This window comes from uncultured Shewanella sp., from assembly GCF_947501665.1.
Lineage (GTDB): Bacteria > Pseudomonadota > Gammaproteobacteria > Enterobacterales > Shewanellaceae > Shewanella.
Genome location: NZ_CANMWS010000019.1, coordinates 1 through 57,671 on the forward strand (window position 1 = coordinate 1; position 57,671 = coordinate 57,671).

The following is a 57,671-nucleotide window of genomic DNA, read 5'->3' on the forward strand; positions in this document are numbered from 1 at the left end:
TGCGCTTAAAAAGAGTGTAAAAAGCATCATGGATAATTACCCATCAAAATATACGATAACTTTTAGTTAAGCACTTATAACTATTTAAATCTGTGGATTTTATCGAATCATTATCGCTAGTGAGTTTTTTTAGTCTATTGTAAAGATGAATTACATTTTCGCAGTCAATTAAATACTCTCTTTTTTGTTTTCTTGAGTTGGGTTGGGTAATGGGATTCATCCAATAACACCCATAACTAGCATTTTGTAGTTGTGCATTTCTAAAATAACTAACTCTATTCCAATCTGTTGGCATTAATTCAAGAAGTAGAGTCAATTTATTAGAAAAAATAGTGTTAGCAATCCCCATCCCATGAGGGCCAACAATTTCTTCTGCTTCACTAAAAAACAATATTTGCTCAGATTTACTCATCTCACCTGGGTCGATAACAGTAAACCCCATTTTTTTAAATTTATCAATTATTTCATTTTCATTTAAAATTTTCCTTTGTGTTGCATTTTCTCTAGATACAAATATTTTTTTTGGTGGTTTTTTAGTTGATTCTATATTTTTATTTATTATTTCCTCTCTTAATAATTTTGAACTTTTTAGATACCAAGTTGAAGGTGTATGTAAGTGACCGAAAGTTATGAAGCTTGGAATGATTATTTTTTCAACTTTGAACCATGTATTGGGTAATTTAATAATGTTTTTTACATTGACCCCTATAGTTGTTAGTATTTCTTCTAATTCGGAATTGATTTTTGGTACAATAAATATCAACTTATCAAATTCATACGAGCTTTCTTTTAATAATAATATTGCTGGTAATGTTTCTCTGTATAAGTGATCTATGTTATCGAATATATAAAGCCAAACGAATGTTCCTTTTAACTCTAGATTATAAGGTACAGAGCTTGCAGGTTTTATTAAATCATCTTCAAGTTTTATTTCACCTTGACTTTTAAGTCTAAACTTAGCTTCTTCACTTAGGATATTCCATACATAAATATCTTTAGTGAACATAGGCCAGTATCTAGGTAAACCTTTAGGTTTTGGACCAACTAGTACGTCTGATAACTCAGAAAGAAATATAGGGTGAGTTTCGTAACTAGAATTGAATATATCACCTAGATTATTTTCATTCACATCATCAGCAGATGAAAATACACTTTCAATATTGAAATGTAATAATTTTTTATCTTCGAACTTAGTTAACTTAGCAGATACTTTATCGTATTCATCAGTTTTTCTTAAGTCAAATGGTTTAAACCAGCTTTCCATACATTATATTACCTTGTTAATTTTCTAAGAATACTATATTTTGAATCTTTGAAGAATGTTTTTGGTTGTTTTTTTAATTTTTTTAACTTTTTCATTGTACGACTTATTTCTTCTACTTTTTCAATAGTCATTTCTTCTAATTCGTTATGAATTTTTTTTGATATTATGGGTTTTTTATTTTCCACAAGAGGGATTAGCGGGTATTGTCTTAATTTTGATTCTAAAGATAATATCCCACTTTTATGTATAGATACTAATTCACCTTCTAGTGAAGTTACCATGAAATCTTCATATTTTATATATTCTGATAGATTTAAAGTCCCTTCGACATTTTTTTCTTTTACATCTTTTATAAAAGAATCTATATTATTGTAGTCATTTGTAAAGCCATAGCCTCCGAAAAAAGCATTACCAAACTGTAACGGTTTAAATCCATGGAAAACAGATTCTAATAGCCCTTGAGAGCAGAGCCCTGCGACATAATCAGCTTGCAAAAAAAGTGATGAAATATCAGAATCCTCAGTTATAACTAGTTTGTTTCTTTCTTCTTTTGTTAGCTCTTCTTGAGCCCATGCTAATATCATATTCTTTGTGAATGAGTTCTTTACATTATTTTTTTTATGTTCCCAAGGATGAGCCTTAAATACAACATTAAGTCCTGACTTGATTGATTTTTCTATAAAATCTTTATAGAAATATATAGGGTTTAAATATTCATTTGCTGTTTCTATGATAGAGAAATCATTAACAACTTGGCCAATAAGCGCGACTGTTTTACCTTCCGTAAAGTCTAAATGTAGAAAATTACCAGTTTTTTTTACATTTCTGTTTTTGCTTAATAAAACCTTATTGATGGCTTTTATTCTTTTTCTATCGTTGTCATTATTATTCTTATCGTTATTTATATATAAATGCTTTAAGTCGCTTGAGTTTGCAATTGGTGTGTATCGTTCTTCAAAATAATACTCATTTCCTGTAAAAAAATGTTCCATTACAACTGGGGTTGTTTGTGAATGTTTCAATGTCTCTAATAAAGTTCTATTATAAATTTGGCTGCCTGAAAAAATTAAAGCATAATTGTGTACTTGGATGCTTTCTAATTTTTTTTTCCAATAATCTATAAAGTACATTGTTGCAGAAAAGCAGTTTACTACGGTGTTAATACAAACTTTAGACATTAATTCAAGCTGCTGGATATCATCTTTTTTTGTGGTGAATATATTATATTCGATTTTAGGTAAGAAATAACTTAATAACTCTGCTCTTGCTATTCCCCAAATATTCTTACCTTTATATGTAAAGTTAAGTTTGTCTTTTGTTGATAGTGTTTTAATTTTACAACTATATGGTGATAATTCTTTTTCTTTTGATTTGTAATCACCATATAATGCTGACCATGAGTTAATGTCATTGTTCTTTGTTATTTTTAAATCATGGCGAGAAAAGAAATCAAATAGGCTCTTAAAGTTTCTTTCATGAAAATGAATAGTATCGGGAAGAAATATTTTCAAGTTAGAGTAACTCATTTACAAATTGTCCTGTATAATTCAAATTGTTTTTCAGTGACGTCTTTCCATGTTAAAGCTTTATCTGCATGCAGGTATGCTTCTTTTTTTATTTTTTCTTGAAACTCTCTGTCTTTGGCAAATCTATTAATATTCATCGCATCTAAATCTGGATTATCTGTTAATAATATTCCACGAGTATCATTTAAATAGTCTGCAACCATACCAACTCGTTTAGCTATTAAGGGAGTGCCAGTTGATATAGCTTCGGGTACATTAGCTGGCCCTCCTTCAAATATACTGGGTACTAAAAGCGCATCTAAAGAATCATATAAGCTTCCGAAAATTTTATAAGGTAAACGTTCAAAAACTTTGGCTTGAAAACCAAGATCTCTTGCTTTCCAACAATCTTGAGTTCTATCTTTCCCTACAAATGTAAATTTTATAACATTCCTATCTAAGCGCTTCATTAGATCGTATAGAAGGGCTTCACCTTTGACTTTTCGCCCATATCTTTTTGAAACAATTCCTAAGTTTACAACCTGCCTGAAAGGTTTACTTTTAGCATCAAAAATATTTTCATTATAACCATGGGGGATAACTATAGTATTACTTATTCCTTTTTCAGTTAAAAACTTCTTTTGAAGTGTATTCAAGCAGATAATTTTGTTTGCTTGTCTATATTGCGATTCAAAGTTTTCAAATAGATGCCATTTATCATTATCATTAAGATCGTGATGAACTGTAACAACAGAATTTTTTACTAGTTTTTTTTCCAAATGTGGACGATGATAATGATATACATCACAGCCTTCAGTTGGTTTATTAGAGACGATTATTTCATCTTCTTTATTACTATATTTACGACTATAATTTATCAAGTCTGTGAAAATACCGCTGGATAAGTCATTAGACATAACATGATTTAATTTCAATTTTGTTTTCTCTATATTGGCATTGAAGTAATGTTATTAGTGTTGGTTAGTTATTGAAAAAACTCTAAAACACCTGTGATGTGTTGTGAGTCATTTAACACCACAAGATGTTTAATATGAGATTCCCGCATTAAGTCTTCACCTTGCTGTAATTGAGCATTTTCACTTATTGTGACAGGGGTTGTGATTGGGGAGCTTGCAATCATATCTTGTGCCATGGATTGTTGCAGTTCCATACCGTTAACTAGGGCACGACGTAGATCGCCATCTGTGATCACGCCGATGAGTTTTCGATTATTATGAATAATCGCTAGACCTAAGTGGGATTGGGTCATTTGCATGATGACATTTGACATGCTGTCTGTTGGTGAAACCAGTGGCAGATCATGCGTGATCATGACATCGCTTACTTTGGTGAGTAAGCGCCGCCCTAAACTGCCACCAGGATGGTATTTAGCAAAATCTTGTGGTTTAAATTGCTTTTGCTCCATTAATGCCACAGCCAATGCATCACCTATTGCCATAGTGAGTGTGGTTGACGTGGTGGGCGCTAAATTATTGGGGCAGGCTTCTCGTGTCGAGTCAATTAATAATGTGGCTTGTGCATGTTTTGCCAGAGTGGAGCCTTGCTTACCTGTAATGGCAATGATTTTATTACCAAAGATTTTAAGGGATGGAATGAGCTTTAAAATTTCGTCACTTTCGCCACTGTTTGAAATTAACATGACAACATCATTGTGAGTGATCATGCCGAGATCGCCATGAAATGCTTCGCCGGGGTGCAGGAAAAATGCAGGTGTACCCGTAGAGGCTAAGGTTGCTGCTATTTTTCGGCCCACATGTCCCGATTTTCCCATGCCGCAGATGATAATATGGCCAAGGCAATCATTCATTAATGCTAATGCTTGTGTATATTCTTTGATTGAAATATTTTCAGCCAGCTGAGTTAGTGCTTGGCTTTGTTGATTAAGGGTATTTTTAATACTCTGCATTGTTTCATGATGAATATTGCTGTCTGGCGTAACTAAATTGACAATATTACTTTGCATCTTGGCAATTCCTTTGCTGAATAAATAGGGACAATAACGGCTATTTTTAGTTTTTTTCTCATCGACTTTTTAACTGTACTTATATCGCCAATACCACTGCGGCCGACATGGCGATTTGGAAAATAATTTGGGTGATGTCTTTGGCAAATTGAAAGCCTTTTTCATCGGGTTTGGATAACACAAAAATTTCATCGCCGGGGCCGATGAGCCTGCTGTCATCAAGATCATCATTGACGGTAATAAAGCTGCCATTGGGTTTCATGATGAGTACGTTCATGTCATCAATGTCTTGATTGCTACCGCCGGCTTTGTTAATGAAGGTTTCAATATCCAGTTTAGGATTGTAGGCAATGGCGGTGGGAAACATGACTTCACCATGAATGATCACTAAGTGACGTTTGGCTGGGATCACCACGCGATCCCCTTGTTGTAAAATAATTTGGCTAACGTCGTTATTATCGTTTAATAAGACTTGGCCTTTAGGGGTTACTTGGCGGGCTTTTTCTATCCATTGCAAAATGATTTTTGCTTCGGCAGCTCGTAGCTCTGCCGCTTCTTTGGTATCGGAACGTTTTGTGAGTACGCTTTGCTCAAGGGAAGACAATGAGGCTTGCAGCATGTCATATTGTCTTTTGGCCACAGAAGGTCGGTAAAGTTGCACTGCTGCTGTATTGGATAACGCGGTAAATTGTGTTTTGTCCAGTAAATCCTTAAGGCTCGCTCCCCAAGGAAGGACTGTTTCTTGGGCAGAATTATGCTCGCCAATCACATCGACGCTGATGGTTTGGGCTCTGAGTTGAGAGCTGATTTTAATCAAGGCACCCGGATTGACTTTCACATTGGCCGCCTGAGCTAAAGTATATTGCTTGGCATTCACCGCACGATTGCTACTGCTGGGTAAAGGTAATGGGGCCATCTCTGTTTTTACTGCTGAATTTGTAGCTGTACTCGCTACTGTATCCGCAGCTGTATTCGGTGATGTATCTTCTTCGAATGTTTCAACCGATGGGAGAAGGGGTGATGTATCTTGGTCGGCTTCGATGACCGTAATATGGGTCGCCCGCTCATCTATGATCACAGCATTTAAAATACTTTTTAGCGAGGATTGTGCATTGAGTTCGTATTGTCCATGAAAGCCAATTTCTCCTTCTAGGCTCACTTCCCCTTGTTTGGGACCAATAAAAATCACATCACCGTCTTGAAACTGCAGGGATGGCATGATGCCTTGTTGTAAAAACTGGTATAAATCAATTTCGGCTAAGGTGCGATTATGACGTTTAACTTGAATATTACGATAACTGCCGATGTCTTGACGGATCCCGCCTGCCTGATCGATAAAGCGAAGCACACTGTCAGCGCTCTGACCTGGATACAGCCCAGGCTTGACCACCATGCCAGCGAGAAACACTTTAACTTCTTGACTCGACATGAGTGACACATACACTTCTACATTGGCTTTGTACACGCGTTTTACACTGTTCAAAATGACTTGATTGAGTTGACTGTTGGTGATCCCAAGTACTTTAATGGGACCGACTTTAGGAATAAAAATATTACCTTGTGGATCCACGGTGACGGTTTCTTGGTAATCGATGGCCCCCCAAACTTGGATCAGTAACTGATCGCCTTGTGTAATCGCATAGTGCGGATTAATTGCCGAAAAGGCAGTTTGTTTAAATCCACCTTCAAATAGCCAGTTTCCATAGCGTTGCGTGACATGTGTATCGCTAATACTGGGAGTGAGCTCAGCGGTAGGATCCTCTTGTATGCTGGCAGCAATGGTATGAGCACAAATACAATATAGACTGATAATGCACATGACAGTGCGCAATAGGGTATTCATTCGCGATGTTCCTTGATGATGGCAATCATTAAACGGCCAACTAGATACAGTAATAGGAGTACAACAAACCAAGTAATGATGTTGTAGAGGCGTTTAGGGTAGAGACTGTCTTGGGCGATTCTTGGGTGCTCAATAATCAATAAATGCTTTAATTGGTTAAAGGCATCTCCCCGTATTTGTTCAAGGCTGATAAGTGACGATTGATATAAATCGGCGGCCAATTTTGCATTGAGTTCAATATCTTTAAAATGAAGGTTCACTTTATTGAGCGAGGGCTTATCTTGTTGTGTGAGCTTTTGTTTTTCTTGTGTTAATTGTAATTGTAGCGCGTCGATTTGAAATCGCTTGGCAATGATTTCGCTGGCATCATTTTGCATGTATGCGCTTAATGATTTGAGTTCGGCTTGCTGAGTGATTATTTTCGACTCTAATTTACTCATGGCTTCAAGTAAGGCTGTACTTTGTTGCTCAGGATTAAATAAGTTGAATTCATCTTGAAAGTCAATGAGTTGAACTTGTTGCTTTTTTAATTCGTTATAGGCTCTTTTGACCTCTTTTTCAGCATATTGCAGTTGTTGTTTAGCCATGCTTTCGCCTAGCTGGTTAATAAAATCGGCACTGATGGCCAGTATTGCTTGGGTGGTTTGCAGTGCAAAATCAGGCTCAAAGGCTTGTACTTCAATGGTTAAAATCTCTGACATTTCATCGTAGCTGATCTGTATATGCGCTTTAAAATAGTCTAAGTATTCTTCTTTACTGCTGTTTGATGAGAGCCGACTGATGATGTCCCAGGTTTTTGCTTGGTAATGTTGTTTAAGCGCTATGCGAGTATCGAGTGCAAGGGCCATTTCAGGTGAGCGAATGTATTCTTGTAAAATCAGGGCATCGCGCATACTGACAGAACTGCCTGTAATCGCCGCCAGTCCCATGAGTGGGATCGGGTTATGATCCGCTTGTTTCACCACAAATTGCGTTTGACTGACATAGCGTGGCGAGGCGATAAGGCTAAAGTAAATGACAATCAGTAAAGAGGCCACAATGACTAGTGCAAATGATCCTAGCTTTGCCCTTGTTTGGTAAATGGTTTTTCTGGTGTGTATGTAGGCTTTAGAATCTGCGAGAAATAGTTTGGGATCTCGGCGTAACTTGCGTATTTTACGTTCCACTTGACTGAGTCTTGGTGGCGTACTTTTGCTGTGTTGTGCTTTATTGTTAAGAGTACTTGGCATAATAATCAGTTTACATAGGTATGATGGTATTCATTGATGGCATCGCTCAGTGTGTCGAAGTACAGCAAAGATTGCTGTTTAATAACCAGACCCGCTTGGCAATGACGTTTGAGTTCGTTTAATGAGTGGCTCACCATAATGAGCCGAGTTTGGTTAAATTTTTCTTTGAGTATGGCTTCACTTTTTTGACGAAAACTCGCATCGCCAACGGCGCCAAGTTCATCGATAAGCAGCACATCAAAATCAAAATCAAAGGCCATAGTGAGGCCAAAAGTAATACGAGAGCGCATACCGCTGGAGTAATTTTTGACTGGCTCATCAAAAAAGTGCCCAATATCGGCAAAATCTTGCACTCTTCGCTCAATGGGTAAGGTGTGTTTATAGCCGTGTATTCTGGCCACAAAACGGACATTTTCGCGTGCACTCATTGACCCTTGAAGTCCGCCTTGTAGGCCTAAAGGCCAAGATATATTTAATGGCGAATGAATATGCCCTCGAGTGGGGGTATCCGCGCCGCCTATCATGCGAATGAGTGTGGACTTGCCTACACCATTAGGGCCGAGCACGGCGATATTTTTATCTATAGGTAAATTAAGGCTGAGATCTTTAAAGACAAAATGACGGCCTTGTTTGGTGGTGTAAGATTTGCTGAGGTTATCAAAATATATCATGAGCTGATAAACCGTTGTTGAAATAAATGAAACGTGGCCAAGCCAATACTGATACTGATGAGTGCGCAACAGCTTAAGTAGTGCCAACTGCCAATGGGGGATTCATAGGCATAAAAAAAACCGGTTCGACTCAGTTCAATAGCATGAAAAATGGGATTCCAATCAAATAAGTACCAATACTGCGGCGGGATCATCACTGCACAGAAAAAAATACCTGAAATAAAAAATAATGGCTGAGTGATAATTTGAGTTAACTTTTTACTGTCTGACCAATAAGTGGCAGCGGTGCAAAGCAGTAACCCCAACCCGATAGTGAATATGATTAATAATAAGCTTGCGCCTATTACTTCCAGTAAGTCATCTGGCCAAGCGTCAAACCCTAGCCAAGCCATAACACTAAAGATAAGGCAATAAACCACTAAGAAGGTGGCAAGTTCAATGATAATCCTTGTCATAACAGGATCGATGGCGGTGACTTGTCGGTAGCTTAATAAGCCTTTGTTCGCTTCAATAGCGGCACTGAGTTGTGTAAGTAATTTTCCAAAGAGTTTAAAAGGTAAAATACCGGTAAAGAGGAAAAGGGCCACAGGAATATTGGCAACACTTGAGCGACCGATTAAGGAAAATATAATACCCAGAATAGCGGCTTGGGCAACAGGTTCAGCAATGGCCCAAAAATAGCCGAGTCGATTGCTACCAAACCGAGTTTTTATTTCGCGCATTAACAGGGCAAAAATCACATCTTTGGTAATTTCCCAGCTGTTACGGTGAGGGCGGGTGACGTCCAATTTCAATCCCTTGTATAAATTTTTAGTGTTTTTGTTTTAGTATTCATTGGCTATTGTCGTTTTTAAGTTATGAGTGAATAGTGACACTCAATTTCTTTTTCTTTAGGCATAGCTACCGCACAAAGTTAATGGCTCTTTGAGTGCCGAAAATAGGGTGACGTAGAGGAAGCTTGAAGACATTAAAGCGCAGCGGACCACATCAGCATGTCAGGCTGAAGTCTGTCCAGTGTGAGGCTTTAATTGTGTATCGAGGTGGAAACGGGATGACCAACTCAATGTCCTTATTGTTACTTCTGTCCGTTTATTGTCCGTTGTCTATCCGTTTAATGCGGATTGGGTTATTGAATAGAGAATGCAAAATTGGGTAAATTCCATATTTTTTACCCCATCAAGCATGGTTACTAGAATAGAGTTAGACTTTAGTGGTGTCAACATTGTGCATACTTAAATATTACAATTTGGTCGTGTGTTTTTTATTTTTACCTCTTGTTTAACACTCTGTTTTTAAAATGTTTATTTTTTATTGTGACTTGTGTGTGAATTAGTGTGATTACATTTAACAATCTTCATGTGGCATTTCTCTTACATTAACTATATCCATTATCTGCTTACTTTTCTCATATTAGACTTACCTTCAATGACTGATAGCTAAATCAAAATGTTAATTTTATCTCTATCTTGAAGTTGTACTAGGATAGGTATAACGTTGATGGATCTTTATTGATGCGGGTAAGGAATAGCATGAAACTGGAAATGATTTGTACGGGGGAAGAGGTATTAGCGGGGCAGATTGTTGACACTAATGCCGCTTGGTTTGGCAATGTAATGATGGAACAAGGCATTGAATGTGAGCGCCGTATTACTGTTGGTGACAGGCTTGAAGATTTAGTGGCAGTTTTTCAGGAGCGTAGTTTAGAAGCTGACGTTATTTTAGTGAATGGTGGGCTTGGACCCACTAGCGACGATCTTTCAGCAGAAGCCATGGCATTGGCTAAAGATGTTGGGTTAATTGAAAATACGCAATGGCGACAACGGCTTGAAGACTGGTTTTCTCATCACAATCGACCCATGGCGCACAGTAACCTGAAACAAGCTTTGTTACCTGATACAGCCATAATGATTGATAACCCTGTGGGCACCGCCTGCGGTTTTGCGGTGAAATTAAATCGCGCATGGTTGTTCTTCACGCCTGGTGTGCCCTTTGAGTTTAAGCAAATGGTGACCGATCAATTTATTCCTTTTATTAACAATAAATTTGATTTAACGAGTCAAGTGGCATTGAAAAAGATGCTCACGCTTGGGCAAGGAGAGTCGAGTCTGGCTGATAAGTTATCCGATGTTAACTTACCCACAGGCGTGACTTTAGGTTATCGCTCTTTTATGCCCTACATAGAGATTAAATTGTTTGCTCGAGGGGAAGAGGCCATTGCACTATTACCCAAGGTTGAAGCACAAGTGATGGCTTTATTGGGGAATGCCATTGTGGCTCATGGAAAAGCCAGTCTCGCTGAAGAAATTCATTCGACACTGATTAATTCAAGCAAAACCTTAAGTATTGCAGAGTCTTGTACTGGAGGCATGATAGCCAGTCAACTGGTGGACTTTGAAGGGAGTTCGGCTTATTTACAGCAAGGGTTAGTAACATACAGTAACGAGTCAAAAGTGAAAGTGCTGAATGTGAAACCAGAAACCTTGGATGATTATGGTGCGGTATCAATACCCACAGTGGAAGAGATGGCGATAGGCGCGAGAGCTATTTTAGACAGCGATTATGCGTTAGCAACAAGTGGAATAGCGGGCCCAAGTGGTGGCACTGACGATAAACCTGTTGGTACGGTAGCGATTGCACTTGCGACGAATAAAGGCGTTTATAGTCAGATGATTAAGCTGCCTAGGCGTTCTCGTGGTTTAGTTCGAAGTTTAAGTACTGCAGTGGCTTACGATATGCTAAGGCGTGAGTTAGCTGGTGAGGCGGTTATTGTGGATTACAGCTCTATAGGGCGTTTTAGCAAATAGTTTGCTGTTTTTGTTTTCAATGAAGCAACACATAAGATAAACAGCAGTGTTAACGCTGCTGTTTATCCAAACAGTATTAGTCACTAAAAATGAGCGATATCTCTCCAGGTTTGACTTCAATGCGTTTCGTCATTTTTGCAATAAGTGCTTGTTTGGTGTCATTCGTGTCAAGCACATAAACAGGTTGTGTTGATAAAAATTGGGTCAAATAATGCATTAATTGAGGAGAGAGAGGCTGAATGAGCTTCTCTACTTTTTTATTATCCGTGGTCAGCTCAACCAATTTTAATTGGTGTAAATAAACACTGTGCTTCTCAACATCATACCAAGGTTTAGCTTCAAATTTAGCGTATAACTGCGCATCAAATGGCTTTAAAGGGTTATTAATGGTGATATGGGTGGTCGCTGATACGCCCATAGTATCGGGTTTTTCACCGAGTTTGACTTTTATATCACTGATGCGCATTTCCATGCCAAGCATCTGATTGCCTTGCTTCTTATCATAAGTAATTTCTTTTGATAAATAGGAGGTTAATTCACTTTCACTGACACTATATTGGCTTATGCAACCGTTTAAAAACAGCAGTAATGGTAGCAGTAATAACAGGGGAGATGAGATTGATTTCAATGTGTGGACCTATTGGTAAGGCATTTTTACGCAGTTTATCATATCCCTTCCCTAACTTAATACGTTAGAGAAGGGATAGCAGATTAGCCTGTGTTTCGCATTCCTGCGGCCACCCCAGCTATGGTTAGCATGAGTGCTAGCTCTGCATTACTGGATGGTGCGTCTTGATTGCGAGTACGAGATAGCAGCTCTGCTTGTAAAAAGTTGAGTGGATCGATGTAAGGATCTCTTAACTCAATGGACTTTCTATTCCAAGGAGTGAGCGTCATTAAATCATCTGACTGAGTCATCGATAATATTGACTCGACACCTAAGGTTAGCCTTTCTCGTAATGTTTTTCCTAAATGGTGCAAATGTGATGGCACTAAATAGGTATCGTAATATTCGGCTAATTTGGGCTCAGCTTTGGCATACACCATTTCAAGCATTGAAATACGGGTTTTAAAGAAAGGCCAGTTTTGCACCATATCTTGTAATTGTGTCAGCTCACCTCGCTCTGTTGCAGCATGAATAGCTTCTCCTGCCCCAAGCCATGCAGGTAACATTAACCTGTTTTGTGACCAAGCAAAAATCCAAGGGATCGCCCTTAAGCTCTCAATTCCGCCGTCAACTTTGCGTTTTGCGGGGCGGCTACCTAAGGGAAGTTTACCTAATTCAACCTCTGGCGTCGCGGCACGGAAATAATCAACAAAGTCGGCTTCTTCACGAACGATGGCTCGATAAGCTAGAACAGAGTCTTTGGCTAATCGTTGCATGCTTTCACGCCATTGAGGCTTGGGCTCTGGAGGTGGTAATAAAGTGGCTTCCATGACGGCTGATGTGTATAAGGCTAAACTCTGTACGGCTAATTTGGGTAAGCCAAATTTAAAGCGGATCATTTCTCCTTGTTCGGTGACCCGCATACGGCCATCGACAGAGCCTGGCGGTTGGGATAAAATCGCATCGTGGGCTGGCGCGCCGCCTCGACCCACAGTACCACCACGCCCATGAAATAAGGTTAACTTTATATTGGCCTGCTGACAAATAGCAACCAATTGCTCTTGAGCATTGTATTGTGCCCATGCGGCAGCCATGACACCAGCATCCTTGGCAGAGTCAGAATAGCCTATCATGATTTCTTGATGGCCTTTGGTGTAGCCTCGATACCAATCGTTAGCAAACAGGGCGGTAATACAAGCTGCGGCATTATTTAAATCATCTAAGGTTTCAAATAAAGGCACGACACGCATTGGGTGCGGACAATCCATTTCTTTGAGTAATAATAATACCGTTAGTACATCTGATGGTTGGCTTGCCATTGAGATCACATAAGAGCCAAGGGCTTGCTGCGATTGCTGTGCGATAAGTTTACAGGTATCTAAGACTTCGGTCACTTCAGCTGAGGGTTGCCATTGGTGGGGAAGTAATGGACGTTTATTGGTCAATTCTCGCAATAAGAAAGCTTGTTTTTCATCTTCAGTCCAATGATTAAAGTCGCCCATGCCTAAGTAACGGGTGAGTTCAGCAATGACATCCGCATGGCGTTGAGCATCTTGTCTGATATCCAGTCTGAGCATGTGTACGCCAAAGCAGGCGATGCGACGTAAAATATCAAGGAGTAGCCCGTTTGCGATGAGCTTCATGCCACAGTCAGATAAGCTGTGGTAGAGCAACATTAATGGTTGTTTTAGATCGTCGTTATGCCATATAAGCTGGGTATCATTGAAGGTCATTGGCTGACCATTGAGTCTAGATTCTAGAAAGTGTTGTGTATTTTCTAACTGACTTAATAAGGTTTTCAGTACATGTCGGTAGGGCTCTTTGGCATTATGTGTGTTGGCATTTAGCGCATCATTAGCCTTAGGCATCGACAATTCATCGTATAAATTATTGAGATCTTTTAAATAGAGTTTTACTGCGCAAAGTCTGTTTCTGTCCAATACTTCTTGAGTCACGGTGGCGGTGACAAATGGATTACCATCTCTATCTCCCCCCATCCAACTGGAGAATCGAATTGGGGCAATATCGATAGGCAGTTGTTCGCCTGTGCGCTCTTCAACTAATGTATTGAGCTGCCTTAAAAAGTCTGGAATGGCTTGCCATAATGAGGTCTCAGCCGTGCATAATCCCCAACTGGCTTCATCGACTGGGGTCGGTCTGGTTTCTCTTATTTCATTGGTGTGCCAAATTTGGGAAATTAATTGGCGTAGACGCAAATGATATTGCTTTTTTTCTCGTTCGCTTACCTGTTGATTTTCTAAATTGCTTAAGGTGTCGACGATACCGGCGTACTTTTGAATAAGCGTGCGTCTTGATATTTCCGTTGGATGGGCTGTTAGGACTAAATCAATATCAAGATTCTTGAGGCAATCGAGCATAGATTGGTGGTCAATATCACTGTCGAGCATATGATTTAAGACTTGTTCAACGGGATCGGGGACACACACAAGTTGATCGCAATTATGGCTAATTGTATGGAATTGTTCGGCAATATTGGCCAAGTTTAAAAATTGATTAAAGGCTTTAGCAAAAGGAACCAATTCTTCGTCGGGAAGGGCGTTGAGTAAGGTGAGCATTTCTTCGCGTGCACCTTCTTTTCCTTGACGAGCGCTTTTTGCTAAATGACGAATTTGTTCAATTTTATCAAGAAAGTCGTCACCGAGATCCGTGCGTATTGTGTCACCTAAAATTTGCCCTAAAGTGCCTACATTTGACCTTAAGGATGCGTACATATCTACCATAAAAAAGACTCCAAGCACGTTAATATAAAGTTATTTCAATATAAGGGTCCATTGTTATTATTGTTGTTATTTTGTTGGCGAATAAAATTCGCGAACTCATCACCATACCGAGAATTGAGGGGCTGGGTCAATATGAGGATATTGACTCATTTTAAATATTGCTATTTTAGCCGCTATCTTTGTTGGGCTTTCTACTCATCGCAGGCTAAATTAGGTATGCCCTTCCGCCTTGATATCGATAAAAATATCGGCATTTAGCAAAAAGTGAACTAAATAAAACAAGATTTGTAGTTAATGTATTGATTTTAATTGTAATTTAAATAATCTGTGATACTCATTATTTCGAGTTCAGGTTAAATATAGTCTTTTTTGATGAGTCTGGAATGTTTGAATGTCGTTGATCTTGTCTTTATTCATTATCGGTGATGATTGAGAAACCACACCGATAATGTCAGATATTGCTTGAGTAAAATAAGTTATTTTACTCAATATGTTATGCAAAGCTATTTCATACACGCATGATAAATAAGGTCTTTTATTAAATCTTTTGTTCGGTTGATATAATCGAGATCTAAGAACTCATCAGGCTGGTGGGCTTGATCAATACTGCCTGGGCCCAGTACCAACGTTTGGCAACCAAGTTGTTTGATGTAAGGCGCTTCAGTTGCATAATTAACAACTTCCGCTTGGTTGTTTGACAATTTTGAAACAATTTGTGTCCATGGATCGTCAAGCTGACCTTCAAAAGATTCTGAAGCAGGGTAAAGTGGGGCGACTTCTATACTCCCAGGATATTGATTGCATACTGGGGTTAAATATTTTAGGACGAGCTGTTCAAGCTCTTCTATGGAGACACCCGGAACAGGGCGAAGATCGATATGCAAATCACAACAACCACAAATACGGTTTGCAGCATCACCGCCATGAACGTGACCAAAATTCATAGTGGGGTAGGGTACGCTAAATGCGGCTTGGTGATAATGCTCGCTGAGGAATTGTTTTAGTTTTAATAGCTGAGAAATAACTAAGTGCATAATTTCGATTGCATTTAGACCCTTGCTCGGATCGGAAGAGTGACCACTCCTTCCGGTTACTCGAATACCTTGTGTTAAGTGCCCTTTATGCATATAAACAGGCTTGAGGCTAGTAGGTTCGCCTATAATGGCATAGTCGGGGGCAATGGACTTGGCTTCAGCAAAGGCTTTTGCTCCATTCATTGTGGTTTCTTCATCAGCACTGGCGAGAATATAAATGGGGCGTTTTAATTCATTGAGTGGGATTTCTTTTATTGCTGCCAGTACGAGAGCGAAGAAGCCTTTCATATCACAGGTCCCTAATCCGTACCAACGATCATTTTTTTCCGTGAGCGTAAAAGGATCTTGGCTCCAACGTCCTTCATCAAAGGGGACAGTATCAGTATGGCCTGCGAGCAGTAACCCTCCTTTTCCTTGTCCTATTTGAGCGAGAAAGTTGTGTTTGTCACGGGAATTAGCTACGGCTTGGTTTTGGCATTGAAATCCAGCATCAGAAAACCAATTACTCAATAAATCAATGACTTTTTGATTACTCATATCTAATTCGGCTTCGAGAGCACTAATAGAAGGTGCAGCGATTAGCTGGCTAAAGCAGGTTTTAATGTCTGGTAAAGTTAGCATAGTTCATCTCTTTTAAAATACATATTCAAATATATTGCATAAATAACTAATTATGCTAGTCTAGCACTTAGCTAATATCAGTACCATATTCGGTGGCCTTACAAATGAGAGTAACCCTATTTCACTTAATGTACAGTCTAGAGCAGCAGCTTTACGATTTAGACCTTCAGCTACGACGATAATCCTTTCAGCTAGACTGTGTATTAAGGCGCGTGCTGAGTTTACATTCGCCTCATTTTTATTACGTGTTATTTTGAGAAATCATTTATTATGAAAAGCATAGCTATTATCGGTGCCAGTGGTTATACCGGAGCACAAATAACCGCACTTATCCATGAACAAGCGACCTTGTCAATCCAAGGTTTGTATGTGTCAGAAAATAGTTTAGATAAAGATAAACCGTTAGGTGAACTTTACCCTAATTATAGTCATATTACTCAAGCGCTATTACCGCTATCTGCGGATGTTAAAGATAATATTGTGACGCAGTGTGATGCTGTTGTGCTGGCAACGGATCATAAAGTGAGTTTGCATTTGGCTGCATGGTTTTATCAACATGGATTGGCAGTATTTGATTTAAGTGGTGCTTATCGTTTTAGTGACATTGCGCAATACCCTAAATGGTATGGTTTTGAACATGAATACCCTGAGGTGTTAGCTCAAGCAGTGTACGGCTTAGCAGAGTGGAATCAAGAGAAAATAGCGCAAACCAGAATGATTGCGGTGCCGGGGTGTTACCCAACGGCATCACTGACTGCTTTAAAACCATTAGCGTCGTTGATGACATCAACACTGCCTGTTATCAATGCGGTTAGCGGTGTGACGGGGGCCGGAAGAAAAGCACAACTTCATACGAGTTTTTGTGAAGTCAGCTTAACACCTTATGGTGTTTTGGGTCATCGTCATCAGCCAGAAATAGCGACTCATCTAGGACAAGAGGTCATTTTTACGCCTCATTTAGGGAATTTTAAACGGGGTATTTTGGCCACGATTACGGTTGAATTGAAACCGGAAACTCAAATTGAAGATATAGAAAAGGCCTATGGTGTGTATCAAGACTCGCCCTTAGTTACGGTTAAACAGAATCAATTTCCTAAAGTGGATGATGTCGTGCATACGCCTCATTGTCATTTGGGATGGAAATATGATGAAAAAAACCATTACCTTGTCGTATCCAGTGCCATTGATAATTTAATGAAAGGCGCGGCTAGTCAAGCCCTGCAATGCATAAAGATTCATTATAAGCTTTAACTTAATGAGCGGAAGAGAATAAGTCTATGTCAGTAACGAATATTGAAACTCAACTTGCAAAAAAGCCGCCTATGGTCCTTAAAGTGGGCGGTGCATTATTACAATGTGAAATGGGTATGGCCCGTTTAATGGACACGGCAGCTAAAATGATAGCCAATGGACAGCCTTTGATTATGGTGCATGGTGGCGGCTATTTAGTTGAAGAGCAACTGACTGCCAATGGCATGACCACCGAAAAGTTAGAGGGGTTGAGAGTGACCCCAGAAGAACAAATGCCTGTGATTGTTGGTGCACTTGCGGGTACGTCAAATAAACTTTTACAAGCTGCTGCCATTAAAGCGGGCGTGACGTGTGTGGGGATGAGTCTGAGTGATGCTAATTTAGTCCATGCGAATATCAAAGATGAGCGCTTAGGTTTGGTGGGGGAAGTGACGCCCAATGATGCGACCTATTTGGATTTTATTTTATCACAAGGCTGGATGCCCATTGTGAGTTCAATTGCGGCAAGTTCAAATGGCGATTTACTCAATGTGAATGCCGATCAAGCTGCCACGGTATTGGCGAAGTTAGTCTCGGGTGAGTTGGTATTGTTGTCTGATGTGTCGGGGGTGCTTGATGGAAAGGGGCAATTAATTGCCAGCTTAAATGCAATGCAAATTAGTGATCTGACTAAGCAAGGCGTCATTGAAAAAGGGATGAAAGTGAAAGTAGAAGCCGCGCTTGAAGTGGCTCAAGCAATGGGCAAAGCCGTGCAAATTGCGTCTTGGAGAGATGCAGAACAATTAGCCGTATTGAGTCAAGGTGGTTCGGTTGGTACGCAAATTCAACCATAACGTCTCCATTAATACCGTCAAGGGTAAGAGCATGAAACATTTATTATCGATTAAAGAATTAAGTCAGCAACAACTCTTGGATTTGCTGACGTTAGCGAAAAACATTAAAGCGAATCCAGCTCAATATAATAAGGCGCTTGAAGGAAAAAGCGTGGTGATGTTATTTGAAAAGCCATCACTGAGAACGCGTGTAAGTTTTGATATCGGGATTAATAAATTAGGGGGGCACTGCCTCTATCTTGATCAGCAAAATGGTGCATTAGGTAAGCGGGAGCCTGTTTCTGATTTTGCCGGCAATATTTCATGCTGGGCTGATGCCATTGTGGCCAGAACATTTTTACATTCGACCATTGAATGTTTAGCCGAACATGGCAGTGTGCCTGTGATTAATGCATTATCGGATCTTTATCATCCTTGTCAGGGATTGGCTGATTTTCTCACTCTTTCAGAAAAATTTGATGATATCAGTCAAGTGAGGTTGGCTTATGTTGGTGATGGAAACAATGTTACTCACTCTTTGATGTATGGCGCGGCTATTTTAGGGGCTCATTTGACCGTGCTGTGTCCACCAGGGCAATTTCCTGATGGGCAAGTGGTGTGTGAAGCACAAGCACTTGCAAAGGAACATGGCGGAACATTAACCATCACATCTAACCTTGATGATATCAACAATCACGATGCCATTTATACTGATACTTGGATTTCGATGGGTGATAACGTTGACTTGAGTGATATTGAGGCTAAATTTAAGCCCTATCAAGTCAATCAAGCCATGATGGAAAAAGCGGGGGCACAATATTTTATGCATTGTTTGCCTGCTTATCGTGGCGTCGAAGCCAGCGCAGACGTTGTGGATGGTGAAGGTTCATTGATTTTGCAGCAAGCTGAAAATCGCATGCACGCTCAAAATGCCGTATTAGTGACTTTACTGGCTTAAAGAATAACTAGTTGAATAATTAATAGAATTTAGGAAAGAACATGTCTACTGAAAAGCAATCTCCTAGCGTTAAAAAAGTCGTATTAGCGTATTCTGGTGGTTTGGATACTTCTGCCATCGTGCCTTGGTTAAAAGAAACTTATGATAATTGTGAGATTGTCGCGTTTTGTGCCGATGTGGGGCAAGGCGAAGAAGAGCTTGAAGGCTTAACAGAAAAAGCCTTAGCTTCTGGTGCGTCAGAATGTCATATCGTTGACTTAAAAGAAGAGCTGGTTGCAGATTATATTTATCCTACTATCGCGACAGGGGCGATTTATGAAGGCACTTATTTATTAGGAACCTCCATGGCCAGACCTATTATTGCCAAGGCGCAAGTGGAAGTGGCACGTAAAGTGGGCGCTGATGCTGTGTGTCATGGTTGTACGGGTAAAGGTAATGATCAGGTGCGTTTTGAAGGCTGCTTTGCTGCACTGGCGCCAGATCTAAAAGTGATTGCACCTTGGCGTGAGTGGTCAATGGTGAGCCGTGAAGACTTATTGGACTACCTCGCTGAGCGTAATATTGCCACGACGGCATCGGCCACTAAAATTTATAGCCGTGATGCGAATGCTTGGCACATTTCTCATGAAGGTGGTGAGCTGGAAGATCCATGGAATGAGCCGACTAAAGGCGTTTGGACCATGACGGTGGCCCCTGAAGATGCGCCTAATGAGCCTGAGTATGTGTCATTAAAGATAGAAAAAGGCCGTATTACAACGGTGAATGATCAAGCCCTTAGCCCCTACGCTGCATTGGTTAAATTAAATGAAATTGCGGGTGCACATGGTGTGGGTCGTATCGATATTACTGAAAACAGATTAGTGGGCATGAAATCACGTGGCTGTTATGAAACGCCTGGTGGTACAGTGATGTTTGCAGGATTAAGAGCCATTGAAGAATTAGTATTGGATAAAACCAGTCGTGAATGGCGTGAGCAAGTGGGCGCACAAATGGCGCACCTTGTTTATGATGGTCGCTGGTTTACGCCTTTATGTGAGTCTTTATTAGCCGCTTCTGAGTCGCTTGCACAATTAGTTAACGGTGAAGTGGTGATTAAACTGTATAAAGGCCAAGCTCAAGCTGTTAAAAAGCGCTCTCCTAATAGTCTTTATTCTGAAGAGTTTGCCACCTTTGGTGAAGATGATGTGTACGATCAAAAAGATGCAGAAGGCTTTATTCGTTTGTATTCTTTATCAAGTCGGATCAGAGCATTACAAACTAAATAAAGCGTAAGTATGCTTGTGTCTATTATGGCTCAAGCTTACTGATTTATTAAATAAATCACTGTATCAATGGCAGTGAGCGTAACAGATTAATAGAGGGCGTTGTCATGGCATTATGGGGTGGAAGGTTTAGTCAAGAAAGTAGTGCATTATTCAAACTGTTTAATGACTCACTACCCGTCGATTATCGATTAATTGAACAAGATATTGTCGGCTCGATTGCCTGGGCGCGTGCCATTCATCAGGTGGGGGTGATCACCTCGCAAGAATGTGAGCAGTTACAAGGTGCGCTAAATGAACTGCTTGAAGAAGTCGCTGATAAGCCTGAGTTGATTTTACAATCCGACGCTGAAGATATTCATAGCTTTGTTGAGCAAGCGTTAATTGAGAAGGTGGGTGATTTAGGTAAAAAGCTACACACTGGTCGTTCGCGTAATGATCAGGTGGCCACGGATCTCAAACTTTGGTGTAAAAAAGAAGGTCAGCAATTGCTGGTCTTGTTGGCTCAACTGCGCAGTGAATTAATTTCGCTTGCTAAGCGTGAATTAGATGCTGTGATGCCTGGATATACCCATTTACAACGCGCACAACCTGTGACCTTTGGCCATTGGTGCTTAGCTTATGTGGAAATGTTTGAACGGGATATTAGCCGTTTAGAAGATGCACTTAAACGTGCCGATACTTGTCCTTTAGGATCCGGCGCATTAGCGGGGACGGCTTATCCTATGGATAGAGTTAAGCTGGCAAAATCGCTTGGATTCGCATCACCAACGCTCAATAGTTTAGATACGGTTTCTGACAGGGATCACGTGGTTGAGATCTGTAGTGATGCCAGTATTAGTATGATGCACTTAAGCCGTATGGCGGAAGATTTGATTTTCTTTAATAGTGGTGAAGCAAACTTCATTGAATTAGACGATCAAGTGACTTCTGGCTCTTCTTTAATGCCACAAAAGAAAAACCCAGATGCACTTGAGCTTATTCGTGGTAAAACAGGCCGTGTTTATGGCAGTTTAATGGGCATTTTGACCACAATGAAAGCTCTGCCATTAGCTTATAATAAAGACATGCAAGAAGACAAAGAAGGCCTGTTTGATGTGATGGACTCTTGGTCTATTTGCCTTGAAATGGCGGCATTAGTGCTTAATGGTTTAACGGTTAATCGTGACAGAGCCCTTCAAGCTGCGCAGCAAGGTTATGCAAACTCGACTGAGCTGGCGGATTATCTGGTGGCTAAGGGAATGCCTTTTAGAGAGGCGCATCATGTGGTCGGTGAGGTGGTGGTGGCCGCAATTGCGAAACAGCAACCACTTGAAAACTTTCCATTAGCCGAGTTACAAGATTTTGCTGACATTATTGCTGATGATGTTTATGGCTGTTTAACGATAGCGTCTTGTTTAGCCAAACGTGAAGCCTTAGGTGGCACATCAATTGAACAAGTGACTCAAGCAATTGCCAGTAAAAAATAAAACCTGATTTTATTTTTTATTAAAAGGCGCAGCTTTTAAAAAAGCGGCGCCTTTTTTGTTTTTGTTCGTCATTATGGTTTGTTGATTTGAATATCGATATTTGATTTTTGAACTATATTTGATATTGGCTTTTAATAAAGCATGGAAGGGACATTTTTATAATGTTTCTTAAGTTGTTAATTTCATATGTATTTGTTCTATTTATTAAATACGTTGATGTTGGAATTATAAGGATATAATGATGTACAGTATTAAAGCTTCCTCGATAGCGATAGTGCTTGTTTTATCTTTTTTACCTATGCAAGTACTGAGTCAAATCACATTGGCTGTTCCTGATAATAATTTAACGCCTAATCCCCAAGGGGATATTACAGATTCAACTCTTATTAACCGTAATCCCGATTGTGCTGCTTATGTGGGCAATTATTGGGCAAGGATCCATGATGTTCAGCAGAATGAAATTTATGACAGTTATTTAACCATTACTGCGGATAATAATACGTGTACATTTACCAGCAATAATATTCCACATCATGATGTGGGAGCCAATACAACAACGGGAACGGATTTTTCCTCTCAGGTTGCCCCTAATGTGCTTGATTATGTGCTAACGGTGCCTCGACATCCTAATAGAGGAAATAGAGCAACTTATGTTCGTAAGCAAGGTGGGCGGATCACATTAAATGGGATCATGCTTAATGGAGTCGATTTAGATATGGACTCGGCTTTTTGTTATAATATTGAGTTTACTACTCCGCTTCAAATAGGCTTAGGCACACGGGATCAATGTGGATTATTTGCTGACTGGTACGCTATTCCGGCTGCGAATCCTGATTATGTGGTATTGGATGAATATACAGGCCATTCATTTGCCGGACGATATCATTATCACTCTGATAATCATGGACTGTCGAATGTAGAAGTGGATGATATTTTAGATCCAAATGTACAAAGTATTGATGCGAGTGGTTCTCCCGTTATTGGTTTTGCACCAGATGGCTTTCCTATATATGGGCATTACTTTTATGACGTGGAAGCTGGAGTCACCAGAAAAGCAAAATCAAGCTGGATAACTTATACCACAGAGCGAGAAGCCCTTTTTGGATCGAATGATCCTTTTCCACCTATTTCAACACATGTGAGAGGCATTTTTGTTGAAGATTGGTATTTTCAAGCAGGCTATGGTGATTTAGATGAATGCAATGGGATGACCGACGCTTACGGGAATTATGGTTATTATTACACTGAAGATTATCCTTATGGCCCTTTATGCAGTTTCGGAGCGCCAGATGCTTCTTTTAATATGCCCAATACCGCTTATGATGATGGAGGCGTTAATTAATTTTTCTAACGCTCACTTTTAAATTGGATAAATAAATATGCCGTTAAAATAAGTGTAATTGATTTTGATTTAGCTTCAGATTGTTTATTTCAAATTGACCGACGAGATGATTGGAGTTGCTAATTTGTCTATTAACAACTAAATAACATAGGGGGTAATAAAAATAACGTTAGGGAAGAAATGAATAAGTTTATAGCATGGGTTGGAATGTGCAGCTTAAGCGTTACGGCTGTTGTGCAGGCGGCAGGATTGGCACTTTCACAAATAGGGACGGCAGACAGTGTTGGTAGTGCAGGGGTTGAAGGTGTGACCAATAACCAAGATTCGGCCGCTGTGATCACTAATTCCGCAGGGATCACAGGTGTTAAGGGGTTGGTTTATCAAGTAGGCCTTGAATATCTTGATATTAATCAAAAATACGAAGAACAAAATTCTGGACTCAGTTTAAGTGCATCGTCAGAGATGTTGATTCCTCATTTATCAATGGCAAGTCAAATTGACGAGCGTTGGTATTATGGATTTGCTTTATATGCACCCGGTGGATTGGCTTTATCTTATTCTGATGGGCTGATTGGTGCTGGAGTGATCGATAGCTCTGAAATTACAGTGGTTAATTTGGATGGGGCTATTGCGTATAAAGTCAGTGAAGATTTCTCATTTGGGATCACAGGTATAGCACAGTATGCCAAAATGAAATTTACATTGTCTGCAGGGGATGAATCTTCAGATCATGATACTAATGTGAGTTTTGCTTTAGGTGCGCAATATCAAGTATTAGATAATGTACTAATGGGGCTTACCTATAATGCAAGTGTTCACCATGACTTATCAAAATTACCGGATAGCGTTCTTGAACATGATTTAGTGTGGCCAGCGATGACAGCTTTGGGTGTGGATTACCAAGTAAATCGAGCATTAACGCTTAATGCAAGTTTGAATTGGGAGCAATGGAGCGAATTTGGCGATAGTTTCGATAGAAATTATGACGACACCTTAGGGGGAGGCGTGTCGGCGAGTTATCAATTTACGGGTTGGCGGCTTTTTGGCGGGGTGCATTATGATCAAAGCCCCATTGATGGTGCGGAAAATCGAACCATTGATATGCCCCTTGATGAAACCTTAAGAATTGGTCTCGGAGCTGAATGGAAATTAGAAAGTGATAAATTAATCGGTGTGGCTTATCAATATATGGATTTAGGTCATGGTGATACTGATTGGTTAACGCAGCAATATCGTTTTTCAACCAATAATATTCATTATTTGACTGTTTCTTTTAAAGGCTAGATTTATTTAAAATAATTTAATTGGGAGCGAATCGATGTTCCAGGCGAAAGTGTTTTTAATTATCTCAGTGATTGGTTTATTTCCTATTGCATTATCTTATGGTGTTGCACCACAAACCAGTATTCCTTGGTTATATGGTTTTCCTGTGGATACTATCAATAGTATTCATATTTTTCGTGCTGTTATGGGTTTGTATTTAGCCTTAATTATTTTCTGGATCTTAGGCGCTTCCAATAAAGGCTTAACGTCACCTGCATTATATAGTCTTATTGTGTTTATGTGGGGGTTAGCTGTAGGAAGAGCATTGAGCTTGATTCTAGATGGTATGGCACATTGGCTATTAATCACGTATATGGGCTTAGAAGTCTTATTTGCTTTAGTGGGTATGATGGTGTTGAAAAAGTTTAAACAAGAACAGGCCGAAAAGGCCAAAAAACCGATGGATGACAATGATGAGCGCAATGATGACCGTAATGATATAACGATCTAAAAGGAAGCGATTCAAATGAGAGTAATCACTTGTTTATTTATGGCTCTGTTACTACAGAGCTTATTTGTCTCTGTGGCTTTTTCTAGTACTGATAAACCTAATATTTTGGTTATTTTTACTGATGATGTCGGGGTTTCCAATATCAGTAGCTATAACAATGGGCTAATGGGAGTCAGTACGCCAAATATTGACAGTATTGCAAAAAAAGGCATGTTGTTTACGGATTATTATGCCGAGCCTAGTTGTACAGCAGGACGCTCAGCTTTTTTAACGGGGCAATATCCTGTGAGAACGGGATTACATTCTGTGGGGTTACCAGGGGATCCTGTTGGGCTGACGCCCAATACACCGACACTTGCAGAGTTATTAAAAACACAAGGTTATGTGACTGGGCAATTTGGTAAAAATCACTTAGGCGATCGTGATGAATTTTTACCAACGATGCATGGGTTTGATGAGTACTGGGGCTGGCTTTATCATTTGAATGCCATGGAGTATACCGAAGATCCTGATTGGCCAAAGGGTGAAGCCATTAAAAAGTTTGCACCGAGAAACTTAGTGCATTCTTGGTCTACGGGTAAGGGAAAGCAAAAGATCACCGATGACGGTCCGCTCACGACAGAAAGGATGAAAACCTTAGATGATGAAGTGAATAAACACACGCTGAATTTTATTGAAAAAGCGGTTAAAGAAAATAATCCCTTTTTTACTTGGTATTGTCCTTCAAGAGGCCATGTATGGACTCATTTATCGCCAAAATATGAAGCCATGTTAGGTAAAAATGGTTGGGGGTTGCAAGAAGTCGTGATGAAAGAGTTGGATGACCATATTGGAGAAGTACTGAAAAAGCTTGACGATTTAGGTGTCTCGGACAATACCATAGTGGTATTTACCGCCGATAATGGGCCAGAAATAATGACTTGGCCCGATGGTGGCATGACACCCTTTAAAGGAGAAAAAGGCACGACTTGGGAAGGCGGGGTGAGGGCACCTATGCTGATTCAGTGGCCTAAAGCTATTCCAGCGGGAAAGGTGAATAATAATATATTTAGTGGTATGGACTTTTTACCTACCTTGATGGCTGCAGCGGGTGGCCCTGAGGATTTAGCGAAAAAAATGCTAACGGGTTATAAGGGCTTTAAAGCGCATTTAGACGGCTATAATCAAATGGGAACGTTAACAGATAAGGGGGAAGCTAAGCGTTCTGAAATAATTTATTATGAACGAGATCAGTTACAAGCGGTTCGTTATAACGATTGGAAAGCACATTTTGTTATTCAACCTCACGGTTGGGGGGGAGCGAAAGAAGTATTAAATGCCCCTTTATTATTTAACTTACGGCGGGATCCTTTTGAGCGAGCAGCGGATGAGTCTGGTATGTATATTAATTGGATGGGCAAGAAAATGTGGGCATTTGGTCCTGCTCAAGCTGTCGTCAGAGAGCACTTATCCACGTTTAAAGATTGGCCTGCCGTTTCTTCTGCAGCGAGTTCAGCAGACGATCCCAGTGGTGCGGATGGGATCGGTCGATAATAATTAGCAAAATAAATGGCTTACGTTTTTTGTAAGCCACTGACTTATTCATATTATCACTCGCAATAGTGTCGATGCTATGGCGGGGATATTGCAGATACCTATCTATTGCTTTCTGACTAATTCAAAGCGCATAGCCACTTCTTTTGGGCCTATCACATTGTAACCAATCCCACTCATTTTATTAGGGGTATCCAATTGAAAGTCAAAAATAAGTTGGGCATGGGTTTCCGAAGTTTCAGACAGAATAATATGCTTGTTGTTAATCCCCCCTAATAAAATATCTGTACCGTCCATTAACTTTTGTTTTTTTGCATCATAAGAAGTCCATCTACTTTTACCGGTAATAATGCCATCTGAACGTTGGATTAACTCCCATTCTACTGTCATGTATCGCTCATGAAAGGGTAATTTTTCGCGGATATTAGGTGCTGCAAAGGGTTGGTTTTCACTTCTATCAACGAGATAACTGAATTTTTTGTTTGTGTACCACGTACCTGTAATATTGGTTGTATCGGTATTTCTTTGTGTGGCTTGAGCGAGTGGTGGAATGAGTAATGTGAGTAGAATGACAAAAATAAAAGGGAATTTAAGTAAATTACTTTCTTTCATGTGCTGTCCATGACGTGTTAAAAAGTATTTTAATTATAGACGGTTGAAATTAAATCACATCATATTGAAATTGTTATTGGACCTATGGATTATTTTTATGGGGAGTGTCTCTAATGAGTGTAAAAGGAAAAGCGATCATTTTGGGACCCGTAAAATTGTATGCGATGCCTATTAATTGATTTTCTTGTAAGTTCATATCAAAAGTGACATGAGCACTGTTGTCAGCAAACTCTGTGAGTATGATATGTCCTTGTTGATAAGCTCCTATGAAAGATTCGCTTCCCTCTATGACTTTTTGATTGTTTTCATCATAACTTATCCACTGGTTTGTTCCAGTGATCAGACCGTCTTTATCTTGTTTGAGTTGCCATTTTAAAGTGAGCAATCGCTTTAATAGCTTATGTTTGTCATGTGTTACTGGTGCGCCAAAGGGATGCTCTTTAGTATGTTCAACTAAGTATGGAATAGCCGTTTTAGTTACCCAAATACCAGTGATATTATTGTCTATAGCTTGGCTTAATGGTGTGTATAAATAGACACAAAATGAGAAAACAAGAGCCAATATTTTAGATAACATATTAAAGCCTAGACGGTTAATCGTGAACGGGCCTATTTAGCTTAGTCAGTATTCCACAGATTTAAAAATAAAAAAAAGAATAATCAGTACGCAGAGTGATATTGTCGATTTACGTGTTGATTATTCTAGTTTAACGATAGGCAAAGGCGAACTTATTTACCCCAAGGGTTGCTTGAGTCCTGCGATGGTTTCGCTCGCTTCTCTCGAGTATTCACTGATGGTTTTTGCCCTCTATTGTTTCGCCCAGCGCTTTTTTGTTTGCTCATTGCTTTATAATCAGCTTCAGCCTTAGCACGCATTTCTGCGACTAGCTCTAAGGTTAGCGCTTGAGGTTTACGAGGCATGATACCGTTGGCAAAGCCACGTTCACGAGGTTTGAGTTTAAATTGGCCAGCATTGGATTTTGGCATACGCTTGAAGCGGTACAGATAAAAATTTTCGACGCGCTCTCTAGCCCATTCTGTTTTTTTTAGAAATTTGATACATGCTGGGATGTTAGGATTAAGATTAAAGCATTCTAAACGCAGAGCGGCATATAAAATTTTCCAATCGTAAAAATCGACTAACTCGGTGATCATGGTTTCAAGTTTTAAGCCATGTAATGGATTATTTTGTTGTAGTTCGCTCATGAATGTTCCCAATACCGCAAATAAAAGTGTCAAAATTAAGCTAACTAACTGATAAAGTTATGCGCTTAGAAAATATATCTTAATAACATTTAAGTGCTATTTTCATATTATGTCGATATAGGTTGATATAATAACAATAAACAGTCTGTTTTGCTTCCTAAACCCGCTTAATCCTCGACATATTAGCGATAACTTCTGTATAATTCGCGGCCTCTTATTTAATACTTACGCACATCTTATTCTGAGTTGGCTCGATAATATGCCGTTTTCAGAAAATAGGCCTGTCAGTAAACAGCTGGAACATTCCTTTGATCTCTACCGCGAACATCACAATGCAATTTGGCCCAGAGCCATTATTTGAAAATATCTCAGCCAAATTTGGTCACGGAAACCGTTATGGTTTAATTGGCGCAAATGGTTGTGGTAAATCCACTTTCATGAAAATTTTGAGTGGTGAGTTGTCGCCGACGTCGGGTAATGTTTCTATCACGCCGGGTCACAAAGTGGGTACCTTAAGTCAAGATCAATTTGCCTTTGAGCAATACAGTGTCATTGATACTGTGATCATGGGTGACGCTAGATTGTGGGAAGTGAAACAAGAGCGGGATCGTATTTATGCCTTGCCAGAAATGAGCGAAGAAGATGGTATGAAAGTCGCCGAACTTGAAAGTGAATTTGCTGAAATGGATGGCTATAGCGCCGAGAGTCGAGCCGGTGAGATTTTATTAGAGGCCGGTATTGAAGAAGACTTGCATTTTGGTTTAATGCAGCAAGTGGCGCCGGGTTGGAAGTTGCGTGTGTTACTGGCGCAAGCCCTGTTTTCTAATCCTGACATTTTGTTGCTTGATGAGCCCACTAACAACTTGGATATACACACTATTAACTGGTTAGCGGGTGAGCTGAATAAACGTAAGTGCACTATGATCATTATTTCTCATGATAGACACTTCTTAAACACTGTGTGTACTCATATGGCCGATATTGATTATGGCGAACTGAGGATCTATCCAGGTAACTATGAATATTACATGGAAGCGGCGGCGTTAATTCAAGAGCAGTTGCTAGCGGGTAATGCTAAAAAGAGTGCTGAAATGGACGAATTACAAGATTTTGTGAATCGTTTTGGGGCCAACGCTTCTAAAGCTAAACAAGCCAGCTCACGTGCGAAGAAATTAGAAAAAATTAAACTGGATGATGTGAAAGCATCAAGTCGTATGACCCCATCATTAAGTTTTCAAGAGGGCAAGAAGATGCACCGCCAAGCCTTGATCCTTGAACAACTCGGCCATGGATTTGATGATGAAATATTATTTGAAGGTGGTGAGCTGATCCTTGAAGCGGGTGCTAAGCTGGCTGTCATTGGTGAAAGCGGCGTTGGAAAATCCACTCTATTACGTTGCTTAGTGAATGAACTTTCCCATAATCAAGGCGTGATTAAGTGGTCTGAAAATGCGGCTATTGGCTATTGCCCACAAGACAGTACTGTGGATTTTGACAATGATTTGAATTTATTTGATTGGATGTCGCAGTGGCGTACGCCAAAGCATAACGATCTCATGGTGAGAGGAATGTTAGGGCGATTATTGTTTACAGAAGATGATATTAATAAAAAAGCCAAAAACTGTTCGGGTGGTGAGAAAAATCGTCTTTTATTTGGTAAGTTAATGATGATGGATATCAATGTATTAGTGATGGATGAGCCCACTAACCATATGGATATGGAAGCGATTGAAGCACTCAATAATGCCCTTAAAGTGTTTGAAGGTACCCTTATTTTTGTGAGTCACGACCGTGAGTTTGTCAGTTCATTGGCCACGCGCATTATTGATGTAAAAGATAAAAAGCTGGTGAGCTTTCATGGCACCTTTGATGAATACCTAGCGAGTCAGGATGCGCAGCAAGATCAAAAAGTGGCTTAGCATTTTTTGCTGAAAACCTTTTTAATTAAGGCTGGTGAGTTTACCTTACTGGCCTTTTTTATTTCGCATTTTAGCCTGAGTTCTTTGTGCTTCAGGTGTTGTACCACTCCATATATGAAATGCCCTGAAAAAAGAACTGGTTTCTTCATATCCCAGTAATAGTGCAATTTGTGAAAATGGAATATTAGATTGAGTGATGTAATGGTGTGCGAGCTTTTCTCTTACCTGTAACAAGATTTTTTTATAATTTGTATTTTCATCTTTCAGACGTCGCTGTATTGTCCTTGGGCTGATATATATCCTCTCAGCCAATGCTTGAATGGTTGTTTGTCCACTGGGTAACATTTCTAAAAGTTGTTGATAAACATTATCTTTCATTGATTCTGTTGCATTGAAATTTGATAGGCGTTTTCGTAGTTCTGGTTCAAAAAATTCCCACATTCGAGCATTGCTGCTGATAAAGGGCTTATTCAGATCATTTTGATGAAAAGAGATGACAATATTAGATGAGTGATGACGCGAACAACCAAAAAATGTGCCGTAGTCCTCTGTCAGTAATTGTGTGGAGGGGGCTGAAACAGCATAAGGAGTAATATGCTCTCTTAACGCCATGCGGGCAAATTGAAGTAAGAAAACCATGTCAATGAGGAGCATTGCATCTGGCATGCTCGTTAAGCCTTGTTGATGACTAATATGCACATGACATAATGTTGTAGTCTCTTTTATTGTTAATTTCATCGGACATAGTAGGGGCTTAAATAAAATAATTCGTTGCAAAGCAATACGCAAATTCGGACTGCAGTAGGCGGCAAAAAAAGGAGGCTCAAAAAAATCGCTAGTCATATAATTTGCTGCAAGGAGTGGGAAGTGCTCACTTTTAAATACATCTTCTATGGCATACCAAAGACGTAAATAGCCATCAGTGTTTAAGTAGGCTTCTGTTTGAGAAAATAGATTTGATGGCAGCTTGGCATGCTTTAAAATTAAGGTGTGATCTTTTCCCAATAAGTTGAGTAATGTTTTCCAGGTTGGACTCACAATATAATGTCCTTGTCGAGAGAGGTAGCTGTATTGAGAGGACGTTTGGATCATGAGGGCCTTATTTTATCTCAATTTATTGTTTATTGAGTATATACAAGATCCCCTCAGAACCGTGAAAATTTATAATACTTTATGGTCGAGTAATTGCTGAAAGAAATCTTCCATGGTCTGCTGTAACGGTCGATAATGCATGTTTAAATCTCGTTTGCTTTTATTGTTATCGCCATTCCAAGGAACATTGACGTTACGTGCTATCATTTTACGAGAGAGTGCTTTATTAGCTAATGGGCCAATGAGCCACAGCAGCCATTTAGGTAGCGGTTTACGGGGTAGGGGATATTGATTTCCGTATTTAGGGATTAACGTCTGGGCTAAATCGAATAAAGTGGTGTTATGGCCTGAAATAATATAGCGACCTGTTGCGTTAGCCATAAAAGCGGCTTTAATATGTGCATCTGCCAAATCTCGAACATCCACGACGCCGAGCCCCCATTTAGGGGCTCCCATTTTCATTGTGCCATCACCCATTTGGCGAATGGTATTGAAACTCTCAGACTGTAAATGAAGTTTCAGTCCTGGGCCAAAGACAGCTGAAGGGTTAAGTACAATGAGTTTCCATCGAGATTGATTTCTATAGATGTTCCATGCCGCTTTTTCTGCTAACGTTTTGGAAAAAGAATAAGCTTGATGATGAAGTGACGAGGTTTGGTTCCAGTCGCTTTCAGTAAAAATATCTTGGGGTGATTGTTTTATATCAGCGTTATCGCCAGCAATGGCAACACAGCTGCTGGTTAAGATAATTCGTTTAACGGATGTGATTTGATTGGCGCTGTGTAATATATTTTTTGTCCCTTCCAAGGCGGGTTCAATGAGATCTTTTGAGGGATTTTTCGTATTCATAATGAAAGGTGAAGCCGTATGGATGACAATTTCACATCCTTGCATCGCGGCGGTATAAGAACCTTCTTGCAGTAAGTTTGCTTCAAAAAATTTAATGTCCCCCTCACTTTTTTCAGCTAATGCTATTAAATCATTTAATTTTTTACTATTTTGAGTATTTCGAATGGGTGCGTGAACTGTGATCCCTTCTTCGAGTAGCCGCTTGACTAATACACCTGCCACGTAACCCGTTGCCCCTGTGACCATGACTGGGTTTTGTTTATTAATCTTCATCGCTATATTACCCTAAAGTGTTATTTGATAGGGTGAAGTTTATGTCGTGTTTTAATGAAGCGCATTCGCAAACGATGACAGTCGATGTGCAAAGCCCGCCAATTTTCAGTTATCGATGGCACGATTAAGTTAAAGCTGTGCGAAATGCACTTTCTTGTTAAGATCAGGCATTATGTAATTCTAATAGCGAGTGAATGATGTTGGTTAAAAAAAGTATTTGGCATGCTCAGGTGAGAGATTATGAGCTAGATAGCCAAGGAATCGTGAATAATGCGAATTACTTGCATTATTTTGAGCATGCTCGGCATCAAGCGCTAGCACAGGATTTAGGGATTACCTTTATTCATTATCAGCAGCAAGGTATTGATTTTGTTATGTCTGAAGTCAATATAAAGTATGCGGCGTCATTGTACTCTGAGGATAATTTCCGTCTTGAAACCATTTTTACTGTTCAGGGACGACTTAGGATCATAGCTGAACAACAGATTTTCATTGATGAAAAGTTAATTGCTTCTGCAAAAACGACCGTCGTTTGCTTTGACAGAAAAAAGGGTAAGCCTGTAATGCCAAAAGAAGTCTTGAATGCAATTATTGGGTTGCAGCTTGCTAGCTGAAAACTTTTAGACTTTAGTGTGCAATATGACCAGTTTTCTTTGAGAAAAGCATATTGACATTTTTAGGAGGTGAGAATGCTGGTACGAACGTTAAAAGCGATTGTGTGGGGTCGAGTGCAAGGCGTCTTTTACCGTGCTTCGACAAAAGAGGCTGCAATTGCGCTGAGGCTTAATGGCTATGCTAAAAATCTTATAAATGGTGACGTTGAAGTCGAAGTTACCGGGCAAGAGCCGCAATTAATGGCGTTAATTGAATACTTAAAGCAAGGCCCTGTACAAGCTCAAGTGAAAAGCGTGACTTGGGAGTATATTGAAACGGTACATTTTGAGGGGTTTCGCATCAAATAAGCGCGTTTCACGGGCAACAGAGATAAGGTTTTTGTTTAACGCTTTATGCCTGTTGCTAAGAGTAGGGGAGGAGTGAGAGTTAGGAGTGGGAGAGTTGTTCGTATCATTAAATGAATTGTTTTCTATTTTATGATTAACCTTTATTTATCTTAGTTTTGTCTATTTAACCTAACTCTTTATTTAATTTGAAATAAATGGCCACTACTTTTGTGAACATTTGTAAAGAGTGCTACAGGCCTTTGCGCTATATAATCGATTAAGTCATTCTGCACCTTTCTTAAATTGAGTGTGATCCATTCATTTTTTAATTTAATGACAAGTATTAGGAGATGTTTATGACTAAGCGACCTTTAACTGCTTTACTGGGCGCAATAATGAGTGTGGGATTGGTGTCAACCAGCATGGCAAGTAGTATGTCAGCGGTGAACACTCATGAGGCGGTATCGGCTGATATTCGCCCACTAAATCAACAAACCGAAAAAATTATGATGAGTACGGTAACTAGCGATATGACAGCCCATTCAGTAGGCTATATCACTGCAAAAGATACCCCAGAAGGTTTGTTACTTACTCCACATCTAGTTGGCATCCCAACTGGGTTTCATGGATTTCATGTACATACACAGCCCAGCTGTGCCGATAATGGACATGCCGCTGGTGGGCATTTAGATCCACAAAAAACAAACGTTCATTTAGGGCCCTATGGTAATGGGCATTTAGGGGATCTCCCTGTATTGTATGCAAATCAGCAAGATCAAATTAGTGGATCTGTTATTGCCCCTAAATTGACATTAGCTAAGTTAAAAGGTCACTCGTTGATGATCCATTTAGGTGGAGATAATTACTCAGATAATCCAGCTAAACTTGGCGGTGGTGGGACACGCTTTGCTTGTGGTGTGATTAAATAACCTGAACCCAGATTAAGCTGCGCCGTTCAATATCGCTATTTTGGCCCCTATCTGTGTTGTGCTTTCTACTCATAGTGGGCTATTAGGCATAACCTTCGCCTTGATATCGATAAAAATATTGGTATTTAGCAAAAGTGTGGATAAAACCAAATTAAGCCTCTAATCAACCCAAGCATCAAAGTGATGCTTATTCTTAATTTATAGCGCGCTAAATATTAACATGCACCTTGAAGTATTACGGGCATAAAAGGTGAGTTTCAACTGAGTACTGAAGTCGTTATGTGTCCAATTATTATGGAAAATAGGCAGTTTTAAAGGTAATCATCTGTTCTGCTTAGATTGCCATAATAACCGACCCACTTAATCAATCAGCTCATATCAATTGAACTTAAAGACGTTTTCAATCGCTTTTAGGTTTTGTTATGAGTTTCATTAAAGTGTCGCTATTTCTGCATTAGGATTATTGTTTTTTTAACTTTGTCAAATCCGATGGTTTCCCCATATTCACTTTTCCAGATGTATAGATATGTTTTCCACCATCATGAACTTTCATTTCTACTGCAGTCACTACTGTATTTAAAGCATTGCGCACATTTGCTATTGGTGCCCTATTAACATCTATCTTTTCTGCAGTCTGTAACCATTTTGGATTATAGCTAGGTGATTTTCCGCTTCCTCCAAGAATTGTCGTCCCCCAAGGTTTGTCAGTTGTGTTCACATTTACCTCATAAGTTCCATCAGGTACATTGATATTGTTTACTGCTCTTTGTGCATTTTGCTCAATATTTGTCCAAGCATTCTCTCGTGCGTTATTCCATAATGTCAATCTTCCTGTATCGTTTCCTCCATCCCACGCAGCTTTTATTAAATGCCCCCATATGAATCCATTGTTGGGGTCTAATAAGTTTTTACTCGTATTGTCAACGGGTGAAACCCTTACTCTCGTGTTATTAATGGTAGCTGGTGTAACTGACACTCCTCTTGTCTGCCAACTTCCATGTAATTTTTCTATTTCGCCTTTGATTGCCTTGAGCTGAATGGCTTCAGGACGATTATCGGCAACCCCAAAACCGGACTTGACACGACTTTTATTCTCTTTAGGCTGCATTTGTAGTGCTTGAGCGCCCATGACATCCGCCTCTTTTTCAAGTTCGGCATTGTCATTAATTGCCATACCGCCAACTGTGTTGGTGGGTTTGACTCGCCCTTGAGCTTGCTGCACAACATGAGCCAGTTCATGAGGCAAATGTTTCTCTTGACCAGCGCCTAAATGAATTTCACTTCCTTGTGCATACGCATGAGCTTGAAATATGGCTGGTTTCGATGAGTTATAATGGACTTTGACATGATCCAGGCTCATGCCTGATAAGTGCTCCATACCGTTTTTTAAATGATCAGGTAAATCTGTATTTTTCGGCTTCAATTGTAAATGAGCAATATTGTGCCCCGGCCCTTTAGAGACCTTTTGCCTAATCGTTGTTGAAGGTTTTTGCTCAGTTAATTGATGTATTACTGAGTCTTGGTACACTTGTGTATTCTTAGTTTTCGTTTGATAAGTTGGCATTGTCTCTCCTTTCTTTTTATTTCTCATTATGTACTTTTTTATTAAGATTAAGCCTAGTCGATTTGTCGCTTTAAAGAAAAAAAGAAGAAAAAGAAGAAAAAGAAAGAATATTGAATAGGCGAGTGATAAGTATTAATAGAGAATAGCTAAGAATACCCTATAAAAACAACTGTGGGTTGCTTGATTCGTATTTGGGTTGTAATGATTTTATTCAACTCATTATCAACCCAATAGTAAACCCATGTGATAAACGCTGCCAATGGCATACCTTATATACACTTCCTTATGGCTTAGATACCCAATAAGTAAGAGCGGATCACGTTTTCTTTAAGGTCATTTAAAAGTCGAGCATAAGGTTAATATATTAACCCTATGCTCCTATCACCCTATTAATCCTGAGGTTGTTTATAAATTTGCCCAGCTACCCCTTCATACTTCCAGCTTCCGGTGCCTGATCCCAGCTCACTCCAGTTAGTAGTATAATGATGATCTGAAACACTGCTATTCCAATAACGATAAATATTGGTTGTTTGACTTGATTTTGCAGGTAAATAGCCTGCGATTCCCTCTTTTTTCCAGTTCGCCGTGCCGTCACCTAACTCATTATAATTCGTAGTATAAAAATGATCGATACCGCGACTATTGTAATATCGATACAAAGGCTGACCTTTGCTGCTCCACCTTTCAACATAACCAAGGATGCCTTCATACACCCAGCCACTTTGAGGTGCCGACTGTAGTTCAGACCAATTTGCAGTAAAGAAATGATCCTTCCCATTAGTATTATAATAACGATGCATAATCCCATAACGATTATTCGTCGCTAATGAATAAGCAAGTAAATTAGGTGTATCAGAGGTCTTTCTGTCCGTTACTTTACCGAAGGTTGGCTTTCGCATAATCGCGTTAATTACACTTTTTGCACTGGCTGTCCTTGCCCCTTGTAAATATAAAGCCGCAATACCAGCCACATGAGGAGCAGCCATAGAAGTACCATTGGAATTACGAAAACTGGTATCTGATACATGTGAAGCTGATCTTATATTTTCTCCTGGTGCCCACACATCAACGCATTGTCCATAATTAGAAAAACCACTTCTTCTGTCATTTGAATCGATAGCCCCAACTGTTAATGCTTCCTTCGCTCTGGCTGGACTCTTATTACACGCATCACTGGAATCATTTCCTGCAGCTGTAATAACAGTAAAACCAGCATCAACAGCATTTTTCACCGCTGTATCCACTGAATTCATAGCCGGACCACCCGCACTGATATTAATGACTGCAGGCTTTTGTCCATTGGCCACCACCCAATCAATCCCTTTTGCCATATTAGACATAGAACCGCTACCATTACAATCGAGTATCCTCACTGAGAAAATATTTGCCTGTTTAGCCACTCCCGATAGCTGACCCGCTATCGTTGCCGCCACATGGGTACCGTGTCCATTACAATCTCCATTGATATTATTGGTATTATTAATAATATCCCTGCCATCTTTTGCTCTGGTACCAAACTCATTATGAGAATCTCTGACCCCAGTGTCCAGAACATATACATTTACTCCTGTGCCATTTCGATCATAAGTGTATTCTCCATTTAAGGTTTTATTACGTTGATCGATTCTGTCCAAGCCCCAAGGAGGATTAATCTGTCGCTCAAGTGTTGAAGCACGTGAGGTTTGATCTTGTTCTATATAATCAACATTGGCGTTGGCACTTAATTTATAAATATCCTCAATACTGCCTTTTACAACAAAACCATTCAATGCATGATTAAATACGGAACGAAGTTCCAGATCAGTGAAACGGATTAATTCATTGGCCTGAAGCTTGTTATTTAATAAATATCCTTTAGAACTGACAGTTGATTTCAATACCACAATAAAATGTTCAGATGGGTTTATTGGAGAATAAAACACATTGGAAACCTTAGCAAAAACTGGCAAGGTTAAAATAAAACACAAACTGCTAAATAAAATCCTTTTCATCATTTATTCCTTGTAAAAATTAAAACACTCAATTTAATAAAAGAGATAACCTAAATGCGAAATAATAAATGTCGCAATTTATTCCGATTTAGATGGTATGATACAGAGACAACTCAATATAACAATTCATCTTTTCTATTAGTAAATTAGATTATTACTCATTAGCCCTTTTTATCATGAAGAGCTTATAAAGAGTTCCGCCACTGTTTTTTGTTATAAAATAGGAGAGACAGTGCACCGAGTGCGGCGCCTGTTTCTTTTCAAGAATGGCTGTACGCCCAAAATCAAAGCTAACCCCTTGCTCACCCATGCCATCGAGAGTCTTCAACTCGTTTATCAATCGTTGCATACTGATATAAAGTGCGGTGCAAAAGCTTGGCTCACACCTGCAGCGAGAAAGGCACTGCCAAAATTACCGCCTTGAGCGGCTGCCATAACCCCACCAGCAAAGCCATGAGTGATGGTTTTTGCTGCTCGAGCTCCCATGGTAAGAATAGGCTTACCATTTTCTGATACGTATTTTCCGCCCTCTGTCATATAGCAATTAGCGCAGTTTTGAATAGTAAAGGCTTCACCTATACCATAAAATACTGCCGACATCGCTCCTGTGATAGCGCCTGATGTCAAGGCTGCTCGCATACTCCCAGTGCGATAATAGGTTAAGTTGGCTGACGCTAATGCCGTAAACCCAATACTACAAGGGCCACAAAATGCTGTGGTGACAACACCAACGGCGGCAATAGTCACCGAGGTTAAGGTTTGGCTGTTGGCGATGAGTTCATGGGATTTGTGGGAAACATACGCGCCTTCAATGCCTGCGAGTCCAAAACCTGCCGCTTTCGTTAATGCTTTAAAAAAGTACCCGCTCGGATCGGTATACGTCAGCGGATTATTCAATACATACGAATAGCGATTGTAATTTTGCAGGTTCTTTGGCGCTTGACTCTGGTTTAACAAGAAGAGGGGATCGGCTTGCAGGAAACGGTCCAAGATTGTGATAAGGCTCGGGTCGTAAATACGGCCGCCCATTTGCTTTAACCTCATTGATCCAACAAAAAGTGTGGATAAAATCAAACTAACCCCCTCTCATAAGTCCAACCCACAAAGTGGTGAAATTCACTCACTATTGGACCTACAGTATGGAGTGAAAGTTGCACGCTGGGTTCTTAGAGGGGCGGCACTTAGTGACAAGTGTCGCCTACTTGGCAATGGGGGCCAATGCCATGAATTATGCCTGTTTCAGTTTTCGCTCTTGCTTCCTGTGACACTTCTCGCTATAAATTTTCTGATTATTCTACTGAGGATACAATAGGTTTTATATCATCATTATCATCTTCAACGCTTCCATCATCATCATATTGCCAAGCATCAATTGCGGCTTGAATTTCTCTTCTATCAGCCATCATGTCATCAAAGTTTTCTTGATATTCTGAATCAACACCAATATTCACCGCTGTAGTAGTATAATGAGAAATTGTTTTATTTGATTCGCCTTTAGTATCATTGTTGATAGAAGTTGATCCAGAGAGTACTTTGGTAACGTCAAATTTTTCAACTTTTTCTTCTTCTATATTAATAACATATACTATTACTGTTTCATCTAAAACTGCTTGTGCTTTAGCAGTTGTTTCCATCGAAGTTGAATAAATGCAGTTTTCACATACAACAGTCAATGGCTCTTCATTTGCCATAGCTGGAGATGTTACGGCAAAAAGATATAGTGCTAATATTTTTCTAAACATTACTAACCTTTAATTTTAATTTTTTATTGTTAAATATAATAATTTAGTTTCAATTGTGTGCAAAAACTAACATATGTAAAAAATAAGTTTAAACTAATTTGCTTTTGTTAATTTGTCATGTTTGTTATGAATTATATGGCTGATTAGTTGATAATTTCACATTAGTCGTTATTTTGGATAATTATTCTTTTATTCACATAATATTCATATGAAATAAACAAAAAGTGCTCTTTGGATTTTCTCAAATTAAATGCAAATATAAATTTATTATGATTGCAAGGAGCGCCAATATCATACTGCAGGTTGCCTGTCTTGGTTGATCATGGGGGCGGCGGCCTGGGCCTATCGGCGTCAGGGCTATCGCCTGCCAGCGGCCAATTTGTCTTATATTATCGACTGGGTGGTGTACGGTGAGTTTGACAAACATGTGTCGACTTACCATCAGGATCATCATTTGACTATAAGCTGGCAATTACGCATTAAAGGCCATCCTGTAGCCAGTGAAGCCGATATTATCAATGCGGTTGAAGCCTATTTGTGTGGTGAATATGAAGGACATCTCGGCCAGAGTCACAACGATCCTGTCATTCCGCCCTTTGATCGCCAGAATTTTAGTTATAGCATGAGTGGCACTGATGAAATCGATCAATTAGCTTGGCTCAAGCATCAAAAAGATCCTCATTTTTCCTCAACTGATGTACCGTTAACCTCGCGGGAGCTGGTATTAAGTTGCGATCAAGTTCGAGTGCAATACTTAGAGCGTTGGTGGCCGAGAATGTATGATACCCTCGGTGGTGTTTTATTTCGTGCCAATCAGCGGCGTATACCACGACCCGAGATCCATTTGGATTACGTTATTCATTGGGATTAACTGGTTTTATTTAATATCACAATTGATAGTTAATACCAAAAAGGACGCTTTGATGCGTCCTTTTTGGTGTGACTTGAATGTGTGAGTGTCGTTTGTGCTACTTTTCTATTTCTATGCTATTGCCCTTAAATTCGAGAATATCGCCGGGTTGGCAGTCTAAATATTGGCAGATAGTGGCCAAGGTTTCGAAACGCACCCCTTTGACTTTACCCCTTTTAAGTAAAGATAGGTTCGCTTCGGTGATCCCAATGGCTTTGGCTAGCTCTTTGGAGCTGACTTTTCGAATTGCCATCATGACGTCTAAATTAACAATGATTTCCATGGTGCGTGATAAACCTGATTGGTTCGTTAAATAAATGCCTTGTTTTCGGCTTCGATGTCTTTAGCAGCCTTTAATAAATAAGCAATCACAAGCAAGAGTAAGAGTGTGGTGATGCTGTCAAAGCTGATTTCCAATTGAAGTGGAAAGTGGCCTGTTAAGTGTAATGGGCTTTGTTGCTCAAGCACAGAATAATAATGGTGGATCATTAATGGTTGAATAAATTTATAGACGAAACTCACTATTTTTATCCAAATTAACCACAAATAACAGTTCATGGTCTGGCTACTGAAAAATTGGCCTTGTTGAAAATAGCCCAGTAATTTTTGCATCCAGAATACCCCTAATACCAGAGCAAAAAAGAGAGGGAATTGTATGGTGAATAAGATGCCACGATTAGCCCCTTCATGGAACCAGAGAGCATGAAATAGGGGGTTACCGCCTAAGCGCAATTCATCACTGTCAATATAGCTATAGCCTAAAAAGGCAACAATGACAGCCATTGCTAATATCACTAAAACTCGAAATACGCCACTGATTTTCATCAGCTTTTTCATGTTGTTATTAGTTTTTATACTACTGTTTTTATTATGTTTATTATCAGTATTAGTCTTCATATCTCAATATGCTCTTTTGATGATGCTGTCAATATAGCATGATTTCACATTAGTGTTAATCGATAAATAATTATTGTTTTACAATAATTATTTTCTGCTATATGATGATTTCAAATGTTGTTAAACATAATTGAATGACCGCTGCAATTAAGAGGAATAAAGGAAATGTTGAAAATAAAAATAGGGACGGTAGGGAGATTACTCGGCTTGGGTTTGCTGTGTTTATGGCTAACGGGTTGCGCACAAGATGGCAGATTGAATGAGATGAGTTTACAGCAAGAGGCTGAAGCTGAGCTTATTCCCGTAGAGCATTTTTTTAATGAGCAAGCTGTGAGTGGGCTGAAAGGTTCAAAAGATGGAAAATGGTTGGCTTTTTTTAAAGAATATCAGGGAAGCAGAAATATTTATTTAATGGCGGTGGGTGAGCGTCAAGAAACGGCTGTTCCGGTGACTCAATCAAAAGATCCCATCAAGGCATTTTATTGGTCAACACAAGAAAATACGCTGTTTTTTGTCAAAGATACTGAGGGCAATGAGAATACTCAGCTGTATCAATTAACCTTTGATGAGGATAACTCGCAACGACAAGGAATCTTATCCAACATCAGCATGAAAGCACTAACGGACAATGATCAAGTAACTTACGAGTATATCGGGCAAGTGAAAGATAAGCCTGATACCTTAGTGGTGATGGCCAATCAGGATAATGTTGAGCGCTCTGATCTGTATCATTTGAATGTAAATACAACGAATATCAGTCCTGTTTTCATCAATAAGGATGGATTAATTGAGGTAAAAGTGAGCAGTCAGGGGTTACCTCTTGTGGGAGTTGGCAATAATCCAAATAATACGTCAACACTGTATATTCAATCAAAAAATGCTTGGAAGGCATTATTGACCACTCAATTTGGTGAGCAGCTTGAGTTATATGGCCTGGATGAAAAGCAAGGGCTGGCGTATATCGGTGCCAACATTGATGGTCGAGATAAGATGCAGCTTATTCGTGTTGCGCTTAAAACGGGGAAGCTGACCACGCTACATCAAGATCCTTTAAATGAGTCAGATGTTTATGATGTGACATTTAATGAAAATGGCGTGCCTGTGGCTGTGTCTTATTATGGGGGGCGTTTGCGCACTTACCCATTAACTGAGCAATTTGCCCATCATTGGGCAAAGGTTAATACGCATTTTAAGGAAGATGTTGAAATAAGCATTCATTCTTTGGATGAAACCACTGGCCTTTGGCAATTGAATGTGGGCAGTGATGTGGATATGGGCAGTGAATACCGCTATAACGCTAAGACTGAAACCGTGAGTGTGTTATTAGCAACCCAGCCCGCCATCGCTCCTGAGCGGCTTTCTCATCGACAATCTATTACTTATCAAGCTCGTGATGGCGTGACTATTCAAGCTTATTTGACCTTACCCAAAGGGAAAACGCAGCACTTACCTACCATTATTTTACCCCATGGTGGCCCTTGGGCACGGGATTACTGGCGCTTATCGTCGGGCTATTTTCATCCGGTTGCACAGCTGCTTGCTAATCGAGGCTATGCGGTGTTGCAACCTAACTTTCGTGCGTCCACCGGTTTTGGTAAGCATTTCTTAAATCTGGGCAATAAGAGCTGGGGCACGGGCGGAATGCAAAATGATCTGACCGATGGTGTACAATTTTTAATTGATGAAGGCATCGCGGATAAGCAACGTGTGGGCATTATGGGGGCGTCATATGGTGGTTATGCGGCGTTAGCGGGGATCACTTTTACGCCTGATGTGTACCGTGCGGCGGTGTCTTATGTGGGGCCGTCTAGCTTAATTACTTTACTTGAGTCCTTTCCTGAGCGTTTTCGTCCTTATCTCGCTCGTTTTTATAATGCGGTAGGGGATCCACTGATTGCAGCGGATAGAAAAGATATGTTGGCCCGCTCTCCCATTGAGTTTGTGGATAAAATTAAAACGCCTTTATTGTTAGTACAAGGGGCGAACGATCCGAGAGTGACCCAGCAAGAGTCGGATAATATTGCCAAGGTGATGTTTAAGCAGTCATTGCCGATGGAATATATTTTAGCGAAAGATGAAGGCCATGGTTTTTTAAAGCGCCAAAATAAACTGGCTTATGTGGTGGCCATGGAGCAATTTTTTGCAAAACATTTAGGTGGGCGAGCCGATAGCAATGGACCTTCGGTTATCAGTGCGCATTTAGATACTCTGAAAGTGGACGTGAGTCGTTTGTAACTTGTTCTTATCCTGTATTGGTGAGTAAAAAGGACGCTAACATGCGTCCTTTTTATTGGAATTATTCCTGTTGTTTACTGACAAATAGCGAATCACAAAAAGGCTAACAAGGGCGAGATACACAACAAAATTCCTATCATAATAATAAACCCAGTGGCTGGGCCTTTGTATTTTGCTAGCGCTGGCATTTTATAAACCAAATAGGCCGGAATGAGACAACCCACGAGACCAAAAATAGGGCTGGAAATAGAGGTGAGCGATAAAATTGGCGCATTTAAGGTAATAATGCCCCAAGCAAACAAAATAATGAATACAGTAATAGCATGATTGACTTTCTTACTGTTAATTTGCTCAGCTTGATAGCGGCGAAGTAGCAAGTTCATCGCCAGTCCTCGGCAGGCTTCTTGAAAGGCGAGAAACACGCCAAAAAAAGAGGTGACAACAGCAAAAATATTGATCACAACACCAGTAATAGTTGCCCAGCTGCCTGGGTAGTAATGGGCTATAATCGCCAGTGCGGAAATATTTTGCGCTTGTGCCTCGCGCGCTTGCTCGGGACTGATAGCAAGGGTGAAAGATACAGCAAAGAAAAATACGCACACAAAAAGGACAGTAAAGGCGATTTTCATGGCGCGAAAGGCTTTAAAACGCGCGACCTCTATGGATTTTTCATGGGAGCGATAAGAAATCACCATTGGGCTTAATGATTGAATAAACAAAATAGAGGTTAACGTAAAAGGGAGAGTAATAATGGCTTGCTTTATCATTTCACTCCAAGTGCCCATGGCAGGAATATTGGCTAGATCCCAACGAGATATGAGTATAAATCCCATTATGGCGACTAAGGCGAGCACAGTCACAGCCATGAAGCCAGATATTTTAAATAAGAATCGTTCTCCGATAGAGCCAACAAAGGCTAAGGCACAAATTAAAGCTAAACCATAGAAGATATTGTCATTAAGGTAACCTTGGGTTATCCCAAAGGAGTGTAAATAGGATGCACTGTCGTTGGTGACTGTGAGTGAATAGACCAACATCCAAATAACGAGCATGATGAAGTAAAGCACGCCTAATGCCACACCCCAATTTTTACCTAAATAACCGCTGATAACCCCTGGATAATCGGTACATTCTTTGGATTCGGCTAAGGTATTAATAAACAGCTTTTGAAATAGGTACATCCCAGGATAGCCAATGATGGCGGAGAAAAGGAAAACCCATAATCCGATCACGCCCACTTGTACAGGTAAAAAGACAATACCTGCGCCAATGGCCATGCCGATACTCATGACAATCCAACCGATATCGACACTGTCAAAACGCGTCGCTTGTTTCCATTGGCTTAATGTCATGTTCGCGACTTCGTGGGGGGCAAGTTGGGTCAATTGACTCGTGTGTTGAAGGGCTGCGTCAGTGGTATTCATTATGATAAAATTCCATTTTTATTTTGTGTATTGCCTGTGTGGCTGTTCAAGCGAAAATCAAGCTGTAGACCTGATAAATAACGGGTGTTCATGTTTTGCTCATTGAATCGAGAAATGGACTTAATCTGTTATTATCTAGATTAAATGCGAGTGGAAATAATATTATTATTTTTTAACTAATATCAAATAGTTATTAATTACTTTTATGTTTTTTCTGTGTTATTTTTTTGTTTTGTATGTGTTTTTTTGAGGTTTTAAAAGGCTGAATACTGAGATGGTAATACTTGATAAAAAGGGAAAAGTGTTAGCGCTAACATCTTGTTTTACTTGTTTGATATGAATGACGGTTTGATAAATTAGATCCACATTACTATGGATTTAATTATTCTATTGTATTGTTTATTAATATCTTTATTTTTTTGTTCTCACATTTCTGCGCTGAGTGATTCATTAGGTTCGTTTTTAATTAGCTTTCAAATACTTGTTGGTATTTTGTTTTGCTGCAGTGTGGAATCGTGATTTTTGATGATCTTAACTGTTGATGTAAACATGAATAAAATATCATCTTGGACTGTCTTTATTTAACATAGCAATTAGTCTAATGGCAGACGTTTGCAGAGGAAATATGAGTTTGAGGTTATTTTGGTGACATGCCGAGGAGGAACCTCAGCATGTTCTTTGACACTCATTATTCCAAGTTCAGGTTAATTATTGAAACAAATCATCGGCTGAGTTATCAATAAAAATACTGCCCTCATCATTTGACTGTGTGGCGTATTCTGTGGGCTCAGTGCCAGCAATAAAGTATTCAAATCGACTGGTATAATCGGTTTTGTGGCTGAGTTTTCCTGTGGCCAAATCAATGCGCACAGAGACAATGCCTGCAGGGGGAGAAGAGGGGATCTCAGGTGTCCCAGCTAAGGCGTCTTTCATGAATGCATTCCATGCTGGCCCTGCGGTTTTAGCACCGGATTCGGCCTGAAATATTTGGGTTTTAGGGCCATTATTATTCCAGCTGGTGCGGCCAAGTTCTTGGCTATGATCATCAAAGCCGACCCAAACTGTTGTCGCAAGAGTTGGATTAAAGCCACTAAACCAAGTATCGCGAGATTCGTTGGTGGTACCGGTTTTACCTGAAATATCGTGGCGCTTCACGTCACGAGATGCGCGCCATGCGGTGCCATTCCAGCCCGTACCTTTACTCCAGTTTCCGCCCCCCCAAATAACACTCTTAAGGGCATCAGAAATTAAAAAGGCTGTTTGATGAGAAATGATTTGCGGAGCAAATTGGGCATTTTCACCGCCACAATGACGGATTCCAGCAGCCGTATCACTGTGTTGATCTTGTGTGGTTTTTGCTGTATCGATACTCGGACTATTTGCTAACAGGTTATCGGTGTCTGTATCTGTGTTGGCTGTATCCTCTGCACTTGGCGTGCAAGCAAGAGTGGGATTCGCTTGTTCAATGATATCACCTGTTGCCGTTTCAATACGCTCGATATAGTAAGGCGTAACGAGATACCCTCCGTTTGCAAAGGTAGAAAAAGCGGTAACCACTTGCAGTGGTGTCACTGATGCTGAGCCCAAAGCTAAGGATTCATTGCGCGGTAAATCAGCAGGGTCAAAGCCAAATTTGGTTAATTCTTTAATGGCTGTATTGAGTCCTGTATAGCGCATGGTGCGTACAGCCATCACATTAATGGATTGTGCAAGTCCTAAACGTAATCGTGTTGGGCCGCCATAGACATCTGGAGAATTTTTAGGACGCCATGCAATGCCTTGTCGCGTATCGGGTTGGTTAATCGGCGCGTTATTAATTAACGTGGCGAGGGTGTAACCTTTTTCTAGTGCAGCAGAATAGATGAAAGGTTTGATATTGGAACCTAACTGACGTTTTGCTTGAGTGACGCGATTGTACTGGCTGCGAAAGAAACTAAAACCACCGACCAAGGCTTTAATAGCACCATCATGTGGTTCAATAGAGACAATAGCACTGGATACCAGTGGGACTTGAGAGAGTTGCCAAATTTGACCATTGTTTCGAATCCAAACTTGCTCACCTATGGCTAAAACATCGGTGGCTGCTTTTGGAGAAGGACCTTGTTTTTTATTGGTGATGAAGCGTCTTGCCCATTTTATGCCGTCCCAGGGGAGACTGATACTTTCTCCTTTGGCGGTCAGTACGGTTGCCGTTTTATCATCAACAGCCATAACGGCAGCGGGTTGCAATCCTTGAAAGGCCGTTGTTTTTTTCAGTTTGGCCGTGATTTCATCAATGCTAGGTGTTGCATCTGTCCATAATATTTTGGTGCGGCCTCGATAACCGTGGCGTTCATCATAAGCATATACATTGTTTCTAAGGGCTTGTTGAGCATCACGTTGTAATTTTGAATCGACAGTGGTGTAAATGTCATAGCCACCGGTATAAGCTTCTTCTTCACCTAATTTAGCGACTAAATAATCTCTTGCCATTTCTGCGACATAAGGTGCATAAAAATCAATTTCTGCGCCATGATAGCTGGCGGTTAATGGTTGCTTGATGGCATCTGTATATTGTTGATCTGATATATAACCCACATCATGCATGCGCATTAGCACAACGTTACGGCGACTCAGTGCACGTGTTCGTGATGTAATGGGGTTCATTGTCGAGGGGGCTTTAGGTAGGCCTGCGATCATTGCCATTTCTGGCAAGGTTAAATCCGCGACATCTTTACCGTAGTAAACTTGTGCTGCAGCTCCGACACCATAAGCTCTTTGGCCAAGGTAAATACGATTGACATAGAGTGCGAGAATTTCATCTTTCGTGAGAAGTTGCTCAATATGAATGGAGATAAAAATTTCTTTGATTTTACGAATAATGGTTTTGTCACGGGTTAAAAAGAAATTACGGGCCACTTGCATAGTGATGGTACTGGCGCCTTGTTTCTTTTGACCTGTGGTGATCATGACTAATGCTGCCCTGACAAGCCCAATAGGATCGATACCTTGATGTTCATAAAAACGACTGTCTTCAGTGGCAATAAAAGCTTGTAATAATGGCTTAGGGATCTCATTCAATTCTAGGGGAATACGTCTTTTTTCACCAAATTGAGAAATGAGTTTACCGTCACTGGTGTAAATCCTCAGTGGTGTTTGAAGTTTAACGGTTTTGAGAGTGTTCACATCAGGAAGATCAGGCAGCACATAATAATAGGCTGCAGTGACTGCGATAATGCCCAATAGAGCCAAGCTAAAAAAAGCAATTGTAAGTCGTTTAAACCACTTCACCGAATAATTCCACCCAGAATAAATAAGCCCAGTAGTATATACCTAAGGTAGTTGAAGATGCCAGTTTCAGCATTGGGTGGGTTAAGCTTGTGTTAATCTATTTTTTGGAGAATGCGCCGCGTCATTAGCATTATTATATTATCGAATGAGAATGAATACTTATTTTTGAAGTTAACTAAATAGCTTTAATATTATATGGTTATCTATGTTATTTGGTTTTTTGTTGAGGCGAGAAGCAACAAAAATCATGTTGACAGAGAGGCATAAGTGTTTTTTATTTTTAAGTTGTATAGAGTCGATTTGAAATTAGTAATTGTAAATATAGAGAATATTTTGTACAAATAGAGTAAGTAAAAGAGGGTGTTTTTTACTTATTTTTATGACAAGAAAAAATACTTATCTTCATCTTAGTGATTGCAAAGTAACTGTTTCACATCAGTCTTAGGCTGAATGATAGTAAGAAGGATAAATATACGGTAAGTGGTGTCGTTTTATAGAGGCTATTTTACCTATTTAAAAGAGTATCCATATGTTGGCTGGATTTTTCTTTTTCAGGCATTTGTCTGATAGTTTGCTTTGATTGTAGTTCGACCTGATTCTCTCCGTTTAAGCCGTCCTGTGTTAATCAGCCCCAGCACTTATTTTTAATAAGAGTAATGAACACTATGTTATCTCAACAATGGTTTTCAAATGAATGGTTTTCAAAAGTGGTTTGGTCAAAATTTCAAACTTGGTTGCATTCTGCTCCCTTAATGGTAGGGATAGATATAGGCTCTCATGAAGTTAAAGCTATTTTATTAAGCAAAAAAGAGCAGGATTATCACATAGTACGTCATGCGGCTATTCCTTTAGTTAAAGGGGCGGTGGTTGACAGAGAAATAAAAGATTTAAAGACCCTGGTGGATGTTTTGAGTCTTATTAAGCGCACTTTACCTAAAAATATTAAATTTGCTGCCGTGGCAATATCCGGTTCTGCGGTGATTAACAAGGTGATTGAAATGGATGCTTCTTTAACGGAAGCTGAAATGGAAGCGCAAATAGAACTTGAAGCAGAAAGCCTTATTCCTTATCCACTTAATGAAATTAGTATCGATTTTGAATTATTGGAAAATGAAGAGCTGGAAGATGGCAATGTCGACGTACTGTTAAGTGCCTGCAGAACCGATACGATAGACAGCCGAGTGGATGCGTTAGATGATGTTAATTTAGAAGTGAAGGTGGTGGATATTGAAGGGTATGCCTTAGGTCGAACGTTTGAATTTATTAAGCATCAGTTGCCTGATGATGGCCATGGGCATGTCACGGCTATGATTGATATTGGTGCCAATATGCTTACGCTTGCGATGATTGAGTCAGGGGAAACGGTATTTGTACGAAGCCAAGATACGGGGGGAGAGGCTTATACTCAAGGAATTATGTCAACGTATAATCTGACGTTTGATAAGGCTGAAAAGTCAAAAGTCCTAGGAGAGCTGCCTGAATCCTATCAAGAAGATGTTTTATTTCCGTTTCAAACGCAACTATTACAAAAAATTAGACATATTTTACAGCTGTACTATACGGTGAGTGAACGAGAGCGTATTGATAATATTGTGCTGTGTGGTGGCTGCGCCAATATTGATGGCTTGGCGGATAGAATTAAAAATGATTTGAATATTGAAACATTGATTGCTGATCCTTTGATTGGGCACTTGGTCGCCTCTCCTCCAATTAAAAAGCAACTGCAATCACACATGCCGAAGTACATGCTGGCTTTTGGTTTAGCATTGAGAAGTTATGGTAAGTGGCCTATTTAATTTTGTGTTGATGGGGACGGAATGACATAAGGGAACCATATAAGGGAACTATGGCAAACATTAATTTATTACCTTGGCGGGAAGAAGCGAGAGAACAGCGAAAAAAAGAGTATATTCGAGTACTTTTACTGGTGTTTTTAGTCTCTGTTTTGGTGAGCTATCTCTCATTAATGGTTGTTAATGGGTTAATTTCAGAGCAAGAAGAGCGTAATGATTATTTACTTTCTGAAATTAACTTTCTTGATGAGCAAATTGGAGAAATTCAATCAATTCGTGTACGTAAAAAAGATATTGAGCGGCGTACTGATATTATTTTGAATCTTCAACAAGCTCGAAATTTGCCTACACGGGTACTGGATGAGTTAGTGAAAGTGGTGCCTGCGGGAGTGTATTTATCCAGCATTAAAAAAAATGGCTCTGCATTGTTGATTGAAGGGCGAAGTGAATCAAATAACCATGTGGCTAATATGATGCGAAAAGTAAAAGCGTCACAATGGTTACACGATCCGAATATGCAATTGATTGCAGTGCATGATGAAGCCTCTAGGCAATTGCAGCGCTTTATTTTACAAGTGTCAGTTGTGAATGCGGCTGCAAGTGATGATAAGAAGAGTACTTCTAAGGATCGCCAATGAGGATTGATCTTGATCAGTTTAAAGATGTCGATTTTGAAAATGTTGGCAATTGGCCAAAGGCTGTGAAGGTGTTTTTTGCAATACTTGTGATGATGCTTGTGTGTATTGTTAGTTATTTTTTAGTGATTTCCAATGCGACTCATCAATTAGATTCTATGCAAAAAAAAGAAGAGAATTTAAAAGCATCATTTAAAAATAAATATCAGCTTGCCGCCAATTTAGCACATTACCGAGAACAACTGGCATTAATGGAAGTGCAATTTTCTGAGTTATTAAAGATGTTACCTTCAGAAAATGAAATGCCAGGCTTGATTGACGATGTGACATTTGTGGCAACAGATTCTGGGCTGAGCATTAAGAGTCTGGAGTGGGGCGGAGAATTACAACAAGATTTTTATATTGAATTTCCAATTAAAATCTCTGTGAGTGGGGATTATCACGAGTTGGGGTATTTTGTCAGTGGGGTAGCGAAATTGCCTCGTATTGTTAGTTTACATGATTTTACCTTGAAGAAAGGTGGCTCTAAAGTGCTTGAAATGGAGATGTTAGCAAAAACCTATCGTTTTAAAGAAGGGGCTAACACCCAAGATAAGCAAAAGAAGGCTAAAAAATGATAAAAACAAAGTCACTGACTCTGTGTAGTGTGTGTGCATTATTGTTTAATATTGCTTGTAGTGATAAGACAGATTTAGAGCAATTTGTTCAGCAAACTAAGCAGCAACATACCGCTCATATTGCGCCTTTAAAAGCAACGCCAGAGTTTGAACATTTTGATTATTCAGGCAAGGGAATGCGGAGTCCTTATGTGTTGCCTGTGCGTAAACTCACCGAAGAAGTGATTGATACCACAAAAGACTGTTTGCAGCCTGAATTACATCGTCAAAAAGCGCATCTTGAAACCTATGCGCTAGATAATTTAAAAATGCGAGGGACCTTAACGGATCCCCATGTTGATAAACAGCCGAAAATTTGGGCCTTGATAGAAAGTCATGATGGCAAAGTTCATCGATTATCGATTGGGGATCACTTAGGACTCTATCATGGACAAATTGCCGTGATCACAGAAAAAAGTATTGAGATCATTGAACTCATTCCTGATGGTGGAGGATGTTGGACACATAGAAGTAGTCATTTGACGTTGGTGGATGAAAAACCCCTATAACAAAATCAAAGAAAAACCATTTTCAGGGAAAGAATAATTATGATAAATAAAGGTTTTTTTTACATCTTCATTTTATTTTTATTGAGTTCTAGCGCGGTAGGAGCTGATAGAAATCGCTTAGTGGAGGTTAAATATCACAATCAACTTGTTCATCAATTTGTATTAGAGTTGATTTTTGAATCTGCTTTAGCAGCTGAGCCTAAAACGCAATTGCAAGCCAATCCCGCTCAAATTCTGTTGCGTTTTGATAATAGTGTGTCTGCTTTAAATAAAAATGAGTGGGTTATTAATCAAATGGGAGTGGCTTTTATTAAAGCCGTAGAGCATGGCAGTATGCTCGATATTATTATCGATTTAAACAAGGTAAAAGCTTTTAACCCCTTGATTGAAGGGAATCGCTATCAACTTATTATTAGTGATGAAACAATGGCGATGGCAAGTCAGTCGCATTTTATTAATAAAGTAGAAAAGATAGACTTTAAAAGAACCGATAGTGGCGGTGGAGAAGTCGATATTTACTTTAGTAATAGCCATATAGCATCCAACTTGAATAAGTTGGGCGCGCAGCTTGAGCTGCAATTATATAATACAGATATTGATACTGATTTAGTTTATACCTTAGATGTTAAAGATTTTGTAACGCCAGTGATGAATGTTGAAACCTTTAAAGATGCGGATATGACGCGCTTTATGATTAAAGTAGCAGGCAATTATCGTCATCGCTTGCAGCAAGAAGGGCGTCTATTAAAGGTTATTATTGACGAGGACGTGAACCCGGGGATCGGAAGTGAATCGAAAAAATATACAGGGCGCACCTTATCATTAAATTTTCAAAATATCGCTGTTAATAAGGTGCTGCAAATTATTGCTGATTATAATAATTTTAATTTGGTGACAACCGATACTGTTAAAGGTGATATAACTTTACATTTAGATGATGTGCCTTGGGATCAAGCATTAGATTTGATACTGCAAACAAAGGGACTTGATAAGCGCATTGAAGGGAATATTTTATTGGTTGCACCCAGTGAAGAAATTGCGTTACGGGAAAGCCAGCAACTAAAAAATAAACAAGATATTATTCAATTATCGACGCTTTATTCTGAATATATTCAAATTAATTATGCTAAAGCTAGCGATATTGCTGTGTTATTAAAAAATGGGACATCCAGTTTAATGTCTCCAAGGGGCAGTGTTGCTGTTGATGAGCGAACCAATACATTGCTTATTAAAGATACTGAGGACAGTTTGAATAACATTCACCGTTTAGTGGAGGTGCTTGATATTCCAATTAAACAAGTGTTAATTGAATCTCGTGTCGTGACGGTTCGGGATAATGTGAGTGAAGATTTAGGGATCCGCTGGGGGATCACTGATGAGCAAGGTGATGCAGGAACGTCAGGAACGATTGCTGGAGCAGAAAAAATTACCAATGGTGAAGTGCCACCTATTGCAGAGCGATTAAATGTGAACTTACCGGCCAATCCTGTCGGCCTCAATCCAACCAGTATTGCTTTTCATGTGGCTAAGCTTACCGATGGTACGATTTTAGATTTAGAGCTGACTGCATTAGAGCAAGAAGATAAGGCCGAAATTATTTCAAGTCCTCGGCTGACGACATCTAATCAGAAAGCCGCTTATATCGAGCAAGGTGTTGAGATTCCCTATGAGGAGTCAACATCCAGTGGTGCAACATCCGTGACTTATAAAAAAGCCGTTTTATCGCTAAGTGTGACTCCACAAATAACCCCTGATAACAGGGTCATTCTAGATTTAGCGATAACCAATGATACGCCTAGCTTCGATACAGAAGGAGGACTGACAATTGATACACAACGTATTGGCACACAGGTGTTGGTTAACCATGGTGAAACCATTGTATTAGGTGGCATTTACCAAAAAAGCATGATTAATAGTTCGAGTCGAGTGCCTATTTTAGGTGATATTCCTTACTTAGGTTTTCTTTTTAGAAATAGCTCTAAAAGCAATGAGCGGCGTGAATTGCTCATTTTTGTGACTCCTAAAATTATTGCGGAGTAAAAAGAATAGAATTAGGTCTTTTATCGTATTGAAAGACCTTTGTGCTTGAGTATAATTCGAGCGATTGACTTTGATTACTTTTAGGGGCGTATCTTATTGTTTATCGCACTTAAGGCTAATATTTTTCTTAAAGTGCTATTCTTTACAATTTGTATGTGTTTGGAGTTTCCTCTTCTTATATAAATTTACTTGCAGTAACGCGTTGATTTTAAAGTATTCAACAAGAATACTTTAAAGATTTTGAAGAGAATTTAATTTCACCACTTGCCATTAAGCCTATTTAACTGAGATAATCAGTGGTCAAGTCTCAAGCGAGCAAGGTAACATTTAAGGTCGATTTTATTTTTCAAATCGATGTAGGCAAACTTCATATAAGATTCAGACGTATAAGAAATGGCCGAAAAACGTAATATTTTTCTAGTAGGACCTATGGGCGCTGGTAAAAGCACCATTGGTCGACATCTAGCGCAGATGCTGCACTTAGAGTTCCACGATTCAGATCAAGAGATTGAAAGCCGCACTGGTGCGGATATAGCGTGGGTTTTTGATGTCGAAGGCGAAGATGGTTTTCGCATTCGTGAAACACAAGTCGTCGCTGACTTAACTGAAAAGCAAGGAATTGTATTAGCGACCGGAGGCGGCTCAATCCAAAGCAAGGAGATCAGAAATAATCTGTCTGCTCGCGGGATAGTCGTATACTTGGAAACAACAATCGATAAGCAAGTTGCGCGTACTCAGCGCGATAAGCGTCGTCCGTTGTTACAAGTAGAAGATCCAAGAGAAGTTTTAGAGAATTTAGCTGCGATCCGTAATCCACTTTACGAAGAAATTGCTGATGTTATCGTGAAAACCGATGAACAAAGTGCAAAAGTTGTCGCAAATCAAATTATTGATCAGCTAGGTTTTTAAATCATGACAAAACAAATTCAGGTTGAGCTTGGTAAGCGTAGTTACTCGATAGTGATTGACCGGAATTTGATGAGTAATGGTGAGTGTATTGCTCACCATCTCGAAAATAAAAAAGTCTTGATTGTGACTAATTCGACAATCGCGCCCTTGTATCTTGAGAAAATACAAACTTTGTTGGTCCATTCTTCGCTCGTTGAGCCGGTTATTTTACCGGATGGTGAGCAATATAAGACATTGGCACAAATGGACGCGATTTTTACTTCCCTGCTACAACAAAATTTAGGCCGGGATACGGTATTAATTGCGTTGGGGGGCGGTGTGATTGGTGACATGACGGGTTTTGCTGCGGCTTGTTATCAGCGCGGTGTCGATTTTATCCAAATTCCAACCACTTTGTTAGCACAAGTTGATTCTTCTGTTGGTGGCAAGACAGCTGTTAATCATGCTTTAGGTAAGAATATGATTGGTGCTTTTTACCAACCTAAATTAGTACTGATTGATACTGACTGTTTGACTACACTGCCTGCTAAAGAGTTTGCGGCAGGAATGGCTGAGGTGATTAAGTACGGCATTATTTGGGATCAAACTTTTTTTGTTTGGCTTGAGCGTCATATTGAGAAATTAAAACGTCTTGATGATGAATCGCTTAAATATGCTATTGGTCGTTGCTGTGAAATTAAGGCTGAAGTCGTTGCATTGGATGAAACTGAGCAGGCTGTGCGTGCTTTGTTAAATTTAGGGCATACTTTTGGTCATGCGATTGAAGCTGAGATGGGTTATGGTGTTTGGTTACACGGCGAAGCGGTTGCTGCTGGAACCCTATTAGCAGCAAAAACGGCTGTGAAAATGGGACTTATTCAAGAGAATGATCTTGAAAGAATTCGTGCATTATTCATCGCTTTTGATTTACCTGTTGAGGCACCAGATTCAATGACTTTTTCACATTTTATTGAGCATATGCAGCGTGATAAAAAAGTGAAACAAGGTAAAATTCGATTAGTGTTACCTACTGCTATTGGCCAAGCTGGCATTTATAGTGACGTGAGTGAAGCCATATTGAGAGAGGTAATTGGCGGCGCATAACTTGAATATGGATGACAAGTGACACCATCAGAGTCAATATTATTACCTAGCCAAGAAGCCTTGTTATTGAGGCTGCAGCATATTAGTTTATATGGCGAGCAGCTAATCCTGTTAATGGGGGAACAAGGCTCCGGCAAAACGACATTGGTAACAACACTTCTTGATACATTGGATGAGCATAGCCTTGCTTTAGTGACTTGCCCGAAGCATTGTGATAGTCATGAAATCCGTCGAAAAATTCTGATTCAACTGCTTAAAGAACCTATTTTTGATGATGAGTTAACCTTATCTGAGAGTTTATTACAAGTTGTTGATTCATTGCCTGAGTCAGTGTGTATTGTCATTGATGATGCGGACAATATGCCTACAGAAATGTGGGGTGAGTGCTTAGCACTTAGTCAATTAACACTTGCCAATACCGCCATCAGTCTTGTTTGTACTTCCGATAACCATTTTTTGTCTTTTATCACTGAACAATTGTCTTTGGTACAAGCCGAATATTTATTGCCGATCAGTATTCCTCCCTTGTCTTTAATTGAAAGGCAGTCTTTATATGAGGCTTTCTTATCCGCTAATGGACAGAAGACGTTTATGGATGCCGATAGTTTGTATGACAAATTATCAGAGCAGTCGGGCACGCCAGAGGAAGTATTGGTTTTATTTGAGCTTTCGCTACAGAATGTGCCGACGTCAACAGCCGCCGATCCTCAGACGTATATGAGAGTGATGCCTAAATGGGTGAGCTTGATTTTAGTCGTGGTTGTTTTGAGTGTCGTGACAATAACAGGAGTTGGGTTATGGATGCTAAAATTGCCCATTGATGGCCAAGTGAATAAGGCTCACTTACTCAATAAGACACAAGATTCATTACATGATGATACGGTCATGCTAATAACGGTGGAACATCAAAAAAACAAGCTTACTGCCTCAAGAAAGGATGCTGCTGTGACCTCAAGTGCGGTATCGGTTTCAGAGGTGAGTGAGCCTCAAGTCAAAGCGGTTATTGAACAGGATAAAAGTATTGAGGAAACAGCCGATGCTCAGGTCGCAACTCCATCCAATGTTCAAGCTTTTAGTGTTTCCTCTCCCAGTCAATTTGCAACCCAAGCACGGGAAAAAGAAGAACAGAGCTCCGGTGTTATTGAACAGACGCCTTCATTGAAACCCGTTACTGTGAATAAAATCGCTATGCCACGAGATAGCGATAGAAATCAAGTTGAGAAATCCATCTCAGTAGCGACAAATAAAAACAGTCTGCAGGTTGAAAAAACAGCAGTTGATGCTGCCAAAGTGCAACCGCCGATAGTTTGGCCAACTTTATTGAGTGTTAGGCCAACACAAGGTTATACGTTGCAATTGGCTAATGTGACTAAGATAGAGACACTTTATCGTTTATTAACAAAGATTAAGGGCGTTGAGGGCTTGAGAATTGCCCGATATCAACAAGGTTGGTTAGTCTTAGTGGGTGAGTTTGATAAAAAAGAATTT

48 protein-coding genes (1 of these 48 running past the window's edge) are annotated in these 57,671 nt (G+C 39.7%); 24 read left to right on the plus strand and 24 right to left on the minus strand.

Annotation, left to right across the window (positions count from 1 at the left end; genetic code table 11):
* Positions 1–43: 43 nt before the first annotated feature.
* From Q0976_RS15185 to Q0976_RS15220, 8 genes are all read right to left on the minus strand, one after another.
* Positions 44–1,264, minus strand: a complete 1,221-nt coding sequence (locus Q0976_RS15185; RefSeq protein ID WP_299494717.1) for a glycosyltransferase family 61 protein — start codon at positions 1,262–1,264, stop codon at positions 44–46.
* 8 nt (positions 1,265–1,272) lie between these two features.
* Positions 1,273–2,790 carry a hypothetical protein gene (locus Q0976_RS15190; protein ID WP_299494718.1) on the minus strand — a complete coding sequence of 506 codons (1,518 nt, stop codon included), beginning with the start codon at positions 2,788–2,790 and terminating at the stop codon, positions 1,273–1,275.
* The gene (locus Q0976_RS15195) at positions 2,787–3,704 is read right to left on the minus strand and encodes a glycosyltransferase family 4 protein (protein ID WP_299494719.1); all 918 of its coding nucleotides are present in this window, start codon (positions 3,702–3,704) and stop codon (positions 2,787–2,789) included. The genes Q0976_RS15190 and Q0976_RS15195 overlap by 4 nt, the downstream gene beginning before the upstream one ends.
* A gap of 50 nt (positions 3,705–3,754) precedes the next feature.
* Entirely contained in the window at positions 3,755–4,753 is a 999-nt protein-coding gene (locus Q0976_RS15200; protein ID WP_299494720.1) for a KpsF/GutQ family sugar-phosphate isomerase, read from the minus strand.
* A 79-nt stretch (positions 4,754–4,832) separates the two neighbouring features.
* Positions 4,833–6,596, minus strand: coding sequence for a polysaccharide biosynthesis/export family protein (locus Q0976_RS15205; protein WP_299494721.1), 1,764 nt, complete (start codon positions 6,594–6,596; stop codon positions 4,833–4,835).
* The gene (locus Q0976_RS15210) at positions 6,593–7,825 is read right to left on the minus strand and encodes a lipopolysaccharide biosynthesis protein (protein ID WP_299494722.1); all 1,233 of its coding nucleotides are present in this window, start codon (positions 7,823–7,825) and stop codon (positions 6,593–6,595) included. The genes Q0976_RS15205 and Q0976_RS15210 overlap by 4 nt, the downstream gene beginning before the upstream one ends.
* Positions 7,826–7,830: 5 nt before the next feature.
* Positions 7,831–8,496: an ABC transporter ATP-binding protein gene (locus tag Q0976_RS15215; protein WP_299494723.1), complete on the minus strand. Its 666-nt coding sequence runs from the start codon at positions 8,494–8,496 to the stop codon at positions 7,831–7,833.
* Entirely contained in the window at positions 8,493–9,284 is a 792-nt protein-coding gene (locus Q0976_RS15220; protein WP_299494724.1) for an ABC transporter permease, read from the minus strand. The genes Q0976_RS15215 and Q0976_RS15220 overlap by 4 nt, the downstream gene beginning before the upstream one ends.
* 741 nt (positions 9,285–10,025) lie before the next feature.
* Here Q0976_RS15220 and Q0976_RS15225 point away from each other — a divergent pair.
* Positions 10,026–11,300 (plus strand): CinA family nicotinamide mononucleotide deamidase-related protein, encoded by a 1,275-nt coding sequence (locus tag Q0976_RS15225; RefSeq protein WP_299494725.1) that lies wholly within the window; start codon positions 10,026–10,028, stop codon positions 11,298–11,300.
* A gap of 76 nt (positions 11,301–11,376) precedes the next feature.
* Here Q0976_RS15225 and Q0976_RS15230 read toward each other — a convergent pair whose 3' ends face one another.
* The 3 genes from Q0976_RS15230 to argE form a co-directional block, all read right to left on the minus strand.
* Positions 11,377–11,928, minus strand: a complete 552-nt coding sequence (locus tag Q0976_RS15230; protein WP_299494726.1) for a DUF1439 domain-containing protein — start codon at positions 11,926–11,928, stop codon at positions 11,377–11,379.
* A gap of 83 nt (positions 11,929–12,011) precedes the next feature.
* Positions 12,012–14,648, minus strand: coding sequence for a phosphoenolpyruvate carboxylase (gene ppc / locus Q0976_RS15235; protein ID WP_299494727.1), 2,637 nt, complete (start codon positions 14,646–14,648; stop codon positions 12,012–12,014).
* 503 nt (positions 14,649–15,151) lie between these two features.
* Positions 15,152–16,303 carry an acetylornithine deacetylase gene (argE, locus tag Q0976_RS15240; protein WP_299494729.1) on the minus strand — a complete coding sequence of 384 codons (1,152 nt, stop codon included), beginning with the start codon at positions 16,301–16,303 and terminating at the stop codon, positions 15,152–15,154.
* Positions 16,304–16,573: 270 nt separating this feature from the next.
* Between argE and argC the strand changes: the two genes are divergently transcribed.
* The 9 genes from argC (at position 16,574) to Q0976_RS15285 (ending at position 26,704) form a co-directional block, all read left to right on the plus strand.
* Positions 16,574–17,554, plus strand: a complete 981-nt coding sequence (argC, locus tag Q0976_RS15245) for an N-acetyl-gamma-glutamyl-phosphate reductase (protein ID WP_299494730.1) — start codon at positions 16,574–16,576, stop codon at positions 17,552–17,554.
* 71 nt (positions 17,555–17,625) lie between these two features.
* Complete coding sequence (gene argB / locus Q0976_RS15250) at positions 17,626–18,387, plus strand: acetylglutamate kinase (RefSeq protein WP_299494822.1); 762 nt, start codon at positions 17,626–17,628, stop codon at positions 18,385–18,387.
* 31 nt (positions 18,388–18,418) lie between these two features.
* Complete coding sequence (locus Q0976_RS15255; protein WP_299494731.1) at positions 18,419–19,324, plus strand: ornithine carbamoyltransferase; 906 nt, start codon at positions 18,419–18,421, stop codon at positions 19,322–19,324.
* A 41-nt stretch (positions 19,325–19,365) separates the two neighbouring features.
* Positions 19,366–20,589 carry an argininosuccinate synthase gene (locus Q0976_RS15260; protein ID WP_299494732.1) on the plus strand — a complete coding sequence of 408 codons (1,224 nt, stop codon included), beginning with the start codon at positions 19,366–19,368 and terminating at the stop codon, positions 20,587–20,589.
* Between the two features lie 104 nt (positions 20,590–20,693).
* Positions 20,694–22,055 (plus strand): argininosuccinate lyase, encoded by a 1,362-nt coding sequence (gene argH / locus Q0976_RS15265; RefSeq protein WP_299494733.1) that lies wholly within the window; start codon positions 20,694–20,696, stop codon positions 22,053–22,055.
* A gap of 238 nt (positions 22,056–22,293) precedes the next feature.
* Entirely contained in the window at positions 22,294–23,397 is a 1,104-nt protein-coding gene (locus tag Q0976_RS15270; RefSeq protein ID WP_299494734.1) for a YHYH protein, read from the plus strand.
* 180 nt (positions 23,398–23,577) lie between these two features.
* Positions 23,578–24,681: an outer membrane protein transport protein gene (locus tag Q0976_RS15275; RefSeq protein WP_299494735.1), complete on the plus strand. Its 1,104-nt coding sequence runs from the start codon at positions 23,578–23,580 to the stop codon at positions 24,679–24,681.
* 34 nt (positions 24,682–24,715) lie between these two features.
* Positions 24,716–25,171, plus strand: a complete 456-nt coding sequence (locus Q0976_RS15280) for a DUF4345 domain-containing protein (RefSeq protein WP_299494736.1) — start codon at positions 24,716–24,718, stop codon at positions 25,169–25,171.
* 15 nt (positions 25,172–25,186) lie between these two features.
* A complete protein-coding gene (locus Q0976_RS15285; protein WP_299494737.1) occupies positions 25,187–26,704 on the plus strand; it encodes an arylsulfatase in 1,518 nt (505 codons plus the stop codon).
* Between the two features lie 105 nt (positions 26,705–26,809).
* Here the strand turns inward: Q0976_RS15285 and Q0976_RS15290 are convergent, their stop codons facing one another.
* The 3 genes from Q0976_RS15290 to Q0976_RS15300 all read right to left on the minus strand — a co-directional run bounded on the left by Q0976_RS15290 (position 26,810) and on the right by Q0976_RS15300 (position 28,522).
* On the minus strand, positions 26,810–27,316 hold the full coding sequence (locus tag Q0976_RS15290) for a hypothetical protein (RefSeq protein ID WP_299494738.1): 507 nt from the start codon (positions 27,314–27,316) through the stop codon (positions 26,810–26,812).
* Between the two features lie 82 nt (positions 27,317–27,398).
* A complete protein-coding gene (locus Q0976_RS15295) occupies positions 27,399–27,893 on the minus strand; it encodes a hypothetical protein (protein WP_299494739.1) in 495 nt (164 codons plus the stop codon).
* A gap of 152 nt (positions 27,894–28,045) precedes the next feature.
* Entirely contained in the window at positions 28,046–28,522 is a 477-nt protein-coding gene (locus Q0976_RS15300) for a VF530 family DNA-binding protein (RefSeq protein WP_299494740.1), read from the minus strand.
* 308 nt (positions 28,523–28,830) lie between these two features.
* Between Q0976_RS15300 and Q0976_RS15305 the strand changes: the two genes are divergently transcribed.
* Positions 28,831–30,441 (plus strand): ABC-F family ATPase, encoded by a 1,611-nt coding sequence (locus Q0976_RS15305; RefSeq protein ID WP_299494741.1) that lies wholly within the window; start codon positions 28,831–28,833, stop codon positions 30,439–30,441.
* Positions 30,442–30,486: 45 nt separating this feature from the next.
* Here the strand turns inward: Q0976_RS15305 and Q0976_RS15310 are convergent, their stop codons facing one another.
* Positions 30,487–31,533 carry an AraC family transcriptional regulator gene (locus Q0976_RS15310; RefSeq protein WP_299494742.1) on the minus strand — a complete coding sequence of 349 codons (1,047 nt, stop codon included), beginning with the start codon at positions 31,531–31,533 and terminating at the stop codon, positions 30,487–30,489.
* Positions 31,534–31,602: 69 nt separating this feature from the next.
* Entirely contained in the window at positions 31,603–32,655 is a 1,053-nt protein-coding gene (locus tag Q0976_RS15315; RefSeq protein WP_299494743.1) for an NAD-dependent epimerase/dehydratase family protein, read from the minus strand.
* 194 nt (positions 32,656–32,849) lie between these two features.
* Here Q0976_RS15315 and Q0976_RS15320 point away from each other — a divergent pair, with 194 nt between their 5' ends.
* The 3 genes from Q0976_RS15320 to Q0976_RS15330 all read left to right on the plus strand — a co-directional run bounded on the left by Q0976_RS15320 (position 32,850) and on the right by Q0976_RS15330 (position 34,525).
* Positions 32,850–33,269, plus strand: a complete 420-nt coding sequence (locus tag Q0976_RS15320; RefSeq protein WP_299494744.1) for a thioesterase family protein — start codon at positions 32,850–32,852, stop codon at positions 33,267–33,269.
* Positions 33,270–33,344: 75 nt separating this feature from the next.
* The gene (locus Q0976_RS15325; protein WP_299494745.1) at positions 33,345–33,617 is read left to right on the plus strand and encodes an acylphosphatase; all 273 of its coding nucleotides are present in this window, start codon (positions 33,345–33,347) and stop codon (positions 33,615–33,617) included.
* Between the two features lie 335 nt (positions 33,618–33,952).
* Positions 33,953–34,525: a superoxide dismutase family protein gene (locus Q0976_RS15330; protein WP_299494746.1), complete on the plus strand. Its 573-nt coding sequence runs from the start codon at positions 33,953–33,955 to the stop codon at positions 34,523–34,525.
* Positions 34,526–34,985: 460 nt separating this feature from the next.
* On the opposite strand, the gene Q0976_RS15335 is transcribed toward Q0976_RS15330, so the two are convergent.
* The 4 genes from Q0976_RS15335 to Q0976_RS15350 form a co-directional block, all read right to left on the minus strand.
* On the minus strand, positions 34,986–36,089 hold the full coding sequence (locus Q0976_RS15335) for a DUF4157 domain-containing protein (protein ID WP_299494747.1): 1,104 nt from the start codon (positions 36,087–36,089) through the stop codon (positions 34,986–34,988).
* A gap of 389 nt (positions 36,090–36,478) precedes the next feature.
* The gene (locus Q0976_RS15340; RefSeq protein WP_299494748.1) at positions 36,479–38,083 is read right to left on the minus strand and encodes a S8 family serine peptidase; all 1,605 of its coding nucleotides are present in this window, start codon (positions 38,081–38,083) and stop codon (positions 36,479–36,481) included.
* 333 nt (positions 38,084–38,416) lie between these two features.
* Positions 38,417–39,124: an RHS repeat-associated core domain-containing protein gene (locus tag Q0976_RS15345; RefSeq protein ID WP_299494749.1), complete on the minus strand. Its 708-nt coding sequence runs from the start codon at positions 39,122–39,124 to the stop codon at positions 38,417–38,419.
* 245 nt (positions 39,125–39,369) lie between these two features.
* The gene (locus tag Q0976_RS15350; protein ID WP_299494750.1) at positions 39,370–39,822 is read right to left on the minus strand and encodes a hypothetical protein; all 453 of its coding nucleotides are present in this window, start codon (positions 39,820–39,822) and stop codon (positions 39,370–39,372) included.
* Between the two features lie 322 nt (positions 39,823–40,144).
* On the opposite strand from Q0976_RS15350, the gene Q0976_RS15355 reads away from it, so the two are divergent.
* Entirely contained in the window at positions 40,145–40,693 is a 549-nt protein-coding gene (locus tag Q0976_RS15355; protein ID WP_299494751.1) for a hypothetical protein, read from the plus strand.
* Positions 40,694–40,790: 97 nt separating this feature from the next.
* Here the strand turns inward: Q0976_RS15355 and Q0976_RS15360 are convergent, their stop codons facing one another.
* Together Q0976_RS15360 and Q0976_RS15365 are read right to left on the minus strand one after the other, a co-directional pair.
* Complete coding sequence (locus tag Q0976_RS15360; RefSeq protein ID WP_299494752.1) at positions 40,791–41,015, minus strand: helix-turn-helix transcriptional regulator; 225 nt, start codon at positions 41,013–41,015, stop codon at positions 40,791–40,793.
* Between the two features lie 26 nt (positions 41,016–41,041).
* The gene (locus Q0976_RS15365) at positions 41,042–41,629 is read right to left on the minus strand and encodes a DUF2975 domain-containing protein (protein ID WP_299494753.1); all 588 of its coding nucleotides are present in this window, start codon (positions 41,627–41,629) and stop codon (positions 41,042–41,044) included.
* Positions 41,630–41,794: 165 nt separating this feature from the next.
* On the opposite strand from Q0976_RS15365, the gene Q0976_RS15370 reads away from it, so the two are divergent.
* Positions 41,795–43,864, plus strand: a complete 2,070-nt coding sequence (locus Q0976_RS15370) for a S9 family peptidase (RefSeq protein WP_299494754.1) — start codon at positions 41,795–41,797, stop codon at positions 43,862–43,864.
* Positions 43,865–43,956: 92 nt separating this feature from the next.
* On the opposite strand, the gene Q0976_RS15375 is transcribed toward Q0976_RS15370, so the two are convergent.
* Together Q0976_RS15375 and Q0976_RS15380 are read right to left on the minus strand one after the other, a co-directional pair.
* Complete coding sequence (locus Q0976_RS15375; protein WP_299494823.1) at positions 43,957–45,216, minus strand: hypothetical protein; 1,260 nt, start codon at positions 45,214–45,216, stop codon at positions 43,957–43,959.
* A 780-nt stretch (positions 45,217–45,996) separates the two neighbouring features.
* Positions 45,997–48,558, minus strand: a complete 2,562-nt coding sequence (locus tag Q0976_RS15380) for a PBP1A family penicillin-binding protein (protein ID WP_299494755.1) — start codon at positions 48,556–48,558, stop codon at positions 45,997–45,999.
* A 752-nt stretch (positions 48,559–49,310) separates the two neighbouring features.
* Here Q0976_RS15380 and pilM point away from each other — a divergent pair.
* The 8 genes from pilM to Q0976_RS15420 form a co-directional block, all read left to right on the plus strand.
* Entirely contained in the window at positions 49,311–50,354 is a 1,044-nt protein-coding gene (gene pilM / locus Q0976_RS15385) for a type IV pilus assembly protein PilM (protein ID WP_299494824.1), read from the plus strand.
* A 50-nt stretch (positions 50,355–50,404) separates the two neighbouring features.
* A complete protein-coding gene (locus Q0976_RS15390; RefSeq protein WP_299494756.1) occupies positions 50,405–50,989 on the plus strand; it encodes a PilN domain-containing protein in 585 nt (194 codons plus the stop codon).
* The gene (locus Q0976_RS15395) at positions 50,986–51,603 is read left to right on the plus strand and encodes a type 4a pilus biogenesis protein PilO (RefSeq protein ID WP_299494757.1); all 618 of its coding nucleotides are present in this window, start codon (positions 50,986–50,988) and stop codon (positions 51,601–51,603) included. The genes Q0976_RS15390 and Q0976_RS15395 overlap by 4 nt, the downstream gene beginning before the upstream one ends.
* Positions 51,600–52,151, plus strand: a complete 552-nt coding sequence (locus Q0976_RS15400; protein ID WP_299494758.1) for a pilus assembly protein PilP — start codon at positions 51,600–51,602, stop codon at positions 52,149–52,151. The genes Q0976_RS15395 and Q0976_RS15400 overlap by 4 nt, the downstream gene beginning before the upstream one ends.
* 39 nt (positions 52,152–52,190) lie before the next feature.
* Complete coding sequence (locus Q0976_RS15405) at positions 52,191–54,191, plus strand: type IV pilus secretin PilQ family protein (protein WP_299494759.1); 2,001 nt, start codon at positions 52,191–52,193, stop codon at positions 54,189–54,191.
* 393 nt (positions 54,192–54,584) lie between these two features.
* Entirely contained in the window at positions 54,585–55,100 is a 516-nt protein-coding gene (aroK, locus tag Q0976_RS15410; protein ID WP_299494760.1) for a shikimate kinase AroK, read from the plus strand.
* 3 nt (positions 55,101–55,103) lie between these two features.
* Complete coding sequence (gene aroB, locus Q0976_RS15415; protein WP_299494761.1) at positions 55,104–56,183, plus strand: 3-dehydroquinate synthase; 1,080 nt, start codon at positions 55,104–55,106, stop codon at positions 56,181–56,183.
* A gap of 18 nt (positions 56,184–56,201) precedes the next feature.
* A protein-coding gene (locus tag Q0976_RS15420) for an ATP-binding protein (protein WP_299494762.1) crosses the window boundary here: on the plus strand, positions 56,202–57,671 show its 5' portion. 123 nt of this gene lie beyond the right edge of the window; only the first 1,470 of its 1,593 coding nucleotides appear in the window; its start codon is at positions 56,202–56,204; its stop codon lies off the right edge, out of view.

What these genes read in the sequence shown, in the direction of transcription:
- ppc (WP_299494727.1), bottom strand. Translation starts at nt 14,648, where the DNA reads ATGGTAGATATGTACGCATCCTTAAGGTCAAATGTAGGCACTTTAGGG.
- Q0976_RS15405 (WP_299494759.1), top strand. Translation starts at nt 52,191, where the DNA reads ATGATAAATAAAGGTTTTTTTTACATCTTCATTTTATTTTTATTGAGT.
- argH (WP_299494733.1), top strand. Translation starts at nt 20,694, where the DNA reads ATGGCATTATGGGGTGGAAGGTTTAGTCAAGAAAGTAGTGCATTATTC.
- Q0976_RS15400 (WP_299494758.1), top strand. Translation starts at nt 51,600, where the DNA reads ATGATAAAAACAAAGTCACTGACTCTGTGTAGTGTGTGTGCATTATTG.
- Q0976_RS15185 (WP_299494717.1), bottom strand. Translation starts at nt 1,264, where the DNA reads ATGGAAAGCTGGTTTAAACCATTTGACTTAAGAAAAACTGATGAATAC.
- Q0976_RS15275 (WP_299494735.1), top strand. Translation starts at nt 23,578, where the DNA reads ATGAATAAGTTTATAGCATGGGTTGGAATGTGCAGCTTAAGCGTTACG.
- Q0976_RS15330 (WP_299494746.1), top strand. Translation starts at nt 33,953, where the DNA reads ATGACTAAGCGACCTTTAACTGCTTTACTGGGCGCAATAATGAGTGTG.
- Q0976_RS15285 (WP_299494737.1), top strand. Translation starts at nt 25,187, where the DNA reads ATGAGAGTAATCACTTGTTTATTTATGGCTCTGTTACTACAGAGCTTA.
- Q0976_RS15225 (WP_299494725.1), top strand. Translation starts at nt 10,026, where the DNA reads ATGAAACTGGAAATGATTTGTACGGGGGAAGAGGTATTAGCGGGGCAG.
- argE (WP_299494729.1), bottom strand. Translation starts at nt 16,303, where the DNA reads ATGCTAACTTTACCAGACATTAAAACCTGCTTTAGCCAGCTAATCGCT.
- Q0976_RS15325 (WP_299494745.1), top strand. Translation starts at nt 33,345, where the DNA reads ATGCTGGTACGAACGTTAAAAGCGATTGTGTGGGGTCGAGTGCAAGGC.
- Q0976_RS15340 (WP_299494748.1), bottom strand. Translation starts at nt 38,083, where the DNA reads ATGATGAAAAGGATTTTATTTAGCAGTTTGTGTTTTATTTTAACCTTG.
- Q0976_RS15215 (WP_299494723.1), bottom strand. Translation starts at nt 8,496, where the DNA reads ATGATATATTTTGATAACCTCAGCAAATCTTACACCACCAAACAAGGC.
- Q0976_RS15345 (WP_299494749.1), bottom strand. Translation starts at nt 39,124, where the DNA reads ATGAGGTTAAAGCAAATGGGCGGCCGTATTTACGACCCGAGCCTTATC.
- Q0976_RS15310 (WP_299494742.1), bottom strand. Translation starts at nt 31,533, where the DNA reads ATGATCCAAACGTCCTCTCAATACAGCTACCTCTCTCGACAAGGACAT.
- aroK (WP_299494760.1), top strand. Translation starts at nt 54,585, where the DNA reads ATGGCCGAAAAACGTAATATTTTTCTAGTAGGACCTATGGGCGCTGGT.
- Q0976_RS15375 (WP_299494823.1), bottom strand. Translation starts at nt 45,216, where the DNA reads ATGACATTAAGCCAATGGAAACAAGCGACGCGTTTTGACAGTGTCGAT.
- Q0976_RS15395 (WP_299494757.1), top strand. Translation starts at nt 50,986, where the DNA reads ATGAGGATTGATCTTGATCAGTTTAAAGATGTCGATTTTGAAAATGTT.
- Q0976_RS15205 (WP_299494721.1), bottom strand. Translation starts at nt 6,596, where the DNA reads ATGAATACCCTATTGCGCACTGTCATGTGCATTATCAGTCTATATTGT.
- argC (WP_299494730.1), top strand. Translation starts at nt 16,574, where the DNA reads ATGAAAAGCATAGCTATTATCGGTGCCAGTGGTTATACCGGAGCACAA.
- Q0976_RS15300 (WP_299494740.1), bottom strand. Translation starts at nt 28,522, where the DNA reads ATGAGCGAACTACAACAAAATAATCCATTACATGGCTTAAAACTTGAA.
- Q0976_RS15200 (WP_299494720.1), bottom strand. Translation starts at nt 4,753, where the DNA reads ATGCAAAGTAATATTGTCAATTTAGTTACGCCAGACAGCAATATTCAT.
- argB (WP_299494822.1), top strand. Translation starts at nt 17,626, where the DNA reads ATGGTCCTTAAAGTGGGCGGTGCATTATTACAATGTGAAATGGGTATG.
- Q0976_RS15210 (WP_299494722.1), bottom strand. Translation starts at nt 7,825, where the DNA reads ATGCCAAGTACTCTTAACAATAAAGCACAACACAGCAAAAGTACGCCA.
- Q0976_RS15390 (WP_299494756.1), top strand. Translation starts at nt 50,405, where the DNA reads ATGGCAAACATTAATTTATTACCTTGGCGGGAAGAAGCGAGAGAACAG.
- Q0976_RS15350 (WP_299494750.1), bottom strand. Translation starts at nt 39,822, where the DNA reads ATGTTTAGAAAAATATTAGCACTATATCTTTTTGCCGTAACATCTCCA.
- Q0976_RS15260 (WP_299494732.1), top strand. Translation starts at nt 19,366, where the DNA reads ATGTCTACTGAAAAGCAATCTCCTAGCGTTAAAAAAGTCGTATTAGCG.
- Q0976_RS15320 (WP_299494744.1), top strand. Translation starts at nt 32,850, where the DNA reads ATGATGTTGGTTAAAAAAAGTATTTGGCATGCTCAGGTGAGAGATTAT.
- aroB (WP_299494761.1), top strand. Translation starts at nt 55,104, where the DNA reads ATGACAAAACAAATTCAGGTTGAGCTTGGTAAGCGTAGTTACTCGATA.
- Q0976_RS15270 (WP_299494734.1), top strand. Translation starts at nt 22,294, where the DNA reads ATGATGTACAGTATTAAAGCTTCCTCGATAGCGATAGTGCTTGTTTTA.
- Q0976_RS15295 (WP_299494739.1), bottom strand. Translation starts at nt 27,893, where the DNA reads ATGTTATCTAAAATATTGGCTCTTGTTTTCTCATTTTGTGTCTATTTA.
- Q0976_RS15370 (WP_299494754.1), top strand. Translation starts at nt 41,795, where the DNA reads ATGTTGAAAATAAAAATAGGGACGGTAGGGAGATTACTCGGCTTGGGT.
- Q0976_RS15190 (WP_299494718.1), bottom strand. Translation starts at nt 2,790, where the DNA reads ATGAGTTACTCTAACTTGAAAATATTTCTTCCCGATACTATTCATTTT.
- Q0976_RS15280 (WP_299494736.1), top strand. Translation starts at nt 24,716, where the DNA reads ATGTTCCAGGCGAAAGTGTTTTTAATTATCTCAGTGATTGGTTTATTT.
- Q0976_RS15315 (WP_299494743.1), bottom strand. Translation starts at nt 32,655, where the DNA reads ATGAAGATTAATAAACAAAACCCAGTCATGGTCACAGGGGCAACGGGT.
- Q0976_RS15290 (WP_299494738.1), bottom strand. Translation starts at nt 27,316, where the DNA reads ATGAAAGAAAGTAATTTACTTAAATTCCCTTTTATTTTTGTCATTCTA.
- Q0976_RS15365 (WP_299494753.1), bottom strand. Translation starts at nt 41,629, where the DNA reads ATGAAGACTAATACTGATAATAAACATAATAAAAACAGTAGTATAAAA.
- Q0976_RS15255 (WP_299494731.1), top strand. Translation starts at nt 18,419, where the DNA reads ATGAAACATTTATTATCGATTAAAGAATTAAGTCAGCAACAACTCTTG.
- pilM (WP_299494824.1), top strand. Translation starts at nt 49,311, where the DNA reads ATGGTAGGGATAGATATAGGCTCTCATGAAGTTAAAGCTATTTTATTA.
- Q0976_RS15360 (WP_299494752.1), bottom strand. Translation starts at nt 41,015, where the DNA reads ATGGAAATCATTGTTAATTTAGACGTCATGATGGCAATTCGAAAAGTC.
- Q0976_RS15355 (WP_299494751.1), top strand. Translation starts at nt 40,145, where the DNA reads ATGGGGGCGGCGGCCTGGGCCTATCGGCGTCAGGGCTATCGCCTGCCA.
- Q0976_RS15335 (WP_299494747.1), bottom strand. Translation starts at nt 36,089, where the DNA reads ATGCCAACTTATCAAACGAAAACTAAGAATACACAAGTGTACCAAGAC.